The sequence below is a fragment of the Oceanobacillus phoenicis genome, assembly GCF_047238145.1.
In the GTDB taxonomy this organism is placed as follows: domain Bacteria; phylum Bacillota; class Bacilli; order Bacillales; family Amphibacillaceae; genus Oceanobacillus.
In genome coordinates this window covers 1-57,671 of the sequence record NZ_JBDFME010000001.1, presented here as the reverse complement: position 1 = coordinate 57,671, position 57,671 = coordinate 1, and the positions used below count along the sequence as shown (strand labels likewise).

The window sequence follows — 57,671 nt, the reverse complement described above, 5'->3', positions numbered from 1 at the left end:
AACATATATTTGAAAGGTTTTATCGAGTAGACCGTGCAAGAAACAGAGAAACTGGTGGTACGGGACTTGGTTTAGCAATCGCTAAGGTCATAGTGGATACCTATCAAGGAGAAATAACTGTCCAAAGTAAGCTAGGTGAAGGCTCGATATTCCATATTCATCTTCCTAACATGGACCAATAAGCTAACGGATTCTCATTAAATTCTAATCTTTTTATTAGTATTTTATGATGATTAGTATGATAAAGTTTGCATGTAGAGGTGAAGCATATGAATAAACGTACACTGCTTATCGGGGCAGTAGTAATATTAGTTGTTAGTTTGTTTTTTATTTATCGTACAGGAGCTTCTTCCAGTGAGCCAAAGCTATCCCAAGCCGAAATAAAAGAACTAGTGGAAGCACAGTATCCTGGGAATCAAAATGAACCAAATCTGCAATTAAAGGATGGCGAGCCTGTATATCAAGTGGAAGTACAGCAGGAAAATGGTAGTTACGAAGTGTTATTAGATGGGAACACAGGTAAGGTATTGGATATCTATCAAACAGAAGCTGAAAAAGCAGAGAATGTGAAGCCAGATGATAACAATAATACAACACCTGATGAAAATTCAAATAAAGGTAATAACCAAGATGGTCAACAGAATAATGATGATACAGATAAAGCTGATAAAGACGAACCATCATCTGAACAACGAAACAATGCGATCATCTCATCAGAAGAGGCAAAAGAAATTGCATTAAAACAGTTTTCTGGAACTGTAAGTGAACTTGAGCTAGATGAAGATGATGGAACAATGATTTATGAAATTGAAATAGTCGATGGCAGTAAAGAAGCAAATATTGAAATTAATGCGTACACGGGAAATGTTATCGTGATTGAAACTGAAGATGATGATGATTAAGCTACTAATGCATATTGGTAGCTTTTTTTATGGCTATATTAAATACCTTTCAATAAATTCTCATGAAATTCTAATCTTTATCAAAGAGTCTTATAATCCTTGTTGGATATGATGTAGTTAACAACAACAAGGAGGTAATTTTAAATGAAAAAGAAATTGGCAGTACTAGTAGGAGCATTAACAATCTCAACAGCAGTAGGGTTAGGACTTTCACAATCGGATCAAGCAGCTTCAGCTTCGGAAAATAACAAACAGCCAACGTTATCTTCGGAAGATATCACTTCTATCGTTAACGAACAGTATGAGGGTGAGATTACTGATTTTGAATTAGACAGAGATGACAATCAAACTCATTACGAAGTAGAGGTAATCAATGACGACGAAGAATATGACTTGGAAATTGATGCAGAAACAGGAGAAATTATTAAAGAAAACGTAGAGAAATTTCAACTAGAAAATAAACAGGAAACAAATAAAAATTCTAATGTAGATAGCTCAAACTTCATTGGCGATCAAAAAGCGAAAGAAATTGCATTGGAACAGTTTTCTGGCAAAGTCGTAGGATTTGAGTTAGATGAAGATGATAGTAAGTATGTTTATGAAATTGAAGTGAGAGAAGGAAATAAAGAAGCAGATTTTGAAATAGATGCAGTAACAGGTGATGTGTTGGAAATGGATATAGAAACGGACGACGATGATCGTTTCGATGATTAATCAATAAAAAGCACAAGAGGGCAAACCTCTTGTGCTAAAAAATGGATAGGGCAAATCAAAACGAGTTCGGGAAAGCATCTTAATGTAAAATACACTGTCTCCAAAACCCAAACGAAGCTTGAAAATCTGAAAAAGAAGTGAATAGACCGGTTCTATAAACCAAAACAGCATGAGAAATCCAGAAAAGTGGTGAATAGACCGGTTCTATAAACCAAAACAGCATGAGAAATCCGAAAAGTAGTGAATAGACCGGTTCTATAAACCAAAATAGCATGAGAAATCCAGAAAAGTAGTGAATAGACCGGTTCTATAAACCAAAATAGCATGAGAAATCCAGAAAAGTAGTGAATAGACCGGTTCTATAAACCAAAACAGCATGAGAAATTCGAAAAAGTGGTGAATAGACCGGTTAAAAAAAGCAAGAAAATGTTCGATAGAGTACGATAAAATAAAAAGCATAAAAAAATATAAATACTCAAAGTAGAGAAACGCCATGGCTAATGTCTGCTCTCGGATTACTATAATACACATGGGGAGGATCATAGCCGCTCGCGTTTTTACATTGACGTATAATTAGCAGTACTGAAGCGGGTTTTTAAAAGAAATTCATTCGAATCCATCCATTATTTGTGATCCATAACTACTTGATAATTATTGGTCGTAGTTGCAGTAACACGAGGATGTTTTTCAAAATACGCTCGAATTAGTTCTACAGCATCCTTTTGTATTTCTTTTACTACTGGCTTATGTTTAAACATATCGTAATTACCACCGCCAGATGCACGGTAATTATTTAATACAACGTGAAATGTATCATCATATTCTATTGGTTCCCCATGGTAGCGTATATTGGAAACACGATCACCTGGAGGATTTGAGATATTCATCGTATAGTCAATTCCATGCCAGATATCATAATTGTAATGTTGTGGTTTGGGATCAACGAAACTAGGGTTAACGGTAATTTGATTATCTTCAATAGTAAAGTATTCTGCGCTTTTTTCTAAAGCATCTTTCATGTCTTGTCCAGTTAATTCCAGTACAGTTAACGTATTGGGATACATATAATTAGATACAATGTCACGCATGGTCACTTCTGAAGAAAAACCTTTTGACGTGTTATTCAATAACGCAGAAACAGATATATCGACTTCAGCTGCATCCATTTGTACCTTATGAATAAATTCAATGAAAGGATGCTTTTTAATGCGTGCTTCAAATGGGTCATGGATAACCATATCTCCATCGATTTTGCCAATTGGTTGATCTAACCATTCCTGCGTAGAAGACTCTAAAGGTTCCAGATATTGAAGTATACTTGGAGATGATTTTACTCCAACAAATTCTTGGATGGTTCCTTCTTTACTTTGGATAACCCATTTATCTTTAGTATCTTTCAATAGATTGATTTCAACTTTTCCATACGCTTGCCCATTATTTCCTGGTTGTAAGACTAGAACATTATTTTTATTTTCATTTATTCTACGATGTTGGTGTCCGGTTAATAAAATATCGATACCATCAATTTCCTCCATCATTTTATAACCTTGATTTTCTCCAGTTAAGTCTTCTGTTGCTTGTCCCGTTAATATATTGCGTTCAAAACCACCATGATAAGCAGCAATTACAATATCAGGCTGCTCGTTCTCTCTAATGTAAGTAACCCAGTTATTTAATGTATCGAATGCATCCTCAAATGATAATTCCTTGATGTGCTCAGGTGATTCCCAATTAGGAATATAATGAGTAGTTACTCCAACGATGGCTGCGGTTATTCCATTATTAAATGTTTTAATAATATAAGGGGGACCGAAAGCGGGTTCCTTTGTTTGTTTATGTATGATATTCGCGGATAACCAAGGAAAATTTGATTCATGAATTGCTTGTTGCAAAACGGAGTTTCCGAAATTAAATTCATGGTTACCGATAACTCCCGCGTCAATTTGTAATTGATTCATTATCCCCACCATAGGATTGGGTTTATCTAGATGTTCCTTCACATAATGTGTCATAAGTGGTGTTCCTTGAATTAAATCACCATTATCAATAATAATTAGATTGTCTTCGACTTCTCGGTACTCCTCTACCACTGTTGCATATTTAGCAAGTCCAATATCTTCTTCCTTGTTTGTTCCATACTGTATTGGCATTGCATGTCCATGTACATCACTTGTATATAAGATAGTTATGGTTGATTGGTGCATTCAAAAAACATCCTTTCTATCGTACGACTACTTCCTATTTGTAATCGTTAAAACGCCCTCGAGTTTATGGGAACTTTACTCGAGGACGGAAAGATCACTATTAATTACTTTCTTTCATAAAGCATCTTATACAATTTTACGACGAATTCTTGCCGAGGCAAAGTCGATAACAGTTACTACAATAATAATCGCTAGTAAAATCATACCCATTTCATTCCAATTACGGTTACTTGATGCGAACATAATCATTGTACCAATACCACCTGCTCCAACGATACCAAGTATAGAAGAAGCACGTATATCTACTTCAAATCGATAAATGGCATAAGACAGGAATTCTGGAATGATTTGCGGAAGTACACCATGGAATAAAATTTGAATTTTATTCGCACCCGAAGCTTCCATTGCCTCAATGACTTGCATATCAATCGATTCGATAATTTCAGAGAACATTTTTCCGAGCATCCCTGTAGACCCAATAGCAATAGCAAGTACCCCTGCAAAAGCATTTGGTCCAACTGCTACTACAAATAAAATAGCAAGGATAATCTCCGGAAAGGCACGTACAGCAGATAAGAAAAATTTCCCAATGACAGAAGTGATTTTACCACCCATCATATTGCGTGCTGCAATAAATGATAATGGTACAGCTATCACTGCGGCCATTAATGATCCAGCAAATGCGATAAAGATAGTCTCTAACATACTTGCGGAAACTTCACCTAAAGCAGACCAATCAGGACTGAATAGTTCTGGGATAACACGCTGGAAGTTGTTTATGGCTCTTTCAATTGCGCGTCCCCAATCAACATCAATGGTCACAAACGTCCAAATATACATTGCAATAACAAGTATAGCAATAATGATATTTCGGAATTTCTTCGCTAAAGAGTTCTTTGGTTTTGGAGGTAAGGAAAGATTTTTATTTTCCATTATAATAACGCCTCCCTTATTTTTGTGCTGATATACTCAATGATAATTACAACTACAAAAATAACGATAATGATCATCATAGCATTTGGATAATTATAGAATTGTAATTGTTGATTCAGTATTAAACCAATACCACCAGCACCTACAAGACCAAGTACAAGTGATGCACGAATATTAATTTCAAATACATAAAGCACAAGTGAAGTAAATTGTGGTAATACTTGTGGGACTAATGCATACCAAATTACTTGAAATACATTTCCTCCAGATGCGCGCATTGCTTCTAGTGGATTCATATCAACAGCTTCAATCGTTTCACTAATTAACTTAGCAAGAATTCCAATGGAAAATACAATAAGTGCTAAGATACCAGGGAAAACACCGATACCAAATAATCCAACAAAAATTACAGCAAGAACAAGATCTGGAATTGTACGTAATATATTTAAAAATGTACGAGCTATGTAATATAATGGTTTGACTGTTGTAATATTGCGTGCTGCAAGTAATGATAGTGGCACAGTGAAGAGCGCTGCCACTGTAGTTGCGATAATTGCCATCTGTATTGTTTCAATAATGGCAGGTAATATTGGTACAAAAACAGCTGGATTTGGTGGAAAGAACTTTTCAATTACTTGTCTCATATTTGACAACGCATTTCCAAATCCGCTTGTCATCTGTTGTTGTGTGCTAATCATGCTGTATAAATACAGAGCTAGTACAACAAAGAAGATAACGGTAACTTGCATTTTTGTTTTGGCTGGATAAAGAGATGGAATTTCTTTTTTACTCAATGGTTGCTTGGAGTTTGTCACGACTCATTTGCACCCCCACGTAGGTCATCTTCACGTATAGAGCGACCATAAATTTCTTCGAAGGTACTTTCACTAACCTCCGATACAGGACCGTCAAATACAACTTCACCAGCTCGCATTCCAATAATCCGATCTGCATATTCCATCGCCATATCGATAAAGTGAAGGTTAACGATTGTTGTAATTTTGTCTTCACGGTTAATTTTCTTTAAATAAGTCATTACTTGATGAGAAGTTGGAGGATCGAGTGATGCGACAGGCTCATCAGCCAAGATATATTTTGGTTGTTGGGTAAGAACACGTGCAATGCTAACCCGTTGTTGTTGTCCGCCACTAAGTTCATCGGCACGGTTATAAATTTTTTCAGCGATATTAACACGTTGCAGACTCTCATAAGCTAATGCAACATCTTCTTTTTTATATTGATTAAAGATAGAGCGGATGGTTCCCGTATGCCCAAGACGACCAGCTAGTACATTTTTAAATACATTAGAACGCTTAACAAGGTTATAATTTTGAAAGATCATGCCTGTTTTCGTACGTAACATACGTAACTTATTTCCGCTATACTTTAAAATATTTTCATCATCAATGATTAACTCTCCAGTTGTTGGAGTAACTAATCGGTTAATACTACGAATAAATGTAGACTTACCGGCTCCAGATAAGCCTACAATTACAACAAATTCTCCATCATTAATTTTTACATTAATATTTTTCAGACCTTCCGTTCCATTTGGATAGACAAGGCCGACATCCTTAAACTCAATCATAGTAGTAATCCTCCATTACAAAATAAGTCAAAACACTAGGAAAAAAGGGAAGTATAATAACTTCCCTTTTTATTGGTGTGATCGATTCAAAAAACGTTTGTTTATAGTTCGATATTATCTTTGAACTCCTGGTATGTTTCTCGAACAATGTCGTATTCTTCATCCGATGCTTCATCGATTGCATCCCAATTATATACTTCGTTCATAATTTGAATCATTTCTTCATCATCATTAAAAGTCAAGAACGCTTCTTTTATTTTTTGTACAAAGTCATCAGGTAGTTCTTTTGTTACAGAAATAGTGTCATTTGGAATTTCATCTGTGTAACCTAGAATGGATAAGTCTTCCATTACAGTTGGGTATTCTTCTTCTAATTCCGTTCTTACGTCATCAAAAGTTGTTGCTACATCTGCATCTCCATTTAAAACAGAAATAGCAGAGTTGTCATGTCCACCGGAAGCAATAGAACCACCGAAGAAGTTACTTTCTAATTCAGCAGCAGTATCATAATCAAATTCTTCCATTAATTGACTGGCAGGGAATAAATAGCCTGAAGTGGATCCTTGATCCGCATAGGCCCAAACTTTCCCCTCTAAATCTGCTAAACTTTCAATGCCAGAATCAGAACGTACGACATATTGCGCCTTATAAGTTCCAGAACCGAAACGAATAGATTTTAAAATAACTTCTGCATCATATTGTTCACTAGCAAGCACATAACCAAAAGCAGGGATAAATCCAACATGTACCTGGTTTGCCCCCATTGCTTCAACTAAAGCATTATAATTGGTCATAACTCGTCCTTCTACAGTAATTCCTAATTCTTCCCCTAGTCTTTCTGCTAGAGGTTCTACTGTATCTGCAATTGTGTCTGAATCCTGCGATGGAACAAATCCCATTACAAGCGTATCAGGGATTTCCCCTTCTGCTGTTTCTTCTTCTCCATTTGATTCATCACCATTACTACTTGAATCACCAGTACCTGCATCTTCTTCAGAGCTACCACAAGCTGCTAAAAATAATACAAGTCCAAGGATAAGCAATAAACTGTAAAATTTCTTCATCTTGACCCTCCTATGTAATATAAAGAAATATCTTACATTTCTATTAAATAATATTTTTGACTAAAAATCCAGTCAAATTCTGTAAATTAAATTTGTTTTAACAATTCATTTTTAGATTGATTTTAATTTTTTGTAATATTAATTGCTGGTTAGTTATGTAATATTTGTAATTATTTATGCTTTTTTGTTGAAAATAGATATAATAAAGAGGGGGGAATAGTATAATTGAGGGAGTGGAGTATAGATGGAATTGGTAACTAAAAAACAGGATCCATCCTTGAAGTTACTAGTTATATTATCCAAAGCATACAAAACAGTGATGGAGCAGGTAGAGCTAGATGTGAAGTCCAGGGGATTAAGTTTTACTGACTTCGCTGTTTTGGAATTATTGTATCATCGGGGTCAGCAACCATTACAAAAAATTGCGGATAAGATTTTATTAACAAGCGGTAGTATTACGTATGTTGTAAATAAGCTTGAAAAGCAAGGATATCTAACGAGGCAACAGTGTGAATTAGATAAGCGTGTTACCTATGCTGTTATTACTGATAAAGGAACAGAATTACTTGATTCTATTTTCCCTGGGCATTGGGATAAAATTAAAGAAATTATGCATGGATTAGACTATCATGAAAAAGAAGAAGCAATCGTTTTATTAAGAAAGTTAGGAACGGCTATTCGAGAACTTTAATATTTAGTCATTATATTTTTTTATTACGAGGCTAGGGAAAGTAGAATAATACTTCCCGGCCTCTTTTCAATTTACTCCATGGAAAAAAATACTTAGCACATACTTTTTGTTTAGATATAATATTGATTCATGTATTTTATACGTTAATATAAGTGAATTTTTAGGGGATTATAACAGTAAAGTTTCAATATTGTTAAGTTAATGTTTAGGACAATGTTTTCATGGGTACAAGATAATACGAAGAAAAAATTTCGTACTACATCAGGAGGAAAATAACGATGAGTAAAGTAGTAGTCTATGTTAGTGAAGTTAACGAACCCTCCAAAAAAGTTATCGAGTTACTGGATGAATATAAAATAACTTATCAGATAAAAAATGTAACTGAAAATAAGACGTATTTACAGGATTTACAAAATAAAGGAATCTACGGTACTCCAGCTACAGAGATAGATGGAGACTTTGTGTTAGGGTTTCAAAAAAATAAATTGAAATACGCACTAGGCTTAGATGATGTTTCTCATTATTCATCTTTGTTTGATGGATTTAACTCATAATTTATATGGATGACTTTCACACCTAATTTTGAGTGAACATATACTACTATAAAAAGTACATCACCAAAGGGTGTGTGAATCATGCAACGTCATAAGTATTCACGTCAAATGAATAATTTTTCTGATAATCATAACTTTAATCAAATACCCCAACAACAACCTATATCTCCATTAACTAATACTTGGAATACACAACAACACCCCTCCACCCCATATGAAGTTTTTGCAAAACCGGAATTACCATTACAGAGTTTGCAGCAAGGGCAGGGGAATATGCTTAATTCGGCGCAGCCTAACCAGCAGTTTATCCCCGGGGAAGGAGAAAATCCTTTAAAGTTTGATAAGGTTATGAATACAGTTGGGCAATTGGCAAGTACGTACCATCAAGTCTCACCAATTATTAAAGAGTTTAGTACATTCGTAAAAACTTTTCGTTAATTAAGTTAACTCGCATAACATGCATAAGATTTAGGTACAATAAAACTGTTCTTCTGCCTTTGGGAGAACAGTCGTTTTGGGGAAGCACACAAAAAAGGAGAAATCATTATGATAGCGTGCTTGATCATACACGGCTACACTGGAGGTCCATATGAGGTAGATCCTTTAGCAGACTTCTTAAGAGAGAATACAGATTGGCATGTAGAAGTTCCTACATTACCAGGACATGGGGAACAGCTTAGCCTTGAAAATGCATCTTACAAAAATTGGATTCAAGCAGCAGAAGCAGCTCTTGAGCCTTTACAGGAAAAATATGAAAAGGTGTATGTAATTGGTTTTTCCATGGGAGGAATGATTGCTGCCTATCTCGCGGCAAAGTATCAAATAGACAAATTAGTATTATTAGCACCTTCTGGAAAATATTTGAGTTTCAAGCAAATTGGCTTAGATATTGCAACGTGTATAGGTGATGGTCTCCGCGGGGATTTAAGCAAAAATAAGCTGTATAATCATTATAAGAAGAAGTTAGGTATGGTACCTTTAAAAGCAAATATTGAATTTATGAAATTGGTTCGCTTTACAAGGCGCTACTTGGATAAGGTGAATTCTCCAGTTTTAATTGCACATGGACAACTTGATGGAATGGTTCCTTATAAAACGGCATATTATTTAGATAAGGAAATTCATTCTGAAGAAAAAGAAGTCGTCGTGTTTGAAAGATCTAGGCATTTAATATGCTTAGGAGAGGATAAAGATACTTTAAATGGAATGGTATACGATTTCCTCATTCAACAACAATAAAACCGTATGCTCTCACCTGGCAGAGAGCATACGGTTTTATTTGTTTATTTATTTTTATCTTTAAAGAATGCCATTACAAGAGCGCCTTCTCCACCATAAGTTGAGATTAATGGTCCTGTTTCAGCAAGAAGAGAATCTTTAAAACGATATTTATGTTGTATTTCTTTAAGAACGCTGTTAGCGCGATCCTCGTCTCTACAGTGGGTCATTGATATAATTTTGTTCTCTGTATTTTTTGTGTATTCACCAATTTGATCAATAAACCGACGAATCGACTTTTTATCACCACGTACTTTTTCAGCTACTTCAATATTTCCCTCATCGGTAGCTTTCATGAGAATTTTGATATTAAGCGTTTTTGCAATTCGACCTTTCATCTTTTCAAGTCTTCCGCCAAGTACGAGATTTTCAAGCGTCTTTAAAACAAATAAAGTAGTTGTTTGTTCAACTCGCTCATGTAGGTGTTCGACGAGGTGATCAAATGAATATCCTTCATCTAATTTTTTGCCTGCTTCATGTAATAATAGTGAAATTCCGCAAGAAGCTGTCTTTGTATTGATGACTTCAATCACACGATTCGGTTCTTCTTCTAATAATAACTCTTTTCCGGCTAATGCATGATCATACGTACTACTTAGTGCACTAGAAAGGCTAAGCATAATAATAGGTTTGTCAGCGGGGATTTTCTTATATTCTTCATAAAAGTTATGTGGACTCGGTGCTGCAGAACGAGGTAATTCTCCTAATTCCTTTACTTTTTCATGATAGGATTCAATCCCCATCGTAACCCCACTTGTATATTGTCCATCACTAAAATGAAGATAGAGTGGAACTACCTTTACTTCTATCTTTTCGCTTAAAAATGCTGGAATATCAGCAGAACTATCTGTCATTAGTTGAATATGCATCTTTTCACCTGCTCTTAATAGTAACTATGATCTTCATTATAACAGTTAATGTGTAGTAATAATACGATTTTAGCGTATTATAGGATTATTTATGGCGTTTTGTTGAAATCGTTACCTTTTTTTTCCTTGAAGTACTTACGATAAATAAAAATAACCCAAAAATAATTATTGTTCCACCTAACAATTGAGCCCAGGTTGGAGTTTCATCTAAAAAGATTACTGCTAAAATACTTGCTCCTATTGGTTCAAAAACAATTGCCATGGAAATTGTTGCCGTACTTAGCCATTTTAATGACCAGTTGAATAAGGAATGACCTAGGAAAGTGGGTATGATTGCTAAAGCAATGAAAATCCACCAATGGTCAGCAGGGTAATGAAAGAAATCTTCTTGTTTAATAATATTGAAAAGTATAAGTGTGATAGCACTGACACCGTATACAACAAATGTATATGTTATTAAAGAAACATGCTTTCGAACTTGTTGTCCAGATAAAAAATAGATCGTTACTGTAACAGCCCCAAGTAATGCCAATGCATCCCCAAATAACGCACTCCCAGCGATTTGAAAATCATTGAAGCCGATAATAATACTGCCTATAATTACGATGGCAATGCTAATAACTGCGCCAAATGAAAAACGTTCTCCAAATAAAAAATATGTTCCAATAAAAGCAAATATTGGTTGCATCGATACTAATACAACAGAACTGGCAACGGATGTATAATTTAATGACTCAAACCAAAAAATAAAATGCATCGCAAGGAAAATACCTGCTAGTATAGATAAGAACCAATTTTTTCTAGTTATATTTTTAAATTCATGACGATATTTTCCAATAACAATGGGTAATAATAAGAGTACAGCAAATAATAAGCGGTAATTTGCAATAATAGAGGCAGGGGCTTCTGAAGCAAGCCTGACAAATATAGCTGAAGTAGAAATAGATAGAACTCCTATTACTACTGCAACATATGGATTAAAAGGTGATTTACGCATAATATGACATCCTTTAATTTCATGATGATTCAAGTACTGTAAATAATAGGCTTTATCGGTAGTAAATTATTAAATCCTATTCTATCATGTACGATTTAAAAAATCATTTTAAGCCATAGAGTAGATATATGTCCATTAATTATGGTATGATAATGAAAGCATTCGTTTCGAGGCCTCTTACCAAACGGTGAAGCCTTTTTTATACTTTACTAGTTAAAAGCCGATTATTATGGATAACCACATAAAGGTCTTATTATTCCCTTTAATTGCTGACGATGAATGTAAGTTTCATTTCAGCAATTTTTAAATCGTGCAATGGAGAAGGTAACCCATTGCTCTAATAGGGTTCCACCTCTTTAAATTGTACTATCAATGAAGGATGGAATAAAGTATGAGAAAAATCACAGGGCCTCTTTTGCGATGAATATTCACAAAAAAGGAGTCGACTATTAGGTGACAAAATTTAACGAACTAGGTGTTTCCGCCCCTATTATGAAAGCATTAGAAAAAATGGGGTTTGAGGAAGCTACACCAATTCAAGCGGAAACTATCCCACATGCACTAGAAGGTCATGATGTTATTGGCCAAGCACAAACAGGAACAGGTAAAACAGCAGCATTCGGTATTCCGTTAATCAATAAAATTAATGCAAAGGTACGAAAGGTGCAAGGTTTAATTGTTGCACCAACTCGTGAACTTGCTATTCAAGTAGCAGAAGAAATAAATCGTCTAGCGAAATTCAAGAGTGTTAGAGCTCTCGCAATATATGGTGGTCAACCGATGGACCGTCAGATTCGAGCACTAAAGGATGGTCCACAAATCGTTGTTGCTACTCCGGGTAGATTATTAGATCATATGCGTAGAAAAACGATTCGTATTGATCAAGTGCATACAGCAGTTTTAGATGAAGCAGATGAAATGCTGAACATGGGCTTTATCGATGATATTCGTGAGATCTTAAAAGGTATTCCAGAAGAAAGACAAACATTACTTTTCTCTGCAACTATGCCAAAAGAAATCCGTAATATCGCTACTACGCTTATGAAGGAACCAAAAGAAGTAAAAGTAAAAGCGAAAGAAATGACTGTAGAGAATATCGATCAGTACTTTATCGAAATCCCTGAGAAGTATAAATTTGATACGTTAAACAATCATTTAGATATTAATTCCCCAGAACTTGCGATTATATTTGCACGTACGAAGAAGCGTGTGGATGAAGTAGCGGAAGGGTTACAAGCAAGAGGATATCGCTCAGAAGGTATTCATGGTGACTTAACACAAGGAAAACGCATGTCTGTATTGAAGAAATTCAAGCAAGGCCGGGTTGATGTATTAGTTGCTACAGACGTAGCTGCACGTGGATTAGATATTTCAGGTGTAACACATGTTTATAACTTTGACATTCCACAAGATCCAGAAAGTTACGTTCACCGTATTGGACGTACAGGGAGAGCTGGAAAAATGGGTGAAGCAATTTCTTTCATTACTCCGAGAGAAATGGCGCATTTAAATCTAATTGAACAAACGACAAAGAGTAAAATGAAGCGTATGGCACCACCAACGAATCAAGATGCTCGTCGTGGTCAACAACAAGTAACTATTGAGAAGTTAAAGAAAGCAATTAATGAGAAAGACTTAAAAGTATACGAAGATGCAGCAAAAGAATTATTGGATGAGTACGATTCAATTACAGTTGTCTCAGCTGCTATCAGTATGATGACGAAAGAACGTCGTGATACACCAGTTCGTATTTCTTCTGTTGCACCAATCAGCGTGAAGAAAGCGAAAAACCAAAAAGATAATAAAAATAATAGACGTTCCAATAACAAACGTTTCTATGGTGGTCGTGGACAAGGTGGCCGTAACCAAGGAGGACGCGGTCAAGGTGGTCGCAACCGAAAAGGAAAAGGTAATTTCCAACGCCGTAATAGAGACAATTAAGTTAAAAAATCCCGCTACAAAAGTATGTAGTGGGATTTTTTACGGTATTTTTCACCATTTGCTATGGAGAAGCTTTTCTTCCTTAATTTACTAAATAAGTTTGATCACATAGTTTCTGAAACATATCTATAAGAAATGTTTTCTAAGGCAGCTTTATCAGCGATAATTTTGACATTCTGATGTGTTTGAAGAATAGATGCTGGAAAATCTTCATTAACTTTACCATTTACCAATTTTTCTAACGCCTCTGCTTTCTCACTACCAGAAACAAGTAGGAGTATTTCTTTCGCTTGCATGATAGACTGGATTCCCATTGTGATTGCTTGGTTTGGCACTTCGTCGAAGGAGTCAAAGAAACGTGCATTTGCTCTTCTTGTAGATTCATCCAAATCAACGACATGAGTTCTACTTTCAAAGGAAGTGCCAGGCTCATTAAAACCAATATGTCCATTTTTCCCGATACCTAGTATTTGTATATGAATACCACCAACTGACTGAATTCGATTTTCATAAGATGTACATTCTACGTTCAAGTCATTTGCTATTCCATTGGGCAAATGGATATTTCTAGAAGGGACATCAACATGGTTAAATAGAAACTTGTGCATGTAATAGTGATAACTATTCTTATCTTCTTTGTCCAAACCCACATATTCATCTAGATTAAATGTGGATACATTTGCAAAAGAAATTTGATGCGTTTGATAAGCTTTAATTAAATGTTGATAGAGACCTTCAGGAGTTGATCCGGTCGCTAGCCCGAGAACGGGTTTATCTATTTGTTTTAAAGTATTGATCACATACTGGCTAGCAAGCTTACTCATCGATTGATAATTTTTTGTTTGTATTATTTTCATTTTCATCCGACCTTCTTTTTTTATTAAACATATACAGTTGTCTATACATGTTAATGTACATTAAAAGTTAATTCTGATAAGCTATTTCTAATAAATTTTTTCGTTCAATCCAATTCAATCAATTTCATAATTAAGGTATTTGGTATAAAATCCAAATGTTGTGCTGTTTGGTTTCCTTTCTGATGGTGCTTTTCAGCTCGTGCTATTCCTTCAGGAGTCGCCGTCTTCCATACCAATCAAAGCCAAGAATTTCCTATAATACGAACATTAGTGTTATATTCATAATGATTATTCGTTTTTTAATCCAATTTGGCAATTATGAAATTGACTCAATCCATTAAAGGGGTATTAAAATGATAGATAAAAATTCACCTATACCAATCTATTACCAATTAGAAGAATATATAAAACATCAAATTGATAAACAAAAGTGGCTTCCCGGAGAACTTCTACCATCTGAAAGAGAATTTGCTGAACAATATCATATAAGCCGTATGACAGTTCGCCAAGCCATAAATAATTTAGCTGCTGCTGGGCTTCTTTATCGTGTGAAAGGGAAGGGAACCTTTATTGCTCAACCTAAATTTGAACATGATCTTTCTGGATTAACAAGTTTTACAGAAGATATGAAGCAGCGTGGCCTAACCCCATCCAATCAATTGTTATATATTCAGCTTCACAACCAACCAAGTCAAATTGCGCATAAACTTCAACTACAACCAGATGAATCCTATTATGAAATAAAACGTATTCGCTTTGCTAACAAAGATCCCCTGGCTTTTGAAATTATTTACACTCCTAACAAAGTGGTTGGAGAACTGGAAGAAATTCATTTACAAGGCTCTTTTTACCAATATGTTGAACAAAAAATAGGGAAGCGCATTATTGTTGGAAATCAAACAATTGAAGGTGCACTAGCAACTAATGAACAAGCCAACTTCTTAAATATTAATGTCGGTGATCCCGTGTTGATTATGGAAAGAGTAAGTTATCTAGACCATCCGACGGAAATTCCAATTGAATTTACCCAAACAATATATCGTGCAGATAAATATAAATTCCATCTCACACTTCATAGAGATGAAAAAACCAAAGGCGGCTAATTTAGCTGAGTCTTTGGTTTTTATATAGACTCTCGTATTTACTTTAGGAAATAGTTACTGATGCATACCATTTCTGTAATCAGGTCAATAGGATATTTCCCTTCTAAAATAAATTTATCATAAATTAGTATAGTTGTATATACCAGTTAACTTTGTTTTATTGGTATGAAGAAATTATCAAGAGATTTTTTTGAATATCTTGAATGTCACGGGTAGTAATTCTGCACTTTAAGACTAAATGTTTAGTTAAAAGGATAATTGTCCGATTCTGTTTTAAGGTCCTTTAGGTCATTCCCTTGTGGTACTGCCATTTTAGTGGGGAAAGAAAACATGCAGTTGATCTTTTGCTTAAATGTAACACTTTGATCAAACTGCTAAGTAATTGTTGGGTTTAGTGAATTTGGTAAAAGTATGTATAATGAAGTTTAGTAAATAAATTAAAGTTTGAGAGGTACTATAATGGGATCTATTTTAAAACGACTTCAACAAAATATTAATCATTTATCAGAAGCAGAACGAAAAATAGGTGCTTTCATTTTGCAATATCCAGAGTTAGTTCCGAATATGACGACAAAGGATATGTCTAAAAAAACAGGAAGTAGTGAAGCAACTGTTGTACGGTTTTGTAAATCAGTCGGTATCGAAAGTTTTAAAAGATTAAAATTGGAATTAGTTCGAGAAATAACCAAAGCTGATAGCCAATTAACTGATTTTTCTATTCTAGAAACAAAGGGAGAACCATTTGATTTTTTTCAACAGGTTGTCCACGTTAATAAGACAGCGATTGAATCAATGCTCTCGTCTATCGATCGTAAATCTTTGGATAAAGCAGTTAATCTTCTGCAACAGGCAAATCAGATATTATTTTTTGGTGTGGGGGGGTCTTCTACAGCAGCAAATGATGGTTATTATAAATTTACGAGATTAGGATACGCTTGTACTGCTCCACAAGACTTTCACTTAATGCTTTCAACGATTCCTTATTTAAAGGAAAATGATGTTCTTATTGCAATCAGTATGTCGGGTAAAACGAAAGATGTAGTTGATCTTGCTGAAGTAGCAAAGCGTAGTGGAGTTACTGTAATCGCGATAACAAATTTAGACAAATCTCCTTTATATAAATTAGCAGATATTCATTTATGTACACCAACCGTAGAGCATGATTTCAGAATAGGTAGCATTCCTTCTAGAATGACGCAACTTACAGTTATAGATGCACTTTATTTAAGTATTTTTCATTCTAAAGGTGAGCAAGTCTTATCGAAATATCAAGATGCTAGAAAAGAAGTAGAACGATTAAGGCGTTAAAATATAAATAAAGCAATTGAACACTTAATGAAATTTAATTTCATAATTTTACAAAATATAATTGACTAATAGTTTCACTATTGTAAAATAAATACTAAGAATAGTAGGAGAAAGGAAGTGGGAATTTGTTAGAAAAGTTACCAACGGAACAGCGTAACCCGAAAACGATGGATATTGACACAAAATCGATAAAAGAGATTCTAGAGATCATGAATCGTGAAGACTATACTGTTCCACAGACGGTACAAAAAGAAATTTTGTCTATAGAAAAAGCGGTTCAACGAACAATCATTTCTTTTAAAAGTAATGGGAGATTAATTTATATTGGGGCAGGAACTAGTGGTAGATTGGGAGTGTTAGATGCGTCTGAATGTCCGCCAACGTTTGGGGTTTCATCTGAAATGGTAAAAGGATTAATTTCAGGAGGTATGGAGGCGATTATTAAAGCGAAAGAAGGGGCTGAAGATTCCGAAGCAATGGCAAAACAGGATTTAGTAGAAATTAATTTAACAGATAACGATACTGTCATTGGAATTGCAGCAAGTGGTAGAACTCCATATGTAAAAGGAGGACTAGCTTATGCAAAAGAAATAGGAGCATCGACCGTTTCGATTAGCAATAATAAAAATTCAGAAATAGGGAAAATAGCTGAAATTGCTATTGAGGCTGAAACAGGACCAGAAGTTATAACCGGATCGACAAGGCTAAAAGCGGGAACTGCACAAAAATTGATCCTAAACATGATTTCTACTGCATCCATGATTGGTGTAGGAAAAGTATATGAAAACCTAATGGTAGATCTCCAACCAACGAATAAGAAACTAGTAGATCGGTCTAAACGAATTATTGTTGAGGCCACTCAAGTCGACTACGCCACTGCAGAAAACTACTTACAAAAAGCAAACAACTCAGTAAAGACAGCCATTGTAATGATTTTATTAAATTGTGGTTATGAGGAAGCAAAACAACATCTAGATCAGGCAGATGGGTTTATACGTAAAACAAATTAGGGGGAGAGACAATGAAGAAGGAAGAAAGGATAGCCAGGGAGATATTAGAACATATCGGTGGAAAAGATAATATTCGTTCTTTCACACATTGCATGACAAGAGTACGTATAGATATAAAAAATGATGAGAAAGTTGATAAGTTTGCTCTGAGAGAAATAGAAGGGGTAATGGGTGTCATTGAGGATGATGTGTTACAGATAGTGGTTGGACCAGGTACTGTGAATAAAGTAGCTGCTTACATAACGGATATCACTGGTATTAAAATCGGTGATACATCTGAATTATTCGGTGACGATGTTGCTAAAGAAACAAAAGAAGGAATAAAGCAAAAAAATAATACTCCAATGAAAAATCTTCTTCGTAAGATTGGGAGTATTTTTATTCCATTAATCCCAGGTATAGTTGGTTCCGGGATCATAAATGGTGCTGCAGGATTTTTAAAAAACACTGGTGTTGATCCTACATTAACATGGATGCAATTGTTAACTGTTTTAGGTGGCAGTATATTTGGCTATTTAGCAATTGTTGTAGGGTGGAATACAGCCAAAGAATTTGGTGGAACGCCAGTACTTGGAGCAATAGCAGGTATTATCACAATGAATCCTGCACTGGCTGATATTTCTATCTTTGGAAGCAATCTCACCCCTGGCTATGGAGGGTTAATTGGTGCTATGTTTGCCGCTTGGCTAATGGTTTTCTTTGAAAAGCAATTCCGAAAAATTATCCCAAGTGTTGTGGATATTATTTTCACACCAACACTTACCATTCTTACGGTTGGAATGTTGACGTTAGTAGTAGTCCAACCAATTGCTGGTGTCCTTACAGAAGGGATTACCGTGGGAATAAATTGGGTGTTAGATGTTGGAGGAGCATTTGCTGGTGCGGTATTAGCAGGATTCTTCTTACCATTAGTTATGTTTGGTTTGCATCATGGATTAACCCCTATCCATATGGAATTAATTAATGCATATGATGCAACAGCATTATTACCTATTCTAGCAATGGCAGGTGCTAGTCAAGTTGGTGCAGCAATTGCAATTTATGTTAAAACAAAAAATCAACGTTTGAAAAATGTGATTAAAGGTGGACTGCCAACTGGTTTCCTAGGCATAGGCGAACCACTAATCTATGGAGTTACCTTACCTTTAGGACGACCATTTATTACTGCATGTATTGGAGCAGCAGTGGGTGGAGCATTCCAAGCAACGATGAAGACAGCTTCATCTAGTATCGGTGTTTCTGGTTTACCATTAATACCGTTAATTGTTGATAATAAATTTTTATTCTATTTTCTAGGGTTATTAATCACATATACAGCAGGATTTTTAGTAACATATTTCTTCGGATTTAAAGAATCGATGGCAGATAATCTAAAATAAAATACTCCTGTATAAGAAGACTCCTGGTAATGAGAATTTAGGGAGTCTTCTTAGTTGGCAGATCGAATAAAGGAAAAGAGATGGAGGACATGATATGAAAGGAATATCTGTATTTTTAAATGATCCGAATTACCAACAATGGGAAAGATATATTCATCAAATGAATGCAAGTGGATTTAAAGGGATATTTACTTCATTACATATTCCAGAAGATAATCCAAATATTTACGTGGAACGTCTTCGGAAATTAGGGGGAATTGCTAAGACTTATCATATGGATCTAGTAGCAGATGTATCCCCAAAATCGTTAGGCTACCTTGGCTATTCATGGGAAAATGCTAATGAACTCATTGATTGGGGAGTTACTGGTTTACGAGTAGATTATGGTATTGATGATAAAACAATTGCTGATCTTTCTAAACAGATGAAAGTTGCACTAAATGCAAGTACGATTACAGAGGAAAGTATTAATCGAATTATCCATCATGACGGAGATCTATCGAATATGGAAGCATGGCATAATTATTATCCACGTCCAGAAACAGGATTGGGTGTAGAAGATTTTAATCAAAAAAGCCAATGGTTAAAATCAATTGGTCTAAAAGTTATGACCTTTATACCAGGTGAAGAAACATTACGAGCACCATTATATGAAAGGTTACCAACACTTGAAAAACACAGAAAAACATCAACATTTTTAGCATTTGTTGAATTCGATCATAATGAATGGGTAGACCATGTATATGTGGGAGACACAGGAATTAGTGAAACATCTATAGATCAAATTCAACATTATATAAATGAAAAAGCATTTTTATTAAGAATAGATGTATTAACAAAGGATGAAGAAATATTACAACTTCTAAATATTAATCATAACAATCGAATGGATGCAGCGCGTGATGTGATTCGCTCTGTAGAATCGAGAGGTTATGCGAGTAAAGGAAATACTATGATTAAACCACTAGGAATAGAAGCAAGAAGTAAGGGTTCGGTTACCATTGATAATTGTAATTATGGTAGATATCAAGGAGAACTACAAATTACGAAGGTTGATTTACCTAAAGATAATAGAGTAAATGTGATTGGGAAAATCGTAGCAGAAGACATATCCATACTAGATTATATGAAAGCTGGAGCGAAATTTAAATTTCTTTTTTCGACGAATTGAGAAATAAATAAAATAACAAGCTATTTTTGGCTTGTTTTTTATTTTGTATTAATGAATGGAGTTTAGAAGCGGTTTTCACGGCAATTGGCTTTGTCCTTTCACGGAAAAGGAAACCCCTTTTCCGAGTTTATTTTCAGCACTTGCTGTTTCTGCCAGAGCAGTCGCCTTTCATTATAATTATGATGAAATGGACTTCTCTGTATAAAAAATGGTCACCAATAACGAAAGTATAAAGCCTTGGTCAACCTTTTCAATATATATGTTTTCAAATCGAAATAATCGAGGACTCTTTGTAATACGGTTCATAAAAACATCTATTGAATGAAGGTCTTTTGAGGTTACTTCAATACGATAGCTATTTTCTCGGATATTTTTAGTATCTATTTTTTGTTCATTTGACTGTATCTGTAGGTCATTTTGCTGTTCTGTTGTAATATAAGTTAATTCCACATTAGATGCATCAGCATTTTCTTTTATTAATTGCAACATGATGTTTGCTGATTTGCCAGCAGGAACACGGGAAGTGAGTGTATCTGCTTCTTGAGATTCTTCCTCAACTTTTTGTGAATCAATCGAGGCAAAACGATTTTTAAACGATTCTAATTCTACCGTTTTAGCCTCGACTTGCAGTTTTGTAGGCTGAATATAATGATAATATAAAGAAATATATGCCAATGAGATAACAATAATCAAACCAAGAAGTAGCCATGTATGTTTTTTTGTCCATGTATTACTCATTGTATGGAAACTCCTTTTTAATTTTCTCTTGATCTAAATCTATAAGGATAGTATTTGTGTATTGATTATCCGTTTTGTTTATATTAATAAGGTCAGTATCCAAGATATATGGTTGTTCATCCATTTTGGATAAGAGTGTAATTGTTTCGTCCATATTCGAATTAACGGTAGAGATTGTTATAGGTAGGTCTTTACCTAATTCAATTTCTACCAATTGTTCATTATTAGGAAGTAAATCCGATACGGCATGGTACAAATTCACATAATGGACCATATTATCTTGTATGTTATTTAGACTTGATTGAACTTCATTCATATATTGTTTATTAGAAAATAGTTGATTAGTTTCTGATATGCTATTCTCTGTTATAACTAATTGTTCCAGAGTGGTATCAAGTTGCTGTTTTGCTTGATGGTGTTGAAAAAGAAGTATCCCAATCATTACAAGAAGTAAACTCGATATAATAAATATAAAAATATAAATTATTCGATATTTATTAGTTTTTTTTTCAATTAAATTTATCTCTGTATTCACTTGATTTCCCCACCTTACTAGACTGTTTTTAAAGCTAACCCAAAAACATCAATGGATGAGTTGGGTATTTCTTGATCATCAAATGAATAAATAGCTAAGTCAATATTTTGTTGCAATTTATCTTTAACTTGAGGTAGGTATGGTATGTCTCCGGTCAATAACAATAGTTCGATTTTATGCTTTCCTTTTGAAATCGAATATTGATAGAAATCTATAATTCTGCTAATTTCTGTAATATAGTCATTCATGAATGTTTGATGATCCGAATTATATTCATCGCCTGATTGTTTTACTTTTATATATCGAGAGAAGATAGCTTTATGTTTTTGAAAGACAGTTAGAAATAGGGAATCGTTCGTCCAATGGATGAGTAAAACATGCTGCTTTTTTGGTTCAATTAATTGATAATAGTATCTATATATTGATAAAGAAGTAAAATCTGCTGCTCTTGGCTTTAGTTTTGCACGTTCAAATGCATGTATAAATTGATCTATTTTCTCTTTCGGATAAGCAAACAGCAATACTTGTTGATTCGTCTCCGTTTTTTCTTCTAAACTGTTAATTGCTAGTACAGGATTTGAAAAAGGAAGAAATAACGTGTTACCAATTTGTGTATGTATATAAGGTAAAATTTCTTCTGAGCTAAGAGAAATAGGTACTTCCATTTGTCTTATGACAGTTGTGTCATCTGGCAAAGCAAAGAAAAGCTGTTTTCGTTTCCATTTATATTTCTCGACCAACTCTTTCATAATCTCTCCGAAAATATCTGGCTGTTCTATTATCCCATCTTTTATCGTGTCAGAAGGGAGCTGTATTTCCCCGTTCACTACCAAACTTTCAAGAGATGGTGCTTTATGAAAACTGTAACGTATTCGCTCGTTAGTAATTACTATGTGCACTCGACCACTATTCCAAAGTTTCAATCGCATCACCTACTTAGATAAAATATTGAAGATACCAATTAAATAATGAATCTCCATAGAAATATGATATGACAATACCAATCGCGATAAACGGGCCAAATGGAAATGGTTTGTTTCGTTGAATTAATTGGATAGATAATAAAAATATGCTGATGACAGAACCGATTATGCACGCTAAGAAAAATGCTAGAATGATATTTTTATAACCTAAGACAATACCTGCCAAGCCAAGTAATTTCATATCTCCTGCTCCCATACCTCCTTTACTTAATAAAATGATTAGAAATATAATTCCAAAGCCTATTGCAGCACCTGCAAACATAGACCACCATGGGTCTAAAGGTAGCAAAATTCGTAAAGTAATGAAGATGGGTAAAAAGAAAAGCAACAGTTTGTTTGGGATTACCATGTACAAAAAGTCTGTAATACAAATAATAATTAATAAAGATATAAGTAATAAGGAAATAATTAGCTCCCACTGTAAGCCGATGTGATAATAGCTTACTGTAAATAAAATTCCGGTTATGATTTCTGTTACAAAATGGAGTGGATGAATCCTTTCATGACAATTACTGCATTTTCCCCGAAGCCAAATATAAGAAACAATAGGAATATTATCGTACCAACCAAGTTGATAGTAACAATGATCACAACATGACCGAGTATTAGCGAAGGGAAGTTGTTTGGGGAGCCGTAAACCAACGACCATAAAAAATGAACCAAAAATAGTTCCGAGGATAAAGAATAGTAGAGGATAAATATCAAACATAAGCGAGGCTCCTTACTGTAAATGATAATAAAAGAAATTCAGTGGAGATATGAATGCCCATTGGGGTATGGGGAATAAATCCGAATGTTCGCTGTTTTATTTTTCATCACAGACGGACGCTTTCCGCAGGCATCGGTTTTTATGGAAAAGAAGAACACTTTTCAAGTGGATTTTAAGCTCATGCTATTCCTGCAGAAGTCGCCGTCTATCATTACAATCAAAGCCAAGTTGTTGTTATAATACGAACATTATTATATAACTATTACAATTAATTCACTTTTAAGAGGAACTTAGCAATTATGAGATTCTCAGTTGAATTCTTAATTTTATTAAGTTATTTTTTCTCTGTAAGTAACGTTACTCTCTGCCACTATAAACAATCTTACCGTTTTCATCTTTTGTAAACGTACCCTTAGCATAATCGCCATTATTAGGGTGTTCTGGTACTTCTTGTAAATATCCAGCAGCAGCTAATTGTTCTACCGTTGTACTATTTGATAAATTTCCATCTATATCGGCTAGTTTAGCTGCATTTTCTAATAAATCCATATTTGCTTCATGAGCTTCTTCTTTTGAGTTGTCAATAACATTTCCTACAACTGGCACCGCAATTGCTACAATTATTGCTAAAATAACAATAACCGCGAGTAGTTCAACGAGTGTGAAACCTTTTTCTTTCTTTAATAGCTGTCTTAGTTTTTGTTTCATTTTTATGCCTCCTATGAAATTAGAATTCTATTTCGTTAGTTGGCCGGTTGCACTACTAGCTCCAAATTATCCAAGTGCCCACATAAAGATAATTCTTCCGCGCATCCTACTTTTTAACTATTAATAAAAATTATAAAACATATAATAGGGAAAATCTACTATTAATGAAAAATAATTGTAGAAATTTAGAATTTTCTTATTAAAATTGTTCGAACATGTTAAACATTGGTAGTACTATAGCGACAATGACTCCACCTACAAAAACAGTTAAAAATACGATCATAAAAGGTTCAATAAGGGTTTTAATTCTTGTTGAAAGTTGGTCGACTTCTTGTTCATAGAATAAAGCCGCTCGATGGAGCATTTGATCTAATGATCCTGTTTTTTCTCCTATTTCAATCATTTGAATCACTAATTTTGGGAATGCCCAATGATTTTTCATTGGCTTTGCTAAAGAATCTCCATTTGTAAGTGCATTTTTGGAATCATTTAATATTTCTTCCATTACTCTATTTTGAACAATTTTGGAAGTGATATCTACAGCTTCTATCATTGGTACAGCGCTATTTACTAACGTACTCATTGTTTTTGTCAAACGTACTAATGCTCCTTGTTGTACTAGTTTACCAGTTAGAGGAATACGCATTTTTAAAGTGTCGAGATATATTTGTAAGGAATCAGATCTTTTTATATAAAAATATCCAACCATGATAGCTACTATTATGGGGATTAAGATCCACCAATACTTACCTGCAATTTCACTTGACTGAATAATCAATTGCGTGTACAAAGGAAGTTCTTGCCCCATAGATTGAAACATATTAACAAATTGAGGAACGACAAACATAAGTAAAAACAAACCTAAAATGATAGTAATTGCACCCACTACAGTTGGATAGAGAAGCGCAGTAATAATTTTTTGTTGGTTTTGATACTGCTTTTCATAGTAGTCCGCCATTTCATGAAGAATTTCGTCTAATTGTCCGCTCGCTTCACCAGCGTGAATCATATGAACAAGCAGAGAAGGGAAGACTTTAGGATGCATTTCTGTCGCTTTAGATAGCGGGATTCCTTGATCTAATTTCTTATCTATATCAACTAGCGTTTTCTTTAGTAGCTGACTATCGGTTTGGTGAGTCATTGTTTTTGTTGCTTCTGAAATATTAATTCCTGAATGAATTAATGTAGAATACTGCCTTAAAAAGATAATAAAGTCTTTATTTTTTACTCTTTGAAAATAAGTAATGTCTTTATTCCAAGGTTTTGTTTCTTCTAAATTAATGACAATTAATCCTCTAGACTCTAATTTCTTTAAAGCTTGTTGTTTTGAATCTGCTTCGATATTACCTTTGGTTCTATTACCAGTTATGCTTCGCCCTACATATTGGAAATCCATTTTTGTTGGTTACCCCCTTGATCGATATATGGAGCAATGGATTCCGGATTAACAATGTCTTCTTTAACCAAACGAAAAAGGTCCATTTCAAAAGTATGCATTCCTTGTTCTTTAGAAGTTTGTAGTATATTTGGAATTTGATAGATTTTTTCGTTACGGATTAAGTTTTTTACTGCTGGTGTATTTATTAGTACTTCGGTTGCCACACGTCTGCTTCTCTTATCTTTCGTGATAAATAGTTGCTGGGTCAATATAGCTTGTAATATCGATGATAACTGGATACGAATTTGTTGTTGCTGCGTACTTGGAAAAATATCAATTAACCTTTCTATCGTTGATACAGTGTCATTCGTATGTAAAGTACCAAGAACCAAATGTCCAGTCTCTGCAGCAGTTATTGCCGTACTGATGGTCTCGAGATCTCTCATTTCACCTATTAAAATAACATCAGGATCTTGTCGAAGGCTTGCTCTTAAACCATTTACAAATGAATTTGTATCTACACCAATCTCTCGTTGGTTAATGATAGATTGTTTATTATAGTGAATGTATTCGATTGGGTCTTCTAGCGTGATTATATGTTTTCGCATTGTTTTATTCATATAATCGATAATAGAAGCGAGTGTTGTGCTCTTACCGCTGCCAGTGGGCCCGGTTACGAGAACTAATCCTTGATGAAACATAGAAAATTCTTTTACAACATTTGGTAAATGTAATTCATTCAATTCTGGAATATGATTTGGGATGATGCGAATAACAATAGATACTGCTCCTCTTTGATAAAAGGCATTTACTCGAAATCTGCCTAAGTTATCTTTTTCAAAAGAAAAATCGATTTCTTTGTTCTCTTCAAATTTATCTAATTGCTTCGGTGATAGAAGTAAAGAAATCATTTCTTTTGTGTGCTGTGGTTCAATAAGGTTTAATTCTTGTGGAATTAATATACCATTAACACGGAATATTGGTGGATTATCAACAGTTAAATGAATATCGGAAGTCTTTAATTCAACAGCTAATTGTAATAAATGGTCAAATAATTTTTTCATGAGAGTATCTCCTTAGATATTAATGGAAACTTGGATAATTTCTTCTACCGTGGTTAACCCATTAGAAACTTTTCGTAAGCCATCTTCTATCAGAAAAGGGACTTCTTGTTTTTTTACATAATCTTTTATTTGAGAGATTGATTTTGACTGTAATATCATACTGCGGATAGTATCATTTAGCGTCATTACTTCATGAATTGCAATTCTTCCTCTATAACCAGTTTGATGACAGACACTACACCCTTTACCGTAAGAAACTTCTTCAATTTTGATGTTCTGCTTTTTAAATAGTTCTTGTTCTAGCTCAGTTGGATGGCGTTGAGTAAGGCAATCTCTGCATATTTTTCTTACTAATCGCTGTGCAATTACTCCAGATAATGAAGATACAACTAAGTAAGGTTCAATCCCCATATCTAGAAGTCTAGGTATTGTGTCGATAGCATTATTCGTGTGAATGGTGCTTAATACTAGATGACCAGTTAATGAAGCACGTACAGCAATTTCTGCAGTTTCTTGGTCTCGGATTTCTCCTACCATAATGATATTTGGATCCTGACGTAAAATTGACCGCAAACCACTAGAGAATGTTAGTCCAACTTGACTATTTACTTGTACTTGATTAATACCTTCCAGCTGATATTCAACAGGATCCTCGATGGTAACTACATTTACATTTTCTCTATTCAGTCGTTGTATCGTAGTGTAGAGTGTAGAAGTTTTACCTGACCCAGTAGGTCCGGTAAGTAATATTAGTCCTGATGGTTGTTTTATCAACTTCTCATAGGATTGTTTATTTCGCTCAGAGAAATGCAATTCATTCATTTTTAATAATGAATTTGCTAAATCTAGTATCCGAATAACCATTTTCTCACCGTGTACAGTTGGCAATGATGATATGCGAAGATCAACTGGTTTATTGCTCACTACAGAAGTAATTCTTCCATCCTGAGGCAACCTTGTCTGGGTAATATTCATATTTGCTAGTATCTTTATTCTGGCTACTAATGCGGATTGAAATTGTTTTGAAATTACTTTTTCTGTTTGCAAATGCCCATCAATTCGGAACCTAATTTGTATGGTAGATTCTTGTGGATCAATATGTATATCACTCGCTTTTAACTGCACACCAGTATGTAATATTTGATCAAGTAGTTCAATTACCGGTGACTCAATAGAATCTTCATCTACAATATGACTAACATCATTATTATAATAGTATTTATTGATGGCAAAGCGGATATCATCTTTAGCTGCGATAACTGGTGATACAGTGAACCCTGTGGCTATTTCTATATCATCGATTACAAAATAGTCCATAGGATCTGCCATTGCTAAAAGTAAGTTACCTTCGCTTAATTGTAAAGGTATAACCAAATTTTCTTGGGCAGATTCTTTTGTCACGTATCCAAGGACTTGTTCTTGAATTGGATATTGAAATAAAGAGACATGTGGTATACCAAGTTGAAATTCAAGAACTTCGATTAGTTGTTGCTCAGTAATAAAACCTAATTCAAGTAAAACGTCTCCCAATTTTTGGTTGGTTTTTTTGTTTTCAAGTGCTGTATTGATTTGTACGGATGTAACTAAACCAGCTTCTTGAAGTAAATCACCTAACCGTTTTCTAGTTATCAATTCCTCTCCCTCGCTTTCATTCTTGTTTATTTAGTGTGAATTCCATGACTTCATCTACTTTTACATTGGTAGTATCGTTATATCCGGTACTGGAGTATTCAATTCGAATTAAATTCTCTGTACTAGTTGCGTTCATTTTTGAAATAAAGAAGTACCTTGTTGAATCTATTCTTTTGGTTGAGGAATCGTTAAACCATGTATTCATTACGTCCTCAATTTCTTGTTCTAGTATTTCTAAATCTGAGTAATTCGTGTTTATAATTTGTTCTAATTCTGATTGCTTTTCTTTCGTTTGTTGTTGTACATATGTTGTTCCCATTTCTGCAATAAGCTGTGCATCTAAACGAACATCCATCTGATTTACTTGTTTGTTTGTATTAATTAGTTGTGTAGAAAGTGTAAGAAAAAATAATAAAAACAAAGTGATAATAAACAAACTTAATATTAATGCAGCTCCTTTTTCTTGTTTCCAATTATTCATCACTATCACCAGGTAGATATGTATAAGAGTCTGTAATTTTCTTTCCATCACTGGATAAGACAGTGATGTGGGTGCGAAAAAGGTCTACTTCCGCTTCTTTGCAGATATTAAGCTTTGCATTATACGTTAAGTTATTAACCTCATACTCTTTAAAACTGACATCTTCTCTTGATGGATGATTACAGAATTGAAATTCTTTATTAAAAAAATTTGTAACACTATCAATTTGCTTTATATCTCCGACTATTTGTGGCAATAAATTACTTGCTACAATTTCATTCTTTGTTTTGTTCTCCCAGTTCAATAATTGAGGGAACATGGGGAGTAGTATACTCATTGTTATAGCAAGAATAGATATAGCAGCAATTACTTCAATTAAAGTAAATCCTTTCCTATTCAGTAAAATAGTTTTATAATACAATTTAATATACTCCTTATTAACTAGAACTTTTATCCTATTATACCATTAGATGGGTGTTGTTAAAATGAATTTTCGAATTTTTTTGAATGAAAAAGGAGTCACTTTAGTAGAATTATTAGCTATATTGGCTTTATTGGGTACAATTATTGCCTTGTTTTCTACTGCAATTTATCAAGGTATAGGTGGAAAAGACAAAGTAACTACAACTAATTCCATGCAACAAAATGGCAACGTAATCATAAATGCTTTTCGTGAAGACTATAATCAAAAAACAAATGGTATTTCCACTCAAGATACATTTACTTTATGTTCGAATGTGGGATTGGAACATGTCGACAAAGTCATTGTAAATAATCATGAAGTTACAATGATTGAAGGATGCTCGACTGAAGAATATCGTATAGATGAGAAATTAAATCTTGAACTTGTATTTAGTAAAGGGGATGAACAGCTAATTTTACATACATTATTAGATGGAAAAGAATCACTTTCATTAGCTTTTGAAGTAGAACCGGAGGATGATATAGATAAGGGAGATCCAGATGATTATGAACCTGGAGATACTCATCCATCTTGGGATAAGTACATTTGTGACTTCTATGGAAATACTTCGTTTAAACAATCACAAATGGGGAGTTGGAATGCATGTGACCCTACTACTATTCATGAGGGTAATGCTTGGTTTCTTAATAATTTTTCCATCCATGAAATTAAGTTATTTGTTGATTATAATTTATTTGCAGATAAAGATTTTACTCTACATGAGAAATCTACAGTTAATGTAGGAGAAAGCGCGCTAATGGAAGGTGGATTAACATTCACTCCAGGGACGATGAAAGTGGGAAAAAATCTAAAAGTACAAGGAAGTACTATATTACATAATAATGCAAAGCTTGAAATTGGAGAAAATGCATTGTTTGAATCTCCTTTGACAGTAACGAATGGAGAAGTAATCACTAATCGAAATTTAGAAGCAAAAAAAGAAGTACGAATCGAAAATAATGGAGTCATACACGTAGGTGGAAATGCGCATTTTTTTGAGAAAGTACAATTTAATGGTCGTTCAAATTTAACAATAGACGGTAACGCTACGTTTGAAGGTAATCTTCACTTTCAAGAGATAAGCCAAATTGTCGTCGGGGGAGATGCACATATAAAAGGGAATACCGGCCCAGAATGGGGAGCAGGACAAATGTGTGTATATGGTGATGCTACTTTTGATCAAACAATATATAAAAATTTAAAACAAGTTGAAACGGATGCGTGTTTTCAACCTGCAGGACATCATATCTATATAGTCAATAAATAACTCGAGACAAATAAAAACACGGCTCTCACGATGGCCGTGTTTATTATAGTATTCCCATTCTTCCTAGTATCCCTAATAAAACAAAAAATCCGATGACGATCCAGAGAAGGTTTTTTCGAATAAATGCTGGAATTCGTTTTTTCTTTCGCCAACGATTAGGATCAAACTGAACAGAGTCATCATCTGAAGAAAATTTTGTTCTACGTCTCATCCAAGGGGAATAGCTAGCAACATTTTTTAATAATAATGGTGCATAAATGAGTCCGCTAAGAAATCCAAAAAGATGGCCAAGAATACTGATATTAGGTCTTATAAAAGTCATTACTAATCCAATACCAACAATGACAGCTATCATTTGACTACTTGATTGATCTATTAAGTCTTTGCGATACATTACCATAAATACATAAATACCAAATAACCCAAATATCGCTCCAGAAGCTCCTAAATGAGCATAATTCATTGGCTGTAGAAAGAATATAGCAATATTGGCAGTAATTGCAGTGCCGAGATATGCAAGAATAAACTTAAATTTCCCTAGCATTTGTTCTAATGCTGGGCCGAATAATACAAGGGAAAATGAGTTAAATAACATGTGCATTAATCCTCCGTGAAGGAAAATCGGTGTAATTATTCGCCACCATTGGCCATCTGCAATTGCTGCATTGAATCCTATTCCATAAATTTCGATAAACCTACCAATTTGTAATTGTAGTAAATCGTTCATTGCCCATAATGTTATATTGATAATAACTAATACAGAGACAACAGGATATAGACTCATAAATTCTTTAATACTTCGTTCATTACGTATAAACAATGAGGAATCCCCCAATACATGTATAATAGAAGGTACTAGTTACTCTAATACCTTATTAGAAATACTATCATTATAATACGGAATTATATCAATTATGACCAATATAAGGTCTTTTTAACAATTATAAACCTCTTAAATAAGGAGAGAGCACGATGATTTGTGGAGTAGGAATTGATATTATTGAACTAAATCGAGTTGAAGCACTAATAAGAAGAAATGAACGTTTTATAGATCGTATTTTAACCGAGAACGAACAAAGAAAGTTCCATTGCTTATCAGATCATAGAAAAGTGGAATATATAGCAGGAAGATTTGCTGCTAAGGAGGCATTTGCGAAAGCTATAGGAACAGGTATTGGTGAGCTGGGTTTCAAAGATATAGAAATTATCAATAATGCTCATGGTGCACCACATATGAAGGTGAATGGATTTAATGACAAGGTGATTCATTTATCTATTTCGCATAGTAAAACATATGCCGTGGCAAATGTTATTTTAGAAACACATGAATAATGGAAAATGCATAATTGTATAGTTTGTCTCATATATTTTAGTGCGGTAGGAGGGAACTACATGTATATTGTCACCGCAGAAGAAATGTACGGAATTGATAGGGAAACAATGGGAAGTATTGGTGTAGACGGAAAGATACTAATGGAAAATGCAGGTAGAGAAGTAAGTAGGGAAATCAAAAAAAGAATAACGAAAAATGATGTCATTACAGTACTTGTTGGTGGCGGGAATAACGGAGGAGATGGGTTTGTAGTAGCTCGGACGTTACATGTAGAAGGATTCAGTGTACAAGTGGTCCAAGTTGTCGGTGATGAAAAAATTAGAGGGGATGCAGATTATCATAAAAATTTGTTTCTTCGATGCAACGGATTAATATTTTATCTAGATTTCTCAGTGGACGAAGTACGGCATATTATAAAGGAGTCAACAGTAGTTGTTGATGCAATGGTAGGAATTGGAGTGAAAGGAAATTTAAAAGATTCCTTGTTATCCGTTGCACAACTCGTAAATAAATCGAATAAACAAGTGATTGCTATTGATATCCCATCGGGGCTTCCAGCAGAAGAATATCATTCAAAATTTTATGCTGTACAAGCTGATACAACGGTCTTAATTGGTGCCTTAAAACAGTCGTTATTTTTACAAGATACAGCTTCCTATTATGGGGAATGGGTGATGGTCTCCATTGGTTTTCCGAATGAAGTGATTCATAGATATACGGATAAGCAATGGTGGAACAGAATATCTTTTCAATCTTCTTTTCCTAAGCGAAAGGAGACTTCCCATAAAGGAACGCATGGCAGAGGGTTAGTAATAGGGGGTAATCGTTTAATGCCCGGATCTGTCATGATGACTACGAAGGCAGCAATACGATCTGGAGCGGGCTTAACGACAACTGGCACTTCCAAAGAAGTAATATCCATAATGGCCTCTAGTTGTAATGAATCCATGTATGTACCTATTCAAGAAGAAGATGGCTATTTATCCGATGCATCGGAAATCAATTATTCTGCATATGATGCAGTAGCTATAGGGATGGGAATTGGAAGAGAGAACGTAACACAGCAACTCATTCAGAATGCAATTACTGATGTGAAAGGGATATTACTTGTAGATGCTGATGGACTCTATCATTTAAAAGAGCGATTAAGTGGATTAAAGTCACGACAAAAACCTACAATACTCACTCCGCATCCTGGAGAAATGGCATCTTTACTAGATGTATCCATATCGCAAATATTGCAAAAGCCATTTACTTTTAGTAAGGATTTCGCAATAAAGTATGGAGTATATTTAGTATTAAAAGGAAAATTTACAATCATTACATCACCTACAGGTAGACAAGTTGTTGAGTCTGGAGGGAACCCTGGCCTTGCTAAAGGTGGTAGTGGTGACGTATTATCAGGAATTATTCTGGCTATGGTAATGCAAGATCAACCGATATTTGAAGCAATCTGTAATGGTTGTTATCTACATTCTGCTTCAGCAGATAATTTGGTGAAAGCAGAGCATTCCGTCTATGATCTAACTGCAACTGATGTAATTGAAGGAATTCCTAAAGCCCTGCGTACATTAACTTCTAGTGAGTGATAATAGTTCCCTTTGTTAATTGAGACAAGGGAGATATGCTGATGAAAAAACACAATGCTTTTAAAGTAGCATTTATTTTAGTGGCTCTTGTAGGATTGTTGGCAGCATGTGGTGAGAAATCACAAGAAGATGTTGTGGCAAAATTACAAGAAACAACGGAAGATTTGGATGGTTATAAGGCAACTGCTGAAATGGCTATGAATACAGGTTCAGAGGAACAAACATTTGCAATTGATGTATGGTTCCAAAAAGATAATAAGTATCGAGTTAAATTAGAGAATGGAATGGATCAGCAGGAGAGCCAAATTATATTGAAGAATGACGATGGTGTATTTGTGTTAACTCCAGCTTTAGATAAAAGCTTTAAATTCCAGACCGAGTGGCCGGATAATAGTAGCCAACCATATCTGTTCCAATCATTGGTTACAGATGTAGTTAATGATCCAGAGGCAACTTTTGAATCAACGGATAATCATTATGTTTTTAAAACAAAAACAAATTATCAAAGCAATAATAATCTCCCATTTCAGGAGGTTTATTTCGATAAAGATGCATTCACCCCAGCAATGGTTAAAGTCTTAGATAAAGATGGAAATGCTCTAGTGAATGTAACATTCTCTGAATTTGAGTTAGACCCGACCTTCGCAGAAGATGATTTTTCAATGGAGAAAAATATGGAAGGGGCAGGTAACAAAGAAGGAGAAGAATCGTCTGCCACAGAAGACATAGAAGCGAGTGGAAGTGTAACGGATGATTTAATGGTTGTCTATCCACAATTTACGGCAGGGGCAGAGAATACAAATAAAAGAGAAGTGGAAATGGAAGACGGCGCTCGTGTCATTTTAACGTTTGAAGGCGAGAAAAACTTTACTTTAGTGGAAGAAAAGAAATTAACTGAAAATGTAATGTCTCAGCCACAGGAAGTAAATGGAGAAATTATTAACCTTGGAAATACGATTGGTGCCTTGGAAGAGAATACTCTTCAATGGACATTCGGAGGTGTAGACTATACACTCGCTAGCGATGAACTTACGAGGGAAGAAATGATTCAAGTAGCACAATCTGTACAAGGACAGGTCGTAAAATAAACCAGATGATGACAGGCTCACAACGATTGGGCCTGTTCCTTTGTCTTTTAGAAGATAGTTTAGCAATAAGAGAACATTAAAATTGTAAGCAAAAGATCACCAGTATGTATAGTTCTTTTACTTAAGATGCAATTCTTTTTAGCATGATTTAAATATTAATGCATATATTTTACAGGAGTTCCAAAAGATAAGCGAAACTATTTAAAGAAGTATAACTAACATCATATACCACCATTTCCACAGGAATAAACGACAAATTCATATGTTTTTTTAATAAAATCGCCAGAACCCCTTTGCAAATCGACCGATGGAATGCTATGATAAAATAGAATTTATTATCGTTCGTTAACAGTTGTTGGAGGTGCATGGTTTTGTCAGAAAGTCTACAGGAAATCATGGTGAAGATGCCAAAGAACCTACTAAGTGAGGTGGATGGGTTAATGAAATATGAAAATAGCGATCTAAGCGATTTTATTTGTGAAGCAACGCAAATTTATTTAAACCATAAAAAAGAAGAGCACATTCAGCGCTTCCACGAAACAATGCAGCGTGGTTATGAAGAAATGGGACGTATTAATTTGACGATTGCTTCCGAGGCCTTTCAAGCTGAAGAGGAGGCTGAAAACACCCTAGAGCGCTCTGTGATCGGGGTGTAACAATTTGATCGTTCAAAGAGGCGAGGTATATTTCGCTGACTTATCCCCTGTTGTTGGATCGGAGCAAGGTGGGGTAAGGCCTGTCCTAATTCTCCAAAACGACATCGGTAACCGTTTCAGCCCTACTGTTATTGTCGCTGCGATAACAGCGCAAATTCAAAAGGCAAAATTACCAACCCATGTGGAGATTGATGCAAAGCGATATGGATTTGATCGGAATTCCGTAATTCTATTGGAACAAATCAGGACGTTGGATAAGCAGCGTTTAACGGATAAAATTACGAAATTAGATAAGGAAATGATGATTAAAATTAATCAGGCACTGGAAATAAGCCTCGGCTTAAAAGATGTATATGGTGGATAAACTCCTACTCTTTCTTTGAGTAAGGAGTTTTTTGTTTGCTTTTGTCTCTTCGTGAATGAGGACAATTATTAAACAAGGTTATAAATGTTATTAGACAGTGCATCTGTGTTATAATTAGAGTCGAATATAGTTCATATACACACATATTTGTAGACTTTAATTGCAGAATTTGATATTACGTGTAACAATATGTCTAAATTTTAATTTAAATTATCTGGGTGGAGGTAGAGAAAGCATGAAACGAGGACTTAGAGAGCTCCTTATAGAAAATAGCGATTCTATTGTTGAAAATTGGTTGGAGGAGATTAATTCATTAAAAACGGGGAATTATACAGCGACTATTTCGGACGAGTTGTATGAAAGTACAAATCGAGAATTTGTTAATGTGATATTTACTAGTATCCGTAATCAAGGTTCTTCAAAAGAAGTAGAAGATTTTTCTGAAAAAATCATTAATCTAGGTTGGCCTTTAAGCTATCTGACAGATGGATTACAGGTTTTTCGAAGAGTGTCAATAGATTATCTGCTTAGTCAATCCGAACAAGTAGATTCGAACCAATTCTCAATGATTTTATCGAATGTTGATGAGTGGGTGGAGCCTCTAATTCGCCAATTAGTAAATGAATACTCTGGTAGCTGGGAGAATATTCTATCGTTGCAACGTGTTGCTTTACAAGAATTATCTGCCCCACTGATTCCGGTTATGGAAGGTATTACAGTAATGCCTTTAATTGGTACGATTGATACAGAGAGAGCAAAGTTAATTATGGAGAACCTATTAGAAGGTACTATAAAACATAATTCAGAAGTTGTATTAATAGATATTACAGGTGTTCCAGTAGTGGATACGATGGTTGCGCATCACATTATTCAAGCTGCAGAAGCTGTTCGATTAATTGGTTCTACATGCATTTTAGTAGGTATACGACCTGAAATTGCCCAAACGATTGTCAATTTAGGTATTGATCTAAGTAATTTCCCGACGCAGAGTTCATTGAAAAAAGGTTTTACTAAAGCATTAGAACTTACAGGCCGTGAAGTTGTAGATTTGAAAACTCGTGAGGCAGATATTGAAGGAATCATAAATTCCTTGAAAGGAGAATAAGTATATGCGAATTCCAATTTTAAAACTCCATAACTACTTACTTATCTCTATTCAAACAGAAATAGATGATCAAACAGCAATTCAATTTCAAGAAGACTTATTAGATAAAATTCATAAAACAGGAGCTTCAGGTGTAGTAATTGACTTAACTTCTGTTGATATAATTGATTCTTTTATTGCAAAAGTGCTTGGGGATGTTGTATCGATGTCGGATTTAATGGGGGCGAAAGTTGTACTTACTGGGATTCAACCTGCTGTTGCAATGACATTAATTGATTTAGGTATCCATATGCAAAATGTCCCTACAGCATTAGATTTAGAACAAGGGATAGTTAAGCTTCAACAGGAATTGGAGGTATAATGATGGATCCACAATCCTGCGTGAATATAAAAAAAGAGTGGGATATTGTTGGAGCAAGACAACTTGGTCGTGAAATGGCAAAGCAAGTGGGTTTTGGAACGGTTGACCAGGCGAGGGTTGCAACAGCAATATCAGAATTAGCTCGTAACATATACTTATACGCTGAACACGGTAAGATTTGTTTTGAAGTTATTAAAGGCGAAAAGAAACAAGGTTTATGCATGATTGCGTTAGATAATGGCCCTGGAATAAGCGATATTAGTCGTGCTATGCAAGACGGTTATACTACTTCCGGAGGACTAGGAGCAGGGCTTCCAGGAGTGAAAAGACTAATGGATGACTTTGATATTGAATCCGAAATAGGAAAAGGTACGAGAATAAAAGCTGTGAAGTGGGTAAGATAAAGATATCCATATGACGGTTCAAAACGAGTATAATTTTCCTCTATTTATAAATTACGGGGGATAATCAAATGGAAAAGACGATAAAAAATAATACAAAAAGATATCAAGATTTATTGGAAAAATATATTCATTCTCAAGATGAAGAAGCATTGTACGGAATTGAGAAAGTAAGTAAAGATTTTATAAAAAAGAATATATTACCTGAAGAAATTATTAATCTTCATATACAAGCAATGGAGAACTTGAATCCCGAATTAACGGATGATTATAAGAACTCCATGAACTTTTTATTGGAAGCGATGATTTTTTATGGTTTAGCTCTACAAGAAGTAACTAATCTCAGGCAAGAGAAAGATGTATTAACTTCGGAGATATCGATTGCAGCTAATATGCAAAAGACACTGCTAGGAACCGAAAAACCAGAAATTGATGGTGTGGATTTAGGAATTATTAGTGTTCCTGCACATCAGATGAATGGCGACTACTACCATTTTGCAAAAGGAAGTGGTGATACCTTTGGAATTGCCATTGCGGATGTTATTGGTAAAGGTATTCCAGCAGCGCTTTGTATGTCGATGATTAAGTATGCAATTGATAGTTATCCTGAGGAATCCATGCGTCCAAAAACTATTTTAAAAAACCTTAACCGAGTAGTAGAAAGAAACATTGACCCAAGTATGTTTATTACGATGTGTTATGCACACTATCATCCATCGGAAAATATACTTCGTTTTTCTTCAGCTGGTCATGAACCCGGTTATTTTTATCATGCAAAAACAGATACATTTGAAGAAATAAAGATGAAAGGGTTAGTGTTAGGTGTAATGCCTGACGCAACTTATCAAGAAATCGATTTAACGATGGATGATAATGATATGGTAATTCTACTAACCGATGGTGTAACCGAATGTCGTGATGGAGACCGTTTTATTGAAACAGAAGAAGTTTTACAAGTGATTCGACAATACGCACATTTATCTGCACAAGAGATGGTTGATAGTGTTTACAAACATTTTGAGCGTTTGCAAGGATTTCAACTTCGAGATGATTTTACATTATTTGCTATTAGAAAAAGTGTTTGATCTCTTATTTGATGGGGTATATAAGTTAAAGGCCTAATAAGAAATTTTGTTTAAACTATTATGTTAAGGAACGAGGAGGTACGTAATGAATTTATCGGTAAATACAGAGGAAAACGATGGTCGAATTGTATTAAAGGTTGCAGGTGAAATTGATGCTTATACTGCTCCGAAATTAAAAGAAACACTATTACCATTGATTAAAGAATCCTCTAATCATGTACAAGTTGATTTAGAGGAGGTCAATTATATGGACAGTACTGGTTTAGGAGTGTTTGTAAGTGCTCTTAAAGCTTCCAAAGAAAGTGAAAGTAATTTTGAGCTGATTAATGTACAAGATAGGGTTTATCGCATATTTGAAATTACAGGGTTAGATGAAATCATTCAGTTAAAAGCGATTCGAGGTGTCAATGAATAATGAGTAACTATGATTATATTGAAATGAAAGTTCCAGCAAAACCTGAGTATGTAGGTGTTGTTCGTCTTACATTATCAGGAGTTGCCAATCGTATGGGTTTTTCATACGAATCTATTGAGGATCTAAAAGTTGCGGTATCTGAAGCAATTACAAATGCGGTAAACCATGCTTACAATGATAATGAAGCAGGAGAAATTACAATCGGCTTTGGAATATATGAAGATCATATCGAAATTATGATTGCCGATCGTGGAGAAAGCTTTGATCTAGAAAAAATTAAAAAGGAAACAGGTCCATACCACCCAGAAGAACCCGTAGAAAAGTTAAGAGAAGGTGGATTTGGTTTATTCCTGATTGAAGCACTAATGGACGATGTAAAAATCAACAATCAATATGGCGTAATGATTATGATGACTAAATATATAACAGAAGAAGAGGTGGACATAGATGACGACCAAATCTCAACCACACAATAAAGGGGGAGATGAGGTTTACCAATGGATTGAGTATCTACAGAAAGATCCAACTAATGAAGAAATACAAGAAAAAATCGTCTTGATGTATAAAGATTTAGTGGGGTCGATCGCAAGAAAGTATTCCAAAAATAGTGCGATTCATGAGGATTTAGTACAAGTCGGAATGATTGGATTACTAGCCGCGGTCAGGAGATATGATCCAACATATGGTAAGTCATTTGAATCCTTTGCAATACCAACAATTATAGGTGAAATTAAACGATTCATACGTGATAAAACATGGAGCGTACATGTACCACGAAGAATTAAAGAACTAGGACCAAAAATAAGAAAAGCTGTAGACGAATTAACTACAGATAATCAAAAATCACCTTCAGTGGCTGAAATAGCAGATTATATAGGAACATCAGAAGAAGAAATTTTAGAAACAATGGAAATGGGTCAGAGCTATAAAGCTCTATCTGTTGATCGGAAAATCGAGTCTGATTCTGATGGAAGTACAGTCGCCATTCTAGATCTAGTAGGTAATAGTGAAGATGGCTACGATAATGTAGACCAACGTATGATGTTAGAAAAAATATTACCGATTTTATCAGAAAGAGAACAACAAATTTTAGAATGTACGTATTTCAAGAATATGAGTCAAAAAGAAACAGGAGAACTTCTTGGTATATCTCAAATGCACGTCTCTAGACTACAGCGTCGTTCTTTAAGAAAGCTTAGAGAAGCGATTCAGTCAGAGAGTACGGAGGTTTTAGATTGATTTCTGGAGAACATGTAGATGTCTCTGTATTTCAAGTACCCAAAAAAGGGAATTATGAATGTGGAGATAGCTATTTTTATATAGAGTTAGAAAATGAATTTCTATGTGTAATAGCAGATGGACTTGGAAGCGGTGAGATTGCCAAGGAGTCATCTCAGGTAGTAATTGATATTATTAAAAGCCAAGTTCAAGCACCAGTTGAAGAGATTGTGCGTGTTTGTAATGGGGAGTTATCTGGAAAGAGAGGCGTCGTTCTCGGAATTCTAAAGATTAACTTTGATAATAATATCGCAGCATTCTCTTCAATCGGAAATATTGGGATCATGGTATTGGAAGAAGGGAAAAAGAAAAAGCGTAATATCCCTAATGCTGGTTATCTAGGTAGTTTTAATAGAAAATGTAAAGTAATGACATATGAACTTAGGAAAAACACAAATTTAATCATGTTTTCTGATGGTGTTCAAGATAAAGAGTTATCTCAACATTTTTTTGTTGATTCTAATGTGGATACGATAATTGATACTTATCGCCAAACTACGGATAAGATAAGACACGATGATACTACCTTAATTGCAATGCGTTTTAAGAAATAAGCTGATTTCATAACAACTAACAGTATGTTAGTCTTTTATGAAATCAGCTATTTTTGTGTAGATAATCAAGCAAATCCCTATCAAAATTAGGATTCGAGTGAAGTTTTTGATAAAATAGATAGTATATTCAAGGAGGAGTAGTAATGTCTGAAATAGATAAAAGTTTATTAAAAATGGTAACGGATGAAACCGGAGTAGGAACATCTACTGTTGAAAAAGTAATTGCATTACTGGATGAAGGTAATACCGTTCCTTTCATCGCAAGGTACCGTAAAGAAGTAACAGGCGGATTAGATGAAGTAAAAATTAAGTCAATTCAAGACAAATGGAATTATGTGGTTAACCTCTCTGAACGTAAGCAAGAGGTATTAAGAATCATTGAAGAACAAGGAAAACTCACCAAGGAACTAGAGAATGATATAAAAGCTGCTACGCAATTACAACGAGTGGAAGATTTATATCGTCCCTATAAGCAAAAACGCAGGACGAGAGCAACTATAGCAAAAGAAAAAGGCTTAGAACCTTTCGCGTTACTCGTTTGGTCACAAGAGAAAGATGTTAATTTACAAGAAGAGGCAAAGCAATATTTTTCTCAGGAATATGAATTACATACAATAGAGGATGTATTGCAAGGAGTCAATGATATTATCGCAGAATGGATATCCGACGATGCCAAATACCGTGATTATATTCGTGATATTACATTTAAGCGCGGGCTTATTCAATCTGAAGTGAAGAAACAAGAAGATGATGAAAAAGGAATATATGAAATGTACTATTCCTATAGTGAAGCAGTTCGATCTTTAGTTTCTCATCGAATTTTGGCCTTGAACAGAGGAGAAAAAGAAAAGATATTAAAAGTGCAAATTGAACCTCCTGTTGATCAAATTATATCTTATCTAGAAAAACAAACTATAAAGAACAATATTAATGAGCAACTTACCAATTCTTTGAAAGTGGCAGCGGAGGATAGCTATAAGCGTCTTATCCAGCCATCTATCGAACGAGAGATTCGTAATGAACTCACAGAGAAAGCAGAGGCCCAGGCTATTGAGGTATTTTCTGTTAATTTGAAGAACCTTTTATTACAACCACCATTGAAAGGAAAAGTTGTCTTAGGTGTGGACCCTGCATTTAGAACAGGATGTAAACTAGCTGTAGTAGACGAGACGGGAAAGGTACATCATATTGGAGTAATTTATCCAACAGCTCCTAAAAATGATATCAAAGGAGCAGAAAAAGTCGTTTTACAACTTATTGAACAGTTTAGTGTTGAATTAGTTGCTATTGGGAATGGAACGGCTTCTCGTGAAACAGAGCAATTTATTTCCGATGTTATAAGAAATAAAGAATTGGACCTTCCATATATTATTGTCAATGAAGCTGGAGCAAGTGTTTATTCCGCATCTCCTCTTGCTAGAGAAGAGTTCCCAGACTTACAAGTAGAAGAAAGAAGTGCTGTGTCTATCGCGCGACGTGTACAAGACCCATTAGCAGAACTCGTAAAGATTGACCCGAAATCGATTGGTGTAGGTCAATACCAGCATGATGTTAGTCAAAAAGAGTTATCCGGTTCGTTGTCATTCGTAGTAGAAACAGCGGTTAACCAAGTAGGTGTAAATGTCAATACAGCTTCATCTTCGTTATTGCAATATGTATCTGGTTTAAGTAAAACCGTCGCGAATAATGTAGTGAAACAACGAAATGAAGAGGGGAAATTTACGAACCGTAAGCAATTAAAGAAAATTCCAAGACTAGGAGCGAAAACGTATGAGCAAGCAATAGGGTTCTTGAGAATTCCTGATGGAGATACTGTTCTCGATCGCACTCCAATTCACCCGGAAAGCTATGATCAGACAAAAAAATTACTACAAATGTTAGGTTATACGGAGAATGATATTGGTAGTGAAAAATTACAACAGGAGCTAAATAATTTAGATAAAAAAGCTACTGCTGAGAAGTTAAATATAGGATTACCAACGCTAGAAGATATAATGGAAGCATTAGGAAAACCAGGAAGAGATCCACGTGATGACTTTCCACAACCATTATTAAAGAAAAACGTTATGAATATGGAAGATCTAAAACCAGGTATGGAACTACAAGGAACAGTGAGAAATGTAGTAGATTTTGGCGTTTTTGTTGATATTGGTGTGAAACAAGATGGACTTGTGCATATTTCCAAGATGTCGAAGCAATTCGTTAAACATCCCATGGATATTGCTTCAGTTGGAGATGTAGTGACAGTCTGGGTTGATCAAGTTGATGTACAAAAAGGTCGAATTGCATTAACGATGGTCAGAAATGACGATAAATAAAAAGCATGGCTCTTTTTTAGAGCCATGCTTTAATATTAAACAATAATTATTTTACGCTTTCGGGAACTTGTAATCCAAGTCCTTGAGCTACGCGCTCTCCCCATTCAGCGTCTGCTTTATAGATATGCTCAATTTGACGAAGTTTGATTTCATCTTTTGTAACTGGAGTCATATGACCTACAAATGCTTCAACTAGACGATCTTTTTCATCTGCTGACATAAGGCGATAAAGATCGCCAGCTTGAGTATAATGATCATCACTGTCGTAAGTTACACTATCTGCTTGACCATATACTTCAAATGGGTTGATTTTAGTTTCATTATCTTCTGTTGGACCATTTACGCTATTTGGTTCATAATTTGGTTTGTTACCGCCATTACCATCTACGCTCATGTAGCCATCACGTTGATAGTTATTTACTTCGTTTTTAGGACGGTTTACTGGAATACTATGATGGTTTGCTCCTAGACGGTAGCGATGTGCATCAGAGTAACCGAATAAACGACCTTGAAGCATTTTATCTGGAGATGCTTCAATTCCAGGTACGAATTGACCAGGTGAGAAAGCAGCTTGTTCTACTTCTGCAAAGTAGTTCTCCGGATTACGATTTAATACCATACGTCCAACTTCAATACGTGGATAGTCTTTTTTAGACCAGATTTTTGTTACATCAAATGGATCCCATTTGTACGTTTTTGCATCTTCATAAGGCATAATTTGTACATATAGTTTCCAAGCAGGGTGGTCCCCTTCTTCAATTGCATTAAATAAATCTTCTGTATGATAATCAGGGTTTTCACCAGCGATTTTATCTGCTAATGCAGGATCTAAGTTTTTAATACCTTGTTCACTAATAAAGTGGTATTTAACCCAGAATGCTTCTCCTTCTGCATTAACCCATTTAAATGTATGACTTCCATATCCATTCATGTGGCGTAAAGTAGCCGGAATACCACGGTCACTATGAAGGTATGTAACTTGGTGTAATGATTCTGGTGATAATGACCAGAAATCCCATACCATGTCTTTATCTTTTAAATGAGTTTGTGGGTTACGTTTTTGTGTGTGAATAAAATCTGGAAATTTAATTGCATCACGAATGAAAAAGATTGGTGTATTATTACCAACTAAATCATAGTTACCTTCATCAGTATAAAATTTAACTGCGAAACCACGTGGGTCACGTACAGTGTCTGCAGATCCTAGTTCACCAGCAACTGTAGAGAAGCGGATAAACATGTCTGTGCGTTTACCTTTTTCACTGAGGAAATCAGCTTTTGTATATTTTGATATTTCGTCATTTGTAACTTCGAAGTATCCATGTGCACCTGCACCTTTTGCGTGTACAACACGTTCAGGAATACGTTCTCTATTAAAATGAGCAAGTTTCTCTAGTAAATGAAAATCTTGTAGTAGTGTAGGTCCATTATGTCCAGCTGTAATTGAGTTTTGGTTATCGCCTACTGGTGCTCCAGCAGCAGTTGTTAATGTGTTTTTCTTATTACTCAATGTAAATCTCCTCTCTTTCATTAAGTATTAAATCATCTACAATTAATATTATAATATATTCCAGATAAAAATCAATATTTAATTACAATTATTTTAAATAACAAATAGATCAAATACTGAATTGGTTTAAGGACAAACATTTTCTCTATTAATTGAGAGTTCTCGGAATCACTGATATCATACATTTACCTTATTTTCCAAGCAAATCAAATTTGTCGAGTTAAATGGTAATCTTCTTAGTACATATAATAGGAAATGATACAAATTACTGCAAATAATTTCTCATTATATTAAACTAAAAGAATAGTTTATTGATAAGGTAAGGAGAGATTTTAATGAGACTTCCTAGTGATATTGAATTGTTTGAATTAGTCGATAAGCTATCCTTAACGTATTTTAATAAACCTTTTGTAGATAAGGTGTATTTCAATTCACGTTTAAGAACTACTGGTGGCAGATACCTACCGAGTAAAAAAGTAATTGAATTGAACCCAAAGTATGTAATAGAGAGTAATAAAGAAGAGTTTTATGGGATAATAAAGCATGAATTATGTCATTATCATCTTCATATAGAAGGAAAAGGATATAAACATGGAGATCGTGAATTTAAAGAACTTTTAAAAGCTACTGGATCTCCAAGACATTGTTCGCCATTACCATCACAACAGAGAGAGTATCTTTATAAATATCAATGTAATCGATGTGGGTTTGTCTACAAAAGAATAAGAAAAGTAAATATGAGAAAGTATAGATGTGGGAAATGTAGGGGGAGTTTAAAGGAAATTTAATTTTTTTCAAAAGAAGTATTGACGATAAATATCTTTCCGTGTTAAATTAATAAAGCTGACAAGTTGAGAAAACAAGTAGGCGAAGAAACGTTTTTAAAAAATGTATTAACTTGTTGACAATCGGCAAAATATGTAGTATGATATTTTTCGTTGCCGTAATAATTCAGTTACGCAATACATAATAATTATTCCACAGTAGCTCAGTGGTAGAGCAATCGGCTGTTAACCGATCGGTCGTAGGTTCGAATCCTACCTGTGGAGCCATTAAGGGAGAAGTACTCAAGTGGCTGAAGAGGCGCCCCTGCTAAGGGTGTAGGCCGTTTACGCGGCGCGAGGGTTCAAATCCCTCCTTCTCCGCCATTACTTTTACTTAAATAATGGCCCGTTGGTCAAGCGGTTAAGACACCGCCCTTTCACGGCGGTAACACGGGTTCGAATCCCGTACGGGTCATCCTTCTAAATAAAATAAATATTGGTCCGGTAGTTCAGTTGGTTAGAATGCCTGCCTGTCACGCAGGAGGTCGCGGGTTCGAGTCCCGTCCGGACCGCCATAAGTTGGGCCATAGCCAAGCGGTAAGGCATCGGGTTTTGATCCCGTGTACCCCAGGTTCGAATCCTGGTGGCCCAGCCATTTATTATTTTGAAGGTACAATACTATTAGCATTAATAGTATTTTTTTATTGTTTTTTATATAAGAGCCATTAGCTCAGTCGGTAGAGCATCTGACTTTTAATCAGAGGGTCGAAGGTTCGAATCCTTCATGGCTCACCATTTTGCGGTCGTGGCGGAATGGCAGACGCGCTAGGTTGAGGGCCTAGTGGGCGTATAGCCCGTGTGGGTTCAAATCCCACTGACCGCATCTACTTATGAAACCAGTAATACCAATGGATGAAGTTCCGTTGGTATTTTTTTGTATTCGAAAATAATAAGAATTCTTGTTCGTTCTATACTTTCTAAGTGCCCAATCTATTAACTTCATCGTACCAGTCTAAATTTGTCAGTGAAAGTAAAATTAAAAGATGATGTACATTTTTATGGATGAACTTTAGATTCTACTTAGTTAACGGGGCTGGATAGTGCAATAAGCAAAGAAAAAGCACTCGTAATTGAGTGCTTTTTTATTTTATATAATTTTTTTAATGGATTATTTAATTTACCGTTACACAACAAGAGGAATTATCTTTTTTATCAACATTTTGTTTTGTATAAAAATACTCCCACTCATTTCCATCAGGGTCGGTTACCCAAAACTTGTCTTGAATCGCATAACAACAAGTTGTATTCATTTCTTCTCTTGCAAAAAAACCTTCCTTTTCTAAGCGTGCTTTATGCATTAACACTTCTTCTTTTGAGATCACTTGAACACCTAAGTGATTAATATTGTTCCCTTGAACATCTTCAACTTTTGTTAGTGTTAGATTAAGATTTGGCTCGGTAGTCAAAAACTTTACATACCCATCTTTTTCTTTTGCAGGGGCGACACTAAACAGTTTTTGGTAAAATACCTTGCTTTCTTCTAAGTCTTTCACATTTAAACCAATGTGTACATTCATTAACGCAAACACTCCTTCATCAACTTTTTTTGATTAATTATATATAAATTAAAACCGTTATTTAGACGGTTTTAAGATACAACATAGCTGTTCCGAAAGAATAGAGTCTACATGCTCATTATTAATGCGATAATAACTCCAAGTCCCTCTCGTTTCTTTGTGTAGGATATTAGCATCTGTCATAATTTTTAGATGATAAGAAAGTTTGGATTGCGGTATATCTAATTCTTCGGTCAAATCACAAACGCACATTTCTCCTTGGATGCTTAATAAGTTTAATAAATGTAGCCTCCTTGTATCGGCTAATGCTTTAAACTGTTTTTCATATGTGGCTAGTTCATCAGTTGTTAACCTATTATTTATATTTTTCATGAGAGGTAAACCTCCTTTAATCAAATATTATTGATTAATATAAAAATAACACTTTCCAAAGTATAAATCAACTTTTTTTGATTAATAGGTGTGTTTTTTATTTAACTAACTAGAGTTTTAGTTTAATAAGGTTCTACAAAATAAATTATTTATGAAAAGATTGACATTAGAGTTTATACAAAACTGGCGATATGAAATGCGATTAAATAAAAGATGTGTATTCCATAATTGATACCTCTCAATCTAGAGGGCTAGTGGACGTATAGCCCCTGTGGGTTCAAATCCCACTGACCGCATCTTAATAAAACTAGTGATATCAATGGATGAACTTCGTCCGTTGGTATTTTGTACCTATATTACTCGCAAAAAATAGTTTTACAACAAAATTCACCATAAAATAAATTTAAAAGAAAAAATTCACTAAAATACTTCTAGTTGATTCATAAAATCTATAACGTCAGAGGAGACCCAATAAACCTTAATTTTATTATTTTGAATATAAAAAATATCGGTTCCATCAAAAGAAAGAAGATACTATTTATGAGTACTGTGTATCAGAAAATGTAGTAAAGTCAAGCCTTGAAAAAGAACGTGCGTTCCCTTATATTTTTATCTAGAAAGTTTATAAATGAAATAAATTCTTCTGAAAGAAGGTTGATGTACAGTGAAAATTGACACACCCAAAATCCCTGAAGATCTAACAGTGAGAAGATTTACAGATATTTTTTTTGAAGAAAATACGGAATTTGAAATGTGTATGGTTACCGATTCTGAATTTGTCGATGAAGTACTTGATCGAGTGCGATTATATAAAACAGTGATTAGAAACTGTAATTTTATAAATACAGACTTCAGCCGAATAGATCTTACTGATGTGTGCTTTGAGAATTGTGATTTATCCAATGCTAATTTGAGTAATGCCTCTATGAATCGAGTTGAGTTTCTTAATTGTAAGTTACTTGGTAGCAACTTAACTGAGTCTTATATCGGTAATACAAGATTTCGGGAATCGATTCTTAACATGGTTATGTTGGGTAGCTCGAAACTTGAAAAGGTGATTTTTGAAAATAATGAGTTAGAAAGTGCTGACCTTTTTGACTGTAAACTAAAAAAAGTAGAATTTCTTTCATGCAATCTCAATGGTGCAAACTTTGAAGAGACATCGTTAAAAGGAATTGACATAAGTACATCCGATTTTAATTTTTTAACAGTTTCAATGGAGAATTTAAAAGGATGTATAGTATCATCGTCTCAAGCGATACAATTTGCTTCGTTATTAGGTCTACAAATTAAATAGAATTGAGATATAATAATCCAATTAAACAATATGTATCTATCCTCAATTGTATTTTAAAATAAAAAACCCGTGAAAATCACGGGTTTTAATTGTATTTAAACTAATTGAGATGCTAAAGAATCGACATTCGTATTTAGCCATGCTAACTGCCTAGTAGTGAGTCTAGCAATTTCTAAATATTCTCTTGGTAGTTGCTCATACGGTTCATAAAAATTACTGACTGCCAACTGAAAGAAATATAGATAGGACATATTAAACAAGTCGTACTTATTAAGAGAAAAATTTTTTGAATAGCTATCTATATAACGTTTAAGTGAATTAGATTCTATTTCTCCGCTCTTAGCTTTAGGGTCCGTATAAGCGAATGACATAATTAATTCCCAAGAAGCCGGTAAGTGACAAGCATCTGTCCAATCAATTGTATATATTTTTTTATCATTATATATTAATTGAGAAGTATAATAATCTCCATGAGAATTAGTACAGGTAAACTTAGAATAATCAAAAGTAAAGTTTCTAATTGTTTTTAGATATTCTAATCGATTAGTAATATCTTGTATAGTCATAATATCATTAGATTTCTTTGCCTTTCTTAAAGTATTGAGATAAGATTGTTTAGCTTTATTTATTTGTTCATTAGTGAAAAAATTCTCAATAATAATGCCTGTTTTTAACTTTGGGATGTGTGATAATACATCTTGAATTTTCCCTAAATTTTGAGCGGATAAATCCTTGAACCATTCATTCCCGCAATTTAAGTCATATATATCCCCGTGTATATATTCTTGCAGATGGTAATTTTCTCCATTTAGCGAAAACGAATATGTTCCTCGATTAGATTTAATTATTTGTGCTACAGGAATGTCGTTTTCATAAAGGAATTTAACTAAATTTCCCTCTGTTTCAGTATCTTGAATATATGACGGTAACCGTTTTAGAACATAACTTCCCTTAGTTGTATTCAAGTGATATGTTACAGCTACGTCATGATTGGTTAGTTGTGACATTTGTTTAATTTTTAAATCATAGTATTCATCCATCACATGATTAAATTTATTTAAGTTCATTTATTACTCTCTCCTCTATTATTTATTCTTGAGAAAAGGTATGAACCAGACTTAAACATAAGTTATTCAAACAAAACCCTCCTTAGTAATTAGTATTCTATAAAGAGTTATGAGTAAAATCAATTATAATAATATGGAAACAGTTGAAAGTATTTGATTTAATATAAATCTATATACATAAAGTTTGTGTGTATATATTAAGAAAATTTATACCAATAAAGAAGGGGAGAATGCTTCTTCTAATTGGCTTTTTATCGAAAATAATAGTTAGAACGACATATTGATCGGAGTAATGAAAGAAAACAAGCGAAACTAAATTATTATAAAATCCTAAAAACCACCAAAGGAATGTATCCTTGGTGGTTTTCTTTATTCTATAGTAATACTTCCATTATTAGTTCGCATTTTTATAAGATTTTCTCCGCTGCCGTACACGGTATCCCAATCTTTTGTCCCAAAAACAGTAATGCTTCCATTATCTGTACGTAAATCTAGTGTAGCATTAGTTAATTCAGTACCCGTATTCACGATTATTTTACCATTAGAAGTCTGTAAATCCATAGGATTATTAAGGTTTTCATTGCTTATAGTAATAGAGCCGTTATCTGTTTTTGCTACGATATTATTTGTTGCTTGTTGAATTTCTATCTTTCCGTTATTTGTAGTGACATTTACTTCTCCAGCTACTTGGTTTAATGTAATTTTTCCGTTGCTTGTTTCTGCGTGGAGATCAGATGCAATTTGCTCGGCATTAATTTTCCCGTTATCAGTACTCAAATAGATCTTAGTTGCTTCTATATTTGAAGCAGTTATTTTTCCATTGTCTGTTTTCGTTTGTAAATTTTCCAATGCTTTATCTGGCAAGTAGACATGTATACTTGGAGTTTCAAATAATAAGAAGTCTATATTGAAAAAGTCTAATCTTTTTTCTTCGGCATTTATATTTAATGTGCTCTCTTTTGTTTCTACATTAAAATCATAATTATCTTTACTACTTGTATATTCTACTCTTGGACTTTCTTCATTAGAAGATAAGATATTGACTGTTGCATTATCCGCACTGACTTTCAATTGATTGAAATCCATTTCTTCAATATTAACAGTTTCAGTTTCTTGTGTACCCTCCTTATTCCCATAAGGAAATGTAATGGCGATACCAATTATTCCAATAACTAAAAGAAAGGAAGCCAGAAGAAGTATTTTCTTAGTACTAGTCATTTGTAGCACCACCTTTAACAATTCGTACATTATAATTCAAATATTTAATAAAGATTTTAATCGCATACTTTGTAACATAATACATTGCAACACCTAAAAATAGACCTATTCCTACTATAGTAATAGAGAAAAATAATTCAAAAAGCTGAAAGGCATCTGGAGTTATTAACATTTTTCCTATTAATGCTACAAACTGAAGGATAAATGAAACGCTTATTCCCCACAGGGAGACAATTATTCCTGCAACCGCTAATAAGGGACCTAATACAATAATTAAATTAAGGAAACCTAAAGCAATTACAGCCAATGTTGCTTTAAATACATTTTCTGTAGAGGTATGCTCTTTTGCTTTTTCTACATGGTAATTTGCTTTAATGTCTTTTGCCAATTGATGAGGGGAACCAAGGGAGTCAGCAATTTGCGTTTCGGTTTTGCCTTCTTCTAAACCAACATTGAAATGCTCTTCTATATCTTGAAGTATTTCGTTTTGTTCATCACTAGGAAGACTATTTAATCGATTTTGTAACTCTTTTAAGAACTCGCGTTTTTCCAATTATAATTCCTCCTTCATAAGAGCATTGACTCCGTTAGTAAATGTTTTATACTCTTCCTTCAGTGCGATTAAATGCTTTTTGCCATTAGGAGTTAAGTGATAGTATTTGCGACTCGGTCCTTCGAGCGATTCTTGTAAGTAAGTTGTACAGAATTCTTGTTTTAGCATTCTGCGGAGAATAGGATAAATCGACCCTTCAGATATCTCGATTCTCTCTGTTATGCGTTTGATTAGTTCGTAGCCATATAGATCTTGTTTTTCAAGTAGTACTAAAACACACAACTCGAGTACTCCTTTTTTAAATTGGGCATTCATAACATCACCTTTTCTTATTGTAGATAACAACTATAATATAGCACTCACTACTGTTCAATGCAAGGTAGTATATAAAATATTATACTCACAATTAATAAGGTATTCGCATTGAAGGGAGGGAGTACATTAAAAGGACATGCTTTAATCAACAATATGTTCAATTGTTAGTATTAATGAAATGAATTAAGGAGTAAATGAATTCCAAATATTTTTTTAATAAAAACCCCCTTGCATAGAATGGGGAGACATGCTATATTATTAAACGTTGATTCATTAATTACAACAAACAACAACAAAAAGTATTATCATATTTTAATATTTTATGTTGCATACCAACTGAAAAGATGGTAAAATATAAAAGTTCGCTTTTAAGCGCCTGTAGCTCAATTGGATAGAGCGTTTGACTACGGATCAAGAGGTTAGGGGTTCGACTCCTCTCAGGCGCGCCATCGGGAAGTAGCTCAGCTTGGTAGAGCACTTGGTTTGGGACCAAGGGGTCGCAGGTTCGAATCCTGTCTTCCCGACCAGGAGTTACATATTATTAATTGAATAACTGCGGGTGTAGTTTAATGGTAAAACCTCAGCCTTCCAAGCTGATGACGAGGGTTCGATTCCCTTCACCCGCTCCAGAAATGGGCCTGTAGCTCAGCTGGTTAGAGCGCACGCCTGATAAGCGTGAGGTCGGTGGTTCGAGTCCACTCAGGCCCACCATTTCTTATAAAAAACACTTCAAAAAAAGTTTTCGAAAAGTGTTGACAGGATTTAAGAGAAATGATATATTTATAAAGTCGCTTTTTTGAGAGCGACACTGAAATTGCTCTTTGAAAACTGAACAAAACAACCAGTACGAAAGAAGAAAAACACCTCGTTTTTCTTAAAAAGAAATGAAGTCAGAAGTTGACTTCTGAAGCACAAGAAACACAACTTTTATGGAGAGTTTGATCTTGGCTCAGGACGAACGCTGGCGGCGTGCCTAATACATGCAAGTCGAGCGCAGGAAGTTATCTGATCCTTTTCGGAGGTGACGATAATGGAATGAGCGGCGGACGGGTGAGTAACACGTAGGCAACCTGCCTGTAAGACTGGGATAACTCGTGGAAACGCGAGCTAATACCGGATAACACTTTTCATCTCCTGATGAGAAGTTGAAAGGCGGCTTTTGCTGTCACTTACAGATGGGCCTGCGGCGCATTAGCTAGTTGGTAAGGTAACGGCTTACCAAGGCGACGATGCGTAGCCGACCTGAGAGGGTGATCGGCCACACTGGGACTGAGACACGGCCCAGACTCCTACGGGAGGCAGCAGTAGGGAATCTTCCGCAATGGACGAAAGTCTGACGGAGCAACGCCGCGTGAGTGATGAAGGTTTTCGGATCGTAAAACTCTGTTGTTAGGGAAGAACAAGTGCCATAGTAACTGATGGCACCTTGACGGTACCTAACCAGAAAGCCACGGCTAACTACGTGCCAGCAGCCGCGGTAATACGTAGGTGGCAAGCGTTGTCCGGAATTATTGGGCGTAAAGCGCTCGCAGGCGGTTCTTTAAGTCTGATGTGAAATCTTACGGCTCAACCGTAAACGTGCATTGGAAACTGGAGAACTTGAGTGCAGAAGAGGAGAGTGGAATTCCACGTGTAGCGGTGAAATGCGTAGAGATGTGGAGGAACACCAGTGGCGAAGGCGACTCTCTGGTCTGTAACTGACGCTGAGGAGCGAAAGCGTGGGGAGCGAACAGGATTAGATACCCTGGTAGTCCACGCCGTAAACGATGAGTGCTAGGTGTTAGGGGGTTTCCGCCCCTTAGTGCTGAAGTTAACGCATTAAGCACTCCGCCTGGGGAGTACGGCCGCAAGGCTGAAACTCAAAAGAATTGACGGGGGCCCGCACAAGCGGTGGAGCATGTGGTTTAATTCGAAGCAACGCGAAGAACCTTACCAGGTCTTGACATCCTCTGAACACTCTAGAGATAGAGTTTTCCCTTCGGGGACAGAGTGACAGGTGGTGCATGGTTGTCGTCAGCTCGTGTCGTGAGATGTTGGGTTAAGTCCCGCAACGAGCGCAACCCTTGATCTTAGTTGCCAGCATTTAGTTGGGCACTCTAAGGTGACTGCCGGTGACAAACCGGAGGAAGGTGGGGATGACGTCAAATCATCATGCCCCTTATGACCTGGGCTACACACGTGCTACAATGGATGGAACAAAGGGAAGCGAACCCGTGAGGTCAAGCAAATCCCACAAAACCATTCTCAGTTCGGATTGTAGGCTGCAACTCGCCTACATGAAGCCGGAATCGCTAGTAATCGCGGATCAGCATGCCGCGGTGAATACGTTCCCGGGCCTTGTACACACCGCCCGTCACACCACGAGAGTTGGTAACACCCGAAGTCGGTGAGGTAACCTTTTGGAGCCAGCCGCCGAAGGTGGGACTAATGATTGGGGTGAAGTCGTAACAAGGTAGCCGTATCGGAAGGTGCGGCTGGATCACCTCCTTTCTAAGGATAATATAGGAAGTGCAGGCGCCTTGCTTATCGACGTACAGATTGGAGAACTCCAGACGAGATAAAGGAAACACGAATGTAATTCGATGTTGACTTATCGTAGGATGGAATTCGAAATCTGCTAGTCGATAGGCGCCGGAACTAGACTATTAACGGAATCGTACTTGGTTGTTTGGTTCAGTTTTGAGAGAGCAATCTCTCGAAATAATGAACTTCTGTTAAGAACGTCACGTCCTGTGACAACACAGAAGCCACCACATCCGTGTGGAAGTTTGTACCTTGAAAACTAAATAAGAGTAACAACGACATCAAAAAACAGAAAGCTGAAGCGACTGTTCAGTGACGTATGAACTGGACTGAACCGAAGGAGATAAAGGAAACACGATGAACGATAGTGAATCGATGTTGACTTATCGTACGGAGGAGAAGGAAGTTACACTAGTCACTAGGAGCTGAAGCTGGATTGAAACAAGGCTATTAAATTAGCACGCTTATTTACTGAAATAACTTAGTTAAGTGAATAAGGGCGCACGGTGGATGCCTTGGCACTAGGAGCTGAAGAAGGACGGGACTAACACCGATATGCCTCGGGGAGTTGTAAGTAAACTTTGATCCGGGGATTTCCGAATGGGGAAACCCACTGTTCGTAATGGAGCAGTACCTATACCTCAATACATAGGGTATAGGGAGCAGACCCGGGGAACTGAAACATCTCAGTACCTGGAGGAAGAGAAAGAAACCTCGATTTCCTGAGTAGCGGCGAGCGAAACGGAAAGAGCCCAAACCAGAAAGCTTGCTTTCTGGGGTTGTAGGACACTCCTTTGGAGTTACAAAGAAATTCTTTAAATGAATCGATCTGGAAAGGTCAGCCGAAGAAGGTAACAGCCCTGTAATTGAAAAGGAATTTCCTCCGGAGTGTATCCTGAGTACGGCGGAACACGTGGAATTCCGTCGGAATCCGGGAGGACCATCTCCCAAGGCTAAATACTCCCTAGTGACCGATAGTGAACCAGTACCGTGAGGGAAAGGTGAAAAGCACCCCGGAAGGGGAGTGAAATAGAACCTGAAACCGTGTGCCTACAAGTAGTCGAAGCCCGTTAATGGGTGACGGCGTACCTTTTGTAGAATGGACCGGCGAGTTACGATCTCATGCAAGGTTAAGTGGAAGACACGGAGCCGCAGCGAAAGCGAGTCTGAATAGGGCGAATATAGTATGTGGTCGTAGACCCGAAACCGTGTGATCTACCCATGTCCAGGGTGAAGGTCAGGTAACACTGACTGGAGGCCCGAACCCACGTATGTTGAAAAATGCGGGGATGAGGTGTGGGTAGGGGTGAAATGCCAATCGAACACGGAGATAGCTGGTTCTCTCCGAAATAGCTTTAGGGCTAGCCTCAAGATGATGAGTACTGGAGGTAGAGCACTGATTGGACTAGGGGCCCCTACCGGGTTACCGAATTCAGTCAAACTCCGAATGCCAGTTACTTAAACTTGGGAGTCAGACTATGGGTGATAAGGTTCATAGTCGAAAGGGAAACAGCCCAGACCGCCAGCTAAGGTCCCAAAGTATACGTTAAGTGGAAAAGGATGTGGAGTTGCCCAGACAACCAGGATGTTGGCTTAGAAGCAGCCACCATTTAAAGAGTGCGTAATAGCTCACTGGTCGAGTGACTCTGCGCCGAAAATGTACCGGGGCTAAACGTATCACCGAAGCTGCGGATTGTTCTTACGAACAATGGTAGGAGAGCGTTCTAAGTGCTGTGAAGTCAGACCGTGAGGACTGGTGGAGCGCTTAGAAGTGAGAATGCCGGTATGAGTAGCGAAAAAAGAGTGAGAATCTCTTTCACCGAATGCCTAAGGTTTCCTGAGGAAGGCTCGTCCTCTCAGGGTTAGTCGGGACCTAAGCCGAGGCCGACAGGCGTAGGCGATGGACAACAGGTAGATATTCCTGTACCACCTCATGATTGTTTGAGCGATGGGGGGACGCAGTAGGATAAGGAATGCGCACCGATGGACGTGTGCGCCCAAGCAGTGAGAAAGTCAGATAGGCAAATCCGTCTGGCAATTTCAAGCTGTGATGGGGAGGGAAATTGAGTACCGAAGTTCCGGATTTCACACTGCCAAGAAAAGCCTCTAGTTAGATCATAGGTGCCCGTACCGCAAACCGACACAGGTAGGCGAGGAGAGAATCCTAAGGTGAGCGGGAGAACTCTCGTTAAGGAACTCGGCAAAATGACCCCGTAACTTCGGGAGAAGGGGTGCTCCTTCATAGGAGGAGCCGCAGTGAATAGGCCCAAGCGACTGTTTAGCAAAAACACAGGTCTCTGCGAAGCCGAAAGGCGAAGTATAGGGGCTGACACCTGCCCGGTGCTGGAAGGTTAAGGGGACGAGTTAGCTCTTCGGAGCGAAGCTTTGAACCGAAGCCCCAGTAAACGGCGGCCGTAACTATAACGGTCCTAAGGTAGCGAAATTCCTTGTCGGGTAAGTTCCGACCCGCACGAAAGGTGCAACGACTTGGGCACTGTCTCAACGAGAGACCCGGTGAAATTATACTATGCGTGAAGATGCGCATTACCCGCGACAGGACGGAAAGACCCCGTGGAGCTTTACTGTAGCCTGATATTGAATGTTTGTGCAGCTTGTACAGGATAGGTGGGAGCCTTTGAAGCGTGAGCGCTAGCTTACGTGGAGGCACCCGTGGGATACCACCCTCGCTGTATGAACATTCTAACCCAGGACCGTGATCCGGTTCGGAGACAGTGTCAGGCGGGCAGTTTGACTGGGGCGGTCGCCTCCCAAAGAGTAACGGAGGCGCCCAAAGGTTCCCTCAGAATGGTTGGAAATCATTCGTAGAGTGTAAAGGCAGAAGGGAGCTTGACTGCGAGACCTACAAGTCGAGCAGGGACGAAAGTCGGGCTTAGTGATCCGGTGGTTCCGCATGGAAGGGCCATCGCTCAACGGATAAAAGCTACCCCGGGGATAACAGGCTTATCTCCCCCAAGAGTTCACATCGACGGGGAGGTTTGGCACCTCGATGTCGGCTCATCGCATCCTGGGGCTGTAGTCGGTCCCAAGGGTTGGGCTGTTCGCCCATTAAAGCGGTACGCGAGCTGGGTTCAGAACGTCGTGAGACAGTTCGGTCCCTATCCGTCGTGGGCGTTGGAAGTTTGAGAGGAGCTGTCCTTAGTACGAGAGGACCGGGATGGACACACCGCTGGTGTACCAGTTGTTCCGCCAGGAGCATGGCTGGGTAGCTACGTGTGGAAAGGATAAGTGCTGAAAGCATCTAAGCATGAAGCCCCCCTCAAGATGAAACTTCCCATCACTTCGAGTGAGTAAGATCCCTCAGAGACGATGAGGTTGATAGGTCCGAGGTGGAAGCGTGGTGACACGTGCAGCTGACGGATACTAATTGATCGAGGACTTATCTAAGT

56 protein-coding genes, 11 tRNA genes, 2 rRNA genes and 1 riboswitch (1 of these 70 running past the window's edge) are annotated in these 57,671 nt (G+C 35.9%); of the genes, 43 read left to right on the top strand and 26 right to left on the bottom strand.

Features of this window, described 5'->3' with window-relative positions; translation table 11 throughout:
* The 3 genes from ABC346_RS00345 to ABC346_RS00335 form a co-directional block, all read left to right on the top strand.
* Positions 1-182, top strand: the end of a protein-coding gene (locus ABC346_RS00345; protein ID WP_413232996.1) for a HAMP domain-containing sensor histidine kinase. It extends 1,213 nt beyond the left edge of the window; the window shows 182 of its 1,395 coding nt (coding positions 1,214-1,395); its start codon lies off the left edge, out of view; its stop codon occupies positions 180-182.
* An 87-nt stretch (positions 183-269) separates the two neighbouring features.
* Complete coding sequence (locus ABC346_RS00340; RefSeq protein WP_413232995.1) at positions 270-902, top strand: PepSY domain-containing protein; 633 nt, start codon at positions 270-272, stop codon at positions 900-902.
* Between the two features lie 144 nt (positions 903-1,046).
* Positions 1,047-1,616 (top strand): PepSY domain-containing protein, encoded by a 570-nt coding sequence (locus ABC346_RS00335; protein ID WP_413232994.1) that lies wholly within the window; start codon positions 1,047-1,049, stop codon positions 1,614-1,616.
* Between the two features lie 623 nt (positions 1,617-2,239).
* Here ABC346_RS00335 and ABC346_RS00330 read toward each other — a convergent pair.
* The 5 genes from ABC346_RS00330 to ABC346_RS00310 all read right to left on the bottom strand — a co-directional run bounded on the left by ABC346_RS00330 (position 2,240) and on the right by ABC346_RS00310 (position 7,405).
* Positions 2,240-3,820, bottom strand: coding sequence for a bifunctional metallophosphatase/5'-nucleotidase (locus ABC346_RS00330; protein ID WP_413232993.1), 1,581 nt, complete (start codon positions 3,818-3,820; stop codon positions 2,240-2,242).
* A gap of 126 nt (positions 3,821-3,946) precedes the next feature.
* Positions 3,947-4,753 (bottom strand): phosphonate ABC transporter, permease protein PhnE, encoded by an 807-nt coding sequence (gene phnE / locus ABC346_RS00325; protein ID WP_413232992.1) that lies wholly within the window; start codon positions 4,751-4,753, stop codon positions 3,947-3,949.
* On the bottom strand, positions 4,753-5,568 hold the full coding sequence (phnE, locus tag ABC346_RS00320; protein ID WP_413232991.1) for a phosphonate ABC transporter, permease protein PhnE: 816 nt from the start codon (positions 5,566-5,568) through the stop codon (positions 4,753-4,755). The genes phnE (ABC346_RS00325) and phnE (ABC346_RS00320) overlap by 1 nt, the downstream gene beginning before the upstream one ends.
* A complete protein-coding gene (gene phnC, locus ABC346_RS00315; protein ID WP_413232990.1) occupies positions 5,565-6,341 on the bottom strand; it encodes a phosphonate ABC transporter ATP-binding protein in 777 nt (258 codons plus the stop codon). The genes phnE (ABC346_RS00320) and phnC overlap by 4 nt, the downstream gene beginning before the upstream one ends.
* A gap of 101 nt (positions 6,342-6,442) precedes the next feature.
* Positions 6,443-7,405, bottom strand: coding sequence for a phosphate/phosphite/phosphonate ABC transporter substrate-binding protein (locus ABC346_RS00310; protein WP_413232989.1), 963 nt, complete (start codon positions 7,403-7,405; stop codon positions 6,443-6,445).
* Positions 7,406-7,649: 244 nt separating this feature from the next.
* Between ABC346_RS00310 and ABC346_RS00305 the strand changes: the two genes are divergently transcribed.
* From ABC346_RS00305 to ABC346_RS00290, 4 genes are all read left to right on the top strand, one after another.
* On the top strand, positions 7,650-8,096 hold the full coding sequence (locus ABC346_RS00305; RefSeq protein ID WP_413232988.1) for a MarR family winged helix-turn-helix transcriptional regulator: 447 nt from the start codon (positions 7,650-7,652) through the stop codon (positions 8,094-8,096).
* A gap of 278 nt (positions 8,097-8,374) precedes the next feature.
* Positions 8,375-8,650, top strand: a complete 276-nt coding sequence (locus ABC346_RS00300) for a glutaredoxin family protein (protein WP_413232987.1) — start codon at positions 8,375-8,377, stop codon at positions 8,648-8,650.
* Between the two features lie 81 nt (positions 8,651-8,731).
* Positions 8,732-9,088: a YppG family protein gene (locus ABC346_RS00295; RefSeq protein ID WP_413232986.1), complete on the top strand. Its 357-nt coding sequence runs from the start codon at positions 8,732-8,734 to the stop codon at positions 9,086-9,088.
* A 108-nt stretch (positions 9,089-9,196) separates the two neighbouring features.
* On the top strand, positions 9,197-9,889 hold the full coding sequence (locus ABC346_RS00290) for an alpha/beta hydrolase (protein WP_413232985.1): 693 nt from the start codon (positions 9,197-9,199) through the stop codon (positions 9,887-9,889).
* A gap of 44 nt (positions 9,890-9,933) precedes the next feature.
* Here the strand turns inward: ABC346_RS00290 and ABC346_RS00285 are convergent, their stop codons facing one another.
* A complete protein-coding gene (locus tag ABC346_RS00285) occupies positions 9,934-10,797 on the bottom strand; it encodes a DegV family protein (RefSeq protein WP_413232984.1) in 864 nt (287 codons plus the stop codon).
* Between the two features lie 85 nt (positions 10,798-10,882).
* The gene (locus ABC346_RS00280; protein ID WP_413232983.1) at positions 10,883-11,794 is read right to left on the bottom strand and encodes a DMT family transporter; all 912 of its coding nucleotides are present in this window, start codon (positions 11,792-11,794) and stop codon (positions 10,883-10,885) included.
* A gap of 453 nt (positions 11,795-12,247) precedes the next feature.
* On the opposite strand from ABC346_RS00280, the gene cshA reads away from it, so the two are divergent.
* Complete coding sequence (gene cshA / locus ABC346_RS00275; RefSeq protein ID WP_413232982.1) at positions 12,248-13,735, top strand: degradosome RNA helicase CshA; 1,488 nt, start codon at positions 12,248-12,250, stop codon at positions 13,733-13,735.
* 104 nt (positions 13,736-13,839) lie between these two features.
* Here the strand turns inward: cshA and nagB are convergent, their stop codons facing one another.
* Entirely contained in the window at positions 13,840-14,592 is a 753-nt protein-coding gene (gene nagB / locus ABC346_RS00270) for a glucosamine-6-phosphate deaminase (RefSeq protein WP_413232981.1), read from the bottom strand.
* 353 nt (positions 14,593-14,945) lie between these two features.
* On the opposite strand from nagB, the gene ABC346_RS00265 reads away from it, so the two are divergent.
* The 5 genes from ABC346_RS00265 to ABC346_RS00245 all read left to right on the top strand — a co-directional run bounded on the left by ABC346_RS00265 (position 14,946) and on the right by ABC346_RS00245 (position 20,563).
* On the top strand, positions 14,946-15,695 hold the full coding sequence (locus ABC346_RS00265) for a GntR family transcriptional regulator (protein WP_413232980.1): 750 nt from the start codon (positions 14,946-14,948) through the stop codon (positions 15,693-15,695).
* A gap of 459 nt (positions 15,696-16,154) precedes the next feature.
* Positions 16,155-17,003: a MurR/RpiR family transcriptional regulator gene (locus ABC346_RS00260; protein WP_413232979.1), complete on the top strand. Its 849-nt coding sequence runs from the start codon at positions 16,155-16,157 to the stop codon at positions 17,001-17,003.
* A gap of 125 nt (positions 17,004-17,128) precedes the next feature.
* Positions 17,129-18,013 carry an N-acetylmuramic acid 6-phosphate etherase gene (murQ, locus tag ABC346_RS00255; protein ID WP_413232978.1) on the top strand — a complete coding sequence of 295 codons (885 nt, stop codon included), beginning with the start codon at positions 17,129-17,131 and terminating at the stop codon, positions 18,011-18,013.
* Positions 18,014-18,024: 11 nt separating this feature from the next.
* The gene (locus tag ABC346_RS00250; RefSeq protein ID WP_413232977.1) at positions 18,025-19,392 is read left to right on the top strand and encodes a PTS transporter subunit EIIC; all 1,368 of its coding nucleotides are present in this window, start codon (positions 18,025-18,027) and stop codon (positions 19,390-19,392) included.
* Between the two features lie 94 nt (positions 19,393-19,486).
* On the top strand, positions 19,487-20,563 hold the full coding sequence (locus tag ABC346_RS00245; RefSeq protein ID WP_413232976.1) for a DUF871 domain-containing protein: 1,077 nt from the start codon (positions 19,487-19,489) through the stop codon (positions 20,561-20,563).
* Positions 20,564-20,740: 177 nt separating this feature from the next.
* On the opposite strand, the gene ABC346_RS00240 is transcribed toward ABC346_RS00245, so the two are convergent.
* The 10 genes from ABC346_RS00240 to ABC346_RS00195 all read right to left on the bottom strand — a co-directional run bounded on the left by ABC346_RS00240 (position 20,741) and on the right by ABC346_RS00195 (position 29,212).
* Entirely contained in the window at positions 20,741-21,301 is a 561-nt protein-coding gene (locus ABC346_RS00240; RefSeq protein WP_413232975.1) for a hypothetical protein, read from the bottom strand.
* Entirely contained in the window at positions 21,294-21,836 is a 543-nt protein-coding gene (locus tag ABC346_RS00235; protein ID WP_413232974.1) for a hypothetical protein, read from the bottom strand. The genes ABC346_RS00240 and ABC346_RS00235 overlap by 8 nt, the downstream gene beginning before the upstream one ends.
* Before the next feature lie 17 nt (positions 21,837-21,853).
* Positions 21,854-22,759, bottom strand: a complete 906-nt coding sequence (pilM, locus tag ABC346_RS00230) for a type IV pilus biogenesis protein PilM (protein WP_413232973.1) — start codon at positions 22,757-22,759, stop codon at positions 21,854-21,856.
* 13 nt (positions 22,760-22,772) lie between these two features.
* On the bottom strand, positions 22,773-23,528 hold the full coding sequence (locus ABC346_RS00225) for a prepilin peptidase (protein WP_413232972.1): 756 nt from the start codon (positions 23,526-23,528) through the stop codon (positions 22,773-22,775).
* A 357-nt stretch (positions 23,529-23,885) separates the two neighbouring features.
* Entirely contained in the window at positions 23,886-24,236 is a 351-nt protein-coding gene (locus ABC346_RS00220) for a prepilin-type N-terminal cleavage/methylation domain-containing protein (RefSeq protein WP_413232971.1), read from the bottom strand.
* Positions 24,237-24,268: 32 nt separating this feature from the next.
* Positions 24,269-24,352, bottom strand: a riboswitch (cyclic di-GMP riboswitch).
* Positions 24,353-24,435: 83 nt separating this feature from the next.
* Positions 24,436-25,632, bottom strand: coding sequence for a type II secretion system F family protein (locus tag ABC346_RS00215; RefSeq protein ID WP_413232970.1), 1,197 nt, complete (start codon positions 25,630-25,632; stop codon positions 24,436-24,438).
* Positions 25,614-26,678 carry a type IV pilus twitching motility protein PilT gene (locus ABC346_RS00210; RefSeq protein WP_413232969.1) on the bottom strand — a complete coding sequence of 355 codons (1,065 nt, stop codon included), beginning with the start codon at positions 26,676-26,678 and terminating at the stop codon, positions 25,614-25,616. The genes ABC346_RS00215 and ABC346_RS00210 overlap by 19 nt, the downstream gene beginning before the upstream one ends.
* Positions 26,679-26,690: 12 nt before the next feature.
* Positions 26,691-28,310 (bottom strand): GspE/PulE family protein, encoded by a 1,620-nt coding sequence (locus tag ABC346_RS00205; protein ID WP_413232968.1) that lies wholly within the window; start codon positions 28,308-28,310, stop codon positions 26,691-26,693.
* 16 nt (positions 28,311-28,326) lie between these two features.
* Positions 28,327-28,791 carry a hypothetical protein gene (locus tag ABC346_RS00200; protein WP_413232967.1) on the bottom strand — a complete coding sequence of 155 codons (465 nt, stop codon included), beginning with the start codon at positions 28,789-28,791 and terminating at the stop codon, positions 28,327-28,329.
* Positions 28,784-29,212 carry a prepilin-type N-terminal cleavage/methylation domain-containing protein gene (locus tag ABC346_RS00195; protein ID WP_413232966.1) on the bottom strand — a complete coding sequence of 143 codons (429 nt, stop codon included), beginning with the start codon at positions 29,210-29,212 and terminating at the stop codon, positions 28,784-28,786. Before ABC346_RS00195 ends, ABC346_RS00200 begins: the two co-directional genes overlap by 8 nt.
* Before the next feature lie 64 nt (positions 29,213-29,276).
* Here ABC346_RS00195 and ABC346_RS00190 point away from each other — a divergent pair, with 64 nt between their 5' ends.
* The gene (locus ABC346_RS00190; protein WP_413232965.1) at positions 29,277-30,521 is read left to right on the top strand and encodes a hypothetical protein; all 1,245 of its coding nucleotides are present in this window, start codon (positions 29,277-29,279) and stop codon (positions 30,519-30,521) included.
* Positions 30,522-30,564: 43 nt separating this feature from the next.
* Here ABC346_RS00190 and ABC346_RS00185 read toward each other — a convergent pair whose 3' ends face one another.
* A complete protein-coding gene (locus tag ABC346_RS00185) occupies positions 30,565-31,341 on the bottom strand; it encodes a rhomboid family intramembrane serine protease (RefSeq protein ID WP_413232964.1) in 777 nt (258 codons plus the stop codon).
* A gap of 152 nt (positions 31,342-31,493) precedes the next feature.
* Between ABC346_RS00185 and acpS the strand changes: the two genes are divergently transcribed.
* The 14 genes from acpS (at position 31,494) to ABC346_RS00115 (ending at position 43,068) form a co-directional block, all read left to right on the top strand.
* Complete coding sequence (acpS, locus tag ABC346_RS00180) at positions 31,494-31,853, top strand: holo-ACP synthase (RefSeq protein ID WP_413232963.1); 360 nt, start codon at positions 31,494-31,496, stop codon at positions 31,851-31,853.
* A 60-nt stretch (positions 31,854-31,913) separates the two neighbouring features.
* A complete protein-coding gene (locus ABC346_RS00175) occupies positions 31,914-33,443 on the top strand; it encodes an NAD(P)H-hydrate dehydratase (protein WP_413232962.1) in 1,530 nt (509 codons plus the stop codon).
* Positions 33,444-33,484: 41 nt separating this feature from the next.
* On the top strand, positions 33,485-34,531 hold the full coding sequence (locus ABC346_RS00170) for a LolA family protein (RefSeq protein WP_413232961.1): 1,047 nt from the start codon (positions 33,485-33,487) through the stop codon (positions 34,529-34,531).
* A gap of 371 nt (positions 34,532-34,902) precedes the next feature.
* Entirely contained in the window at positions 34,903-35,187 is a 285-nt protein-coding gene (locus ABC346_RS00165) for a CopG family ribbon-helix-helix protein (RefSeq protein ID WP_011065027.1), read from the top strand.
* A gap of 4 nt (positions 35,188-35,191) precedes the next feature.
* On the top strand, positions 35,192-35,551 hold the full coding sequence (locus ABC346_RS00160) for a type II toxin-antitoxin system PemK/MazF family toxin (protein ID WP_011065028.1): 360 nt from the start codon (positions 35,192-35,194) through the stop codon (positions 35,549-35,551).
* A gap of 235 nt (positions 35,552-35,786) precedes the next feature.
* A complete protein-coding gene (locus tag ABC346_RS00155; RefSeq protein WP_413232960.1) occupies positions 35,787-36,656 on the top strand; it encodes an RsbT co-antagonist protein RsbRA in 870 nt (289 codons plus the stop codon).
* Positions 36,657-36,660: 4 nt separating this feature from the next.
* Positions 36,661-37,017, top strand: a complete 357-nt coding sequence (locus tag ABC346_RS00150; protein WP_413232959.1) for an STAS domain-containing protein — start codon at positions 36,661-36,663, stop codon at positions 37,015-37,017.
* Positions 37,018-37,019: 2 nt separating this feature from the next.
* Positions 37,020-37,421 carry an anti-sigma regulatory factor gene (locus ABC346_RS00145; RefSeq protein WP_379605271.1) on the top strand — a complete coding sequence of 134 codons (402 nt, stop codon included), beginning with the start codon at positions 37,020-37,022 and terminating at the stop codon, positions 37,419-37,421.
* 68 nt (positions 37,422-37,489) lie between these two features.
* Positions 37,490-38,503 (top strand): PP2C family protein-serine/threonine phosphatase, encoded by a 1,014-nt coding sequence (locus ABC346_RS00140; protein ID WP_413232958.1) that lies wholly within the window; start codon positions 37,490-37,492, stop codon positions 38,501-38,503.
* Between the two features lie 85 nt (positions 38,504-38,588).
* Positions 38,589-38,918: an STAS domain-containing protein gene (locus ABC346_RS00135; RefSeq protein WP_413232957.1), complete on the top strand. Its 330-nt coding sequence runs from the start codon at positions 38,589-38,591 to the stop codon at positions 38,916-38,918.
* On the top strand, positions 38,918-39,394 hold the full coding sequence (gene rsbW, locus ABC346_RS00130; RefSeq protein WP_413232956.1) for an anti-sigma B factor RsbW: 477 nt from the start codon (positions 38,918-38,920) through the stop codon (positions 39,392-39,394). The genes ABC346_RS00135 and rsbW overlap by 1 nt, the downstream gene beginning before the upstream one ends.
* The gene (gene sigB / locus ABC346_RS00125) at positions 39,366-40,157 is read left to right on the top strand and encodes an RNA polymerase sigma factor SigB (RefSeq protein WP_413232955.1); all 792 of its coding nucleotides are present in this window, start codon (positions 39,366-39,368) and stop codon (positions 40,155-40,157) included. The genes rsbW and sigB overlap by 29 nt, the downstream gene beginning before the upstream one ends.
* Positions 40,154-40,750 carry a SpoIIE family protein phosphatase gene (locus ABC346_RS00120; protein ID WP_413232954.1) on the top strand — a complete coding sequence of 199 codons (597 nt, stop codon included), beginning with the start codon at positions 40,154-40,156 and terminating at the stop codon, positions 40,748-40,750. The genes sigB and ABC346_RS00120 overlap by 4 nt, the downstream gene beginning before the upstream one ends.
* 143 nt (positions 40,751-40,893) lie before the next feature.
* The gene (locus tag ABC346_RS00115; protein ID WP_413232953.1) at positions 40,894-43,068 is read left to right on the top strand and encodes a Tex family protein; all 2,175 of its coding nucleotides are present in this window, start codon (positions 40,894-40,896) and stop codon (positions 43,066-43,068) included.
* Between the two features lie 46 nt (positions 43,069-43,114).
* Here the strand turns inward: ABC346_RS00115 and ABC346_RS00110 are convergent, their stop codons facing one another.
* Complete coding sequence (locus tag ABC346_RS00110; RefSeq protein WP_413232952.1) at positions 43,115-44,599, bottom strand: catalase; 1,485 nt, start codon at positions 44,597-44,599, stop codon at positions 43,115-43,117.
* 314 nt (positions 44,600-44,913) lie between these two features.
* Between ABC346_RS00110 and ABC346_RS00105 the strand changes: the two genes are divergently transcribed.
* From ABC346_RS00105 to ABC346_RS00070, 8 genes are all read left to right on the top strand, one after another.
* Complete coding sequence (locus ABC346_RS00105; RefSeq protein ID WP_413232951.1) at positions 44,914-45,366, top strand: SprT family protein; 453 nt, start codon at positions 44,914-44,916, stop codon at positions 45,364-45,366.
* A gap of 189 nt (positions 45,367-45,555) precedes the next feature.
* Positions 45,556-45,630: transfer RNA gene (locus ABC346_RS00100), tRNA-Asn, on the top strand.
* Between the two features lie 5 nt (positions 45,631-45,635).
* Positions 45,636-45,726 (top strand) — tRNA-Ser (locus tag ABC346_RS00095).
* Positions 45,727-45,745: 19 nt separating this feature from the next.
* Positions 45,746-45,817, top strand: a tRNA-Glu gene (locus ABC346_RS00090).
* 23 nt (positions 45,818-45,840) lie between these two features.
* A tRNA-Asp gene (locus ABC346_RS00085) sits at positions 45,841-45,917 on the top strand.
* A 5-nt stretch (positions 45,918-45,922) separates the two neighbouring features.
* A tRNA-Gln gene (locus ABC346_RS00080) sits at positions 45,923-45,997 on the top strand.
* A gap of 64 nt (positions 45,998-46,061) precedes the next feature.
* Positions 46,062-46,137 (top strand) — tRNA-Lys (locus ABC346_RS00075).
* Between the two features lie 4 nt (positions 46,138-46,141).
* Positions 46,142-46,225 (top strand) — tRNA-Leu (locus tag ABC346_RS00070).
* Between the two features lie 289 nt (positions 46,226-46,514).
* On the opposite strand, the gene ABC346_RS00065 is transcribed toward ABC346_RS00070, so the two are convergent.
* On the bottom strand, positions 46,515-46,919 hold the full coding sequence (locus ABC346_RS00065) for an ArsI/CadI family heavy metal resistance metalloenzyme (protein WP_413232950.1): 405 nt from the start codon (positions 46,917-46,919) through the stop codon (positions 46,515-46,517).
* 57 nt (positions 46,920-46,976) lie between these two features.
* A complete protein-coding gene (locus tag ABC346_RS00060; RefSeq protein ID WP_413232949.1) occupies positions 46,977-47,291 on the bottom strand; it encodes an ArsR/SmtB family transcription factor in 315 nt (104 codons plus the stop codon).
* A 664-nt stretch (positions 47,292-47,955) separates the two neighbouring features.
* Between ABC346_RS00060 and ABC346_RS00055 the strand changes: the two genes are divergently transcribed.
* The gene (locus tag ABC346_RS00055; RefSeq protein WP_413232948.1) at positions 47,956-48,588 is read left to right on the top strand and encodes a pentapeptide repeat-containing protein; all 633 of its coding nucleotides are present in this window, start codon (positions 47,956-47,958) and stop codon (positions 48,586-48,588) included.
* Between the two features lie 95 nt (positions 48,589-48,683).
* Here ABC346_RS00055 and ABC346_RS00050 read toward each other — a convergent pair whose 3' ends face one another.
* The 4 genes from ABC346_RS00050 to ABC346_RS00035 all read right to left on the bottom strand — a co-directional run bounded on the left by ABC346_RS00050 (position 48,684) and on the right by ABC346_RS00035 (position 51,741).
* Positions 48,684-49,655 (bottom strand): phosphotransferase, encoded by a 972-nt coding sequence (locus tag ABC346_RS00050; protein WP_413232947.1) that lies wholly within the window; start codon positions 49,653-49,655, stop codon positions 48,684-48,686.
* A 369-nt stretch (positions 49,656-50,024) separates the two neighbouring features.
* The gene (locus tag ABC346_RS00045; protein WP_413232946.1) at positions 50,025-50,873 is read right to left on the bottom strand and encodes a DUF4097 family beta strand repeat-containing protein; all 849 of its coding nucleotides are present in this window, start codon (positions 50,871-50,873) and stop codon (positions 50,025-50,027) included.
* Positions 50,866-51,426 carry an HAAS signaling domain-containing protein gene (locus ABC346_RS00040; protein WP_413232945.1) on the bottom strand — a complete coding sequence of 187 codons (561 nt, stop codon included), beginning with the start codon at positions 51,424-51,426 and terminating at the stop codon, positions 50,866-50,868. Before ABC346_RS00040 ends, ABC346_RS00045 begins: the two co-directional genes overlap by 8 nt.
* Positions 51,427-51,741: a PadR family transcriptional regulator gene (locus tag ABC346_RS00035; protein ID WP_413232944.1), complete on the bottom strand. Its 315-nt coding sequence runs from the start codon at positions 51,739-51,741 to the stop codon at positions 51,427-51,429.
* A 372-nt stretch (positions 51,742-52,113) separates the two neighbouring features.
* Here ABC346_RS00035 and ABC346_RS00030 point away from each other — a divergent pair.
* The 6 genes from ABC346_RS00030 (at position 52,114) to ABC346_RS00005 (ending at position 57,669) form a co-directional block, all read left to right on the top strand.
* Positions 52,114-52,190 (top strand) — tRNA-Arg (locus ABC346_RS00030).
* 1 nt (position 52,191) lies between these two features.
* A tRNA-Pro gene (locus tag ABC346_RS00025) sits at positions 52,192-52,268 on the top strand.
* A gap of 28 nt (positions 52,269-52,296) precedes the next feature.
* A tRNA-Gly gene (locus ABC346_RS00020) sits at positions 52,297-52,370 on the top strand.
* A gap of 5 nt (positions 52,371-52,375) precedes the next feature.
* Positions 52,376-52,452: transfer RNA gene (locus ABC346_RS00015), tRNA-Ile, on the top strand.
* A gap of 215 nt (positions 52,453-52,667) precedes the next feature.
* Positions 52,668-54,231: ribosomal RNA gene (locus ABC346_RS00010) — 16S ribosomal RNA — on the top strand.
* Positions 54,232-54,747: 516 nt separating this feature from the next.
* Positions 54,748-57,669, top strand: a 23S ribosomal RNA gene (locus tag ABC346_RS00005).
* Together the 16S and 23S rRNA genes with 4 tRNA genes alongside form the textbook arrangement of a ribosomal RNA operon.
* Positions 57,670-57,671: the final 2 nt, after the last annotated feature.

Bases quoted from the DNA above. Each gene is read 5' to 3' on its own strand.
- ABC346_RS00240 (WP_413232975.1), bottom strand. From the start codon at position 21,301: ATGAGTAATACATGGACAAAAAAACATACATGGCTACTTCTTGGTTTG.
- ABC346_RS00140 (WP_413232958.1), top strand. From the start codon at position 37,490: ATGGAAAAGACGATAAAAAATAATACAAAAAGATATCAAGATTTATTG.
- ABC346_RS00155 (WP_413232960.1), top strand. From the start codon at position 35,787: ATGAAACGAGGACTTAGAGAGCTCCTTATAGAAAATAGCGATTCTATT.
- ABC346_RS00035 (WP_413232944.1), bottom strand. From the start codon at position 51,741: ATGAATGCCCAATTTAAAAAAGGAGTACTCGAGTTGTGTGTTTTAGTA.
- ABC346_RS00220 (WP_413232971.1), bottom strand. From the start codon at position 24,236: ATGAAACAAAAACTAAGACAGCTATTAAAGAAAGAAAAAGGTTTCACA.
- ABC346_RS00060 (WP_413232949.1), bottom strand. From the start codon at position 47,291: ATGAAAAATATAAATAATAGGTTAACAACTGATGAACTAGCCACATAT.
- ABC346_RS00170 (WP_413232961.1), top strand. From the start codon at position 33,485: ATGAAAAAACACAATGCTTTTAAAGTAGCATTTATTTTAGTGGCTCTT.
- nagB (WP_413232981.1), bottom strand. From the start codon at position 14,592: ATGAAAATAATACAAACAAAAAATTATCAATCGATGAGTAAGCTTGCT.
- ABC346_RS00190 (WP_413232965.1), top strand. From the start codon at position 29,277: ATGAATTTTCGAATTTTTTTGAATGAAAAAGGAGTCACTTTAGTAGAA.
- phnC (WP_413232990.1), bottom strand. From the start codon at position 6,341: ATGATTGAGTTTAAGGATGTCGGCCTTGTCTATCCAAATGGAACGGAA.
- sigB (WP_413232955.1), top strand. From the start codon at position 39,366: ATGACGACCAAATCTCAACCACACAATAAAGGGGGAGATGAGGTTTAC.
- ABC346_RS00250 (WP_413232977.1), top strand. From the start codon at position 18,025: ATGAAGAAGGAAGAAAGGATAGCCAGGGAGATATTAGAACATATCGGT.
- ABC346_RS00285 (WP_413232984.1), bottom strand. From the start codon at position 10,797: ATGCATATTCAACTAATGACAGATAGTTCTGCTGATATTCCAGCATTT.
- rsbW (WP_413232956.1), top strand. From the start codon at position 38,918: ATGAGTAACTATGATTATATTGAAATGAAAGTTCCAGCAAAACCTGAG.
- ABC346_RS00245 (WP_413232976.1), top strand. From the start codon at position 19,487: ATGAAAGGAATATCTGTATTTTTAAATGATCCGAATTACCAACAATGG.
- ABC346_RS00150 (WP_413232959.1), top strand. From the start codon at position 36,661: ATGCGAATTCCAATTTTAAAACTCCATAACTACTTACTTATCTCTATT.
- ABC346_RS00310 (WP_413232989.1), bottom strand. From the start codon at position 7,405: ATGAAGAAATTTTACAGTTTATTGCTTATCCTTGGACTTGTATTATTT.
- acpS (WP_413232963.1), top strand. From the start codon at position 31,494: ATGATTTGTGGAGTAGGAATTGATATTATTGAACTAAATCGAGTTGAA.
- ABC346_RS00300 (WP_413232987.1), top strand. From the start codon at position 8,375: ATGAGTAAAGTAGTAGTCTATGTTAGTGAAGTTAACGAACCCTCCAAA.
- ABC346_RS00050 (WP_413232947.1), bottom strand. From the start codon at position 49,655: ATGAACTTAAATAAATTTAATCATGTGATGGATGAATACTATGATTTA.
- ABC346_RS00135 (WP_413232957.1), top strand. From the start codon at position 38,589: ATGAATTTATCGGTAAATACAGAGGAAAACGATGGTCGAATTGTATTA.
- phnE (WP_413232992.1), bottom strand. From the start codon at position 4,753: ATGGAAAATAAAAATCTTTCCTTACCTCCAAAACCAAAGAACTCTTTA.
- ABC346_RS00295 (WP_413232986.1), top strand. From the start codon at position 8,732: ATGCAACGTCATAAGTATTCACGTCAAATGAATAATTTTTCTGATAAT.
- ABC346_RS00340 (WP_413232995.1), top strand. From the start codon at position 270: ATGAATAAACGTACACTGCTTATCGGGGCAGTAGTAATATTAGTTGTT.
- ABC346_RS00045 (WP_413232946.1), bottom strand. From the start codon at position 50,873: ATGACTAGTACTAAGAAAATACTTCTTCTGGCTTCCTTTCTTTTAGTT.
- ABC346_RS00210 (WP_413232969.1), bottom strand. From the start codon at position 26,678: ATGAAAAAATTATTTGACCATTTATTACAATTAGCTGTTGAATTAAAG.
- ABC346_RS00265 (WP_413232980.1), top strand. From the start codon at position 14,946: ATGATAGATAAAAATTCACCTATACCAATCTATTACCAATTAGAAGAA.
- ABC346_RS00115 (WP_413232953.1), top strand. From the start codon at position 40,894: ATGTCTGAAATAGATAAAAGTTTATTAAAAATGGTAACGGATGAAACC.
- ABC346_RS00065 (WP_413232950.1), bottom strand. From the start codon at position 46,919: ATGAATGTACACATTGGTTTAAATGTGAAAGACTTAGAAGAAAGCAAG.
- ABC346_RS00215 (WP_413232970.1), bottom strand. From the start codon at position 25,632: ATGGATTTCCAATATGTAGGGCGAAGCATAACTGGTAATAGAACCAAA.
- ABC346_RS00305 (WP_413232988.1), top strand. From the start codon at position 7,650: ATGGAATTGGTAACTAAAAAACAGGATCCATCCTTGAAGTTACTAGTT.
- ABC346_RS00335 (WP_413232994.1), top strand. From the start codon at position 1,047: ATGAAAAAGAAATTGGCAGTACTAGTAGGAGCATTAACAATCTCAACA.
- ABC346_RS00110 (WP_413232952.1), bottom strand. From the start codon at position 44,599: ATGAAAGAGAGGAGATTTACATTGAGTAATAAGAAAAACACATTAACA.
- ABC346_RS00225 (WP_413232972.1), bottom strand. From the start codon at position 23,528: ATGTTTGATATTTATCCTCTACTATTCTTTATCCTCGGAACTATTTTT.
- ABC346_RS00105 (WP_413232951.1), top strand. From the start codon at position 44,914: ATGAGACTTCCTAGTGATATTGAATTGTTTGAATTAGTCGATAAGCTA.
- ABC346_RS00200 (WP_413232967.1), bottom strand. From the start codon at position 28,791: ATGAATAATTGGAAACAAGAAAAAGGAGCTGCATTAATATTAAGTTTG.
- ABC346_RS00290 (WP_413232985.1), top strand. From the start codon at position 9,197: ATGATAGCGTGCTTGATCATACACGGCTACACTGGAGGTCCATATGAG.
- ABC346_RS00260 (WP_413232979.1), top strand. From the start codon at position 16,155: ATGGGATCTATTTTAAAACGACTTCAACAAAATATTAATCATTTATCA.
- ABC346_RS00175 (WP_413232962.1), top strand. From the start codon at position 31,914: ATGTATATTGTCACCGCAGAAGAAATGTACGGAATTGATAGGGAAACA.
- ABC346_RS00330 (WP_413232993.1), bottom strand. From the start codon at position 3,820: ATGCACCAATCAACCATAACTATCTTATATACAAGTGATGTACATGGA.
- ABC346_RS00280 (WP_413232983.1), bottom strand. From the start codon at position 11,794: ATGCGTAAATCACCTTTTAATCCATATGTTGCAGTAGTAATAGGAGTT.
- ABC346_RS00145 (WP_379605271.1), top strand. From the start codon at position 37,020: ATGGATCCACAATCCTGCGTGAATATAAAAAAAGAGTGGGATATTGTT.